This is a genomic window from Plantactinospora sp. B6F1, assembly GCF_040120695.1.
Classification (GTDB): domain Bacteria; phylum Actinomycetota; class Actinomycetes; order Mycobacteriales; family Micromonosporaceae; genus Plantactinospora.
This window is the reverse complement of sequence record NZ_JBEEAC010000036.1, coordinates 1-57,671: the sequence shown is the minus strand read 5'-3', so window position 1 is coordinate 57,671 and position 57,671 is coordinate 1. Positions and strand designations below refer to the sequence as shown.

The following is a 57,671-nucleotide window of genomic DNA, read 5'->3' as shown; positions in this document are numbered from 1 at the left end:
TCGGACGGGGGTGGATCGGGCGGCGGCGAGGCCAGCGCCACCGCCGGTCGGGGCGGGCCCGGGCTGACCACCGTCAGCTTCGCGGTCGGCGCCCTGCTGCTCTTCCTCGGCGCCGGCCTGCTGCTCCGGCTCCGCTCCGTCAGCCGGCTCGCGGAGGCGGCGCCGGCCCCGCTGCCCCGGGGTCACCACCAGACCGCCGTCCGGCGTGGCCATCCGGAGGCGGCACGCCGGCGCGGCGCCGCCTTCCGCCACCATCTGGACTGAACGGGGAAGCGGCGGATCGCCTCGGGTACCGGCCCCGGCTAGGTTCCGTTCGTATAACGGTTCGGCCAGGCCGGTCCGGTTTCCGGCGTTCTCGCAGGTCCGGCCGCTCTTCGTCGCGGCGATGTCTCTTGACAAGCGGCCCGCGTCACACCTAGCGTCCGGTTCTGTTGGATCGTTTCATTGCCGTACCGCACGACCTGCCACCGTCAATTGCCGCCCCCGCGACCGGCCCACGTCGAGGGAGGATCCCGCTGCCCGTGCCCAGGCACCTCTGCGCCCGCTCAGGCAAGCGGTTTCCCGCCTCGCCGTCCCCGCACCACCCCACCGCCGGTCGCCCCTGGGAAGGAGAATGTCCATGGTGCACACCCGACGGGCCCGTCGAGCCGCGAGGGTCGCAACCCTCGCCGTGGCGGCCCTGCTCGTCCTGCCGCTGGCCGCCTGTGGTGGTGACGATGCCTCGGACGGCCCGGTCACCCTCGACTTCACCTGGTGGGGCAACGAAGACCGGGCCAAGGTGACCGAGCAGGCCATCGACCTGTTCGAACAGAAGTACCCGAACATCAAGGTGAACACCTCGTTCGGCGCCTTCGACGCGTACTTCCAGAAGCTCTCCACCCAGATCGCCGGTGGCGACGCGCCGGACGTGGTGCAGATGGACCGCGCCTACCTGCGGGAGTACGCCGACCGCAACGCGCTGCGCGACCTCAGCGAGTACATCGAGGACGGCACCCTGAGGGTCGAGGACATCACCAGGACGCTGCTGCCCGCCGGCAAGGTCGGCGACGCGACGTACGCGGTGCCGATCGCCCAGAACACCCAGGGTGTCGTCTACGACCCCGCGCTCTGGGAGAAGGCCGGCGTGCCGGCGCCGAGTCCCGAGTGGACCTGGTCCGACCTCCAGGCGGCCGGGCAGAAGCTGAGCCAGTCCAGCGGTGGCAAGGTGGCCGGCTTCGGCGACTTCGGCTTCGCCATCGACTGGTTCGACATCTGGCTGCGCCAGCGGGACAAGGCCATCTACACCGACGACGGCAAGCTTGGCTTCACCGAGGCGGAGCTGACCGAGTTCTGGACGATGACCGGGCAGATGCGCTCGGTGGGTGCGCTGGCGCCGCCGTCCCTGACCACCCAGCTCGACGGCTCGGTGCAGAACTCCTCGCTGATCAAGAAGGGCGTCACCGCCGAGGTCAACTACGACTCCGGCTTCACCGGCATGGTCAGCGCGTACGGCGCACCGCTGGCCATCGCGCCGATGCCGAGCGACACCCCGAAGCGGGGGATGATCGCGGCGATGTCGATGGCGTACAGCGTCGCGCAGCGCAGTGAGCACCCCAAGGAGGCGACCATGCTGGTCGACTTCCTCATCAACGACGTCGAGGCGGGCAAGGTGCTGGCGGTCTCCCGGGGCATGCCGGCCAACGCGAAGGTCCGGGACGCGATCGCCCCCAGCCTGTCCCCGAACGACAAGCTGGTCTACGAGTTCGAGCAGTCGGTCGTCGACAAGCTGCTGCCGACGCCGCCGCCGCAGCCCAAGGGGGGCGGTGCGGTGAAGGCCGAGTTCCAGCGGATCTACGACGAGGTCATCTTCGACCGGATCTCGGCCGCCGAGGGAGCCAAGCGGGTCATCGACGAGGCCAAGAGCCAACTCGGCTGACGCGCAGCAGCGCCGCCACCGCGAGCGCGAGGTGCCCCCGTCCCGGCACGGGACGGGGGCACCTCGCGCTCCGGGTGTCCGTCGCGGTGTCAGCCCGGACCGCCCGGCCGGTTCCCGGTGGGGAAGGGCAGGCGCCGCGACTCGTTCCCGATGCGGCCAGCGAAGATTCGACGGCGGTGGCCGGACCAGCCGCTTTCCGGTCCGGCCACCGCCGTCGCGGTGCGGGTGCGGCTCAGAGCACGCCGTCGGTGAGCAGGTCACTGGTGCGGCCCAGGTCGGCCCCACCCACCAGCCCGGTCACGCTGCCCAGGCTGCCGTCGACGGTCCCGGTGACCCCACCGACGGTGCCACCCAGGTCGGTGACCTCGCCGACGGTGTCGGTGACGCCGCCGAGGCCGATGCCGCTCAGCGTCCCGTCGACCGTGCCGGTGACCCCGTCCACGGTGCCGTGGATGTCGGTGACGCTGCCGAGGTCGCTGACGCTGCTCAGGTCGGTGACGTTGCCCAGGTCGGTGACGTTGCCCAGGTCGGTGACGTTGCCCAGGTCGGTGACGTTGCCCAGGTCGGTGACGCTGCTCAGGTCGGTGACGTTGCCGGTGACGTTGCCCAGGTCGGCGATGCTGCCCAGGTCGGCAACGTTGCCCAGGTCGGCGATGGTGCCGAGGTCGGCGATGTCGGTCAGGTCGGTGACCGTGCTCAGGTCCGTAACGCTGCCCAGGCCGCCGGCGCCGACCAGGCCGGTCGTGCCGGCGACGGTGGAGGTCACGGTGTTGGCGGCGAAGTCGGCGGTGCCGAGTACACCGTCCACGGTGTCCACGCCGCCGGCGGTGCCCAGCACCGCCGAGTCGAGGGTGTCGGCCACGTCGTGCACCCCGGACAGGTCGACGCTCAGGCCGCTGTCGAGGCCCAGCACCGGCAGGGCGGAGCTGGCGCCGATCTCCAGGCCGTTCGGGTCCACGCTGACGGCGCCCAGACCGACCACGCTGACGTCGGCACCGGTGCTGTAGACGCCGGCGGTGAACTGGTTGGCGACGGTCTGGACCTGGCCGACGACGCTGGTCGGGCTGAGGCTGACCGAGCCGAGGCCCAGGCTCTCCACCGCGCCGAGATCGGTCAGCCCCTGCAGCGGTACGGAGTCGACGACCAGCGGGACGACGTCCGCGACGTCGCCCGGGACCACGTCGCAGAGCCCGACGCTCTCCAGCGTGCCGGTCGGGTCCAGTTCGTACGCCGCGCGCAGGTCCGCGTCGCTGAGCAGGTTGACCACGAACTCCTGCAGGGTCTGGGTGGCTTCCACGCCGGGAGTCGCCTCGGGGGCCGGGGCCGGGGCGGGGGCAGGGGCAGGGGCCGGAGCCGGGGCGGGGGTCTCCACGGTCGGTGCCGATTCCACGGTGACGATCTCCTCAGAGGTATGGGCGGGATGATCTGGGCATGTCGTTCCAGACCTGGCGCCGACCGTACGGCGTTACCGACGTACCGGACATCGGGGACGGTCCCCGGTTCTCGCCCTAACCGGTTGGGTCCGGGATCCCGTCGCGAGTTAGGGGCATAGGGGCTGCGGTCGACAGGCCACCCGGGCCCACCCCCCCGGCGGTCGCCGCGGCTCGACGAGAGCGGCCGCGCCGGGGCGGCATGCGTCGGCGACCGGTCGGGTGGACTACACCGCCCGGTCCGACCTGGAACGGCCGCGTGCCCGGTCCAGCCGTCCGGCCAGCACGCCGAGTTCGTCGGTCAGCTCGGTGGGTTCGAGCACGGTGAACTCGGGGCCGAGCAGGGCGAGGTGCAGCGCCAGGAAGCCGAGCGAGTCGGCACCGGTGCGCAGCAGGCAACTGTGCCGGTCCACCGCCTCCACCAGCCCGGCCGTCGGCGGGATCCGCTCGGCGACCTCGGTGGCCGGCGCGTGCACCAGCACCCGGGCCCGGAACCGGTACGGCGCCGCCCCGACCGAGTCCGCGACGAAGCTGACCGGGTCGGGCGGGTCGTGCGGGGTGAACCGCAGCCCGGTCGAGCGGAGTTCGCCGATCCGGTCCGCCCGGAACGTCCGCCAGGCGTCCCGGTCGGTGTCCCGGGCCACCAGATACCAGTGCCGGCCGGTGTGCACCAGCCGGTGTGGCTCCACCCGACGGACGCCGGCCGTACCGTCCCGGCTGCGGTATCGGAGCGTGAGCCCGTGCAGGTTCTGGCACGCCTCGGCGATCGCGGTCAGCAGGTCCGGGTCGACGCTGGGTGTCCCGCCGGCCAGCGGAACGGTGCTCAGCCGCAGCGCGGCGGTGCGTCGGCGCAGCCGGGCCGGCAGGATCCGTTCCAGCTTGACCAGCGCGCGCAGCGAGGTCTCGGCGATGCCGATGACGCTCTGGCTGGCCGCGGTACGCAGGCTCAGCACCACCGCCACCGCCTCCGCGTCGTCGAGCAGCAGCGGCGGCAGCGTCGACCCCGCGCCGAGCCGGTAGCCACCGGCGACGCCTGGGGTGGCCCGGACCGGATAGCCGAGGTCGCGCAGCCGGGCCACGTCCCGGCGCAGGGTACGCACGGTCACGCCGAGTCGCTCGGCCAGTTCCGAGCCGGTCCATTCGGGCCGGGTCTGCAGGATGGCCAGCAGTCTCAGCAGCCGCGCCGAGGTTTCGAGCATTTCCCGAGTCTGCCAGCAAACCAGGAACGATCCTGTCCGCAATTGCGGCTAGCGTGCCAGCCATGGAGATGATCAGCCTGCTCCGTGACCCGTACCGGGCCCGGAGGTGACCGCCATGGCGTACGAGTTCCAGGTGACACAGGACAGCGCCGACCCGCACACCCTCGCCGACTGGTGGGCCGAGACGCTCGGCTGGCAGGTGGAGCCCTCCGACGAGGCGCTCATCCGCCGCATGCTCGACCAGGGGCACGCCACCGAGGACGACACCAGGACCCACCACGGGGTGCTGGTGTGGAAGGCGGGGGCGGCGATCCGGCATCCCGAGGGGGTGCGGCGGGCGCCACGGGTGCTGTTCCAGCTGGTGCCGGAGGCGAAGACGGTCAAGAACCGGATGCACCTCGACGTCCGGACCGGGACCGAGGACCTCGGGCCGGTGGTCGAGGCGCTGGTGGCGCGCGGGGCGACGGTCCTGCACGAGGGACGCCAGGGTCCGTTCGCCTGGGTCACCCTCGCCGACCCGGAGGGCAACGAGTTCTGCGTCAGCCGCTAGGCGTCCCGGCCGCCCGCCCGGTGCGAGGGTGCGGAGCGAACGCCGGCACAACCGGATGTACCTCGGCATCCGTCTCGGCGGTGACGACCGCGACCCGGTGGTGACGACAGCATGAGGTCGTCACCACCGAGTCTGGCCCGGCTGAGCTGGGCTAGGACGCGACGTAGCCGTCGAACACGTGGACTCCGTCGGAGGTCGCTCCGCTGGCCTTCTCCCGGTTGGTGTTGAAGTACAGCTTGCCGCCGCTGAGTCCCACGCCTTCGATCTCGAACATCTCCGGGTATGCCGAGGACGTGATGCGGAAGGAGAGGTCGGTGGCGGCGGGCGCGGTTCCTGTCGTCGTCGGTGAGACGTTCCGATAGACGAGCACGACGCTGCGGTTGTCCTTGGTCAGCGGGTTGTAGAGAACCTGCTTGTTCTCGTCGTAGAAGAACCCCTGGTTGGTGAAGCTCGCCAGGTCTGGCACCACGGCGCCGTTGACGAGGGCGCCCTCGACCTGCAGGGTGAACGCCTTGGTCAGCTCGATGGTCCCGGAGTTGGCGCGCAGCGGGAGGCTGCCGTTGTAGATCGTCCGGCTCTTCTTGAACATGAACGTGATCGTGGTGCTGGTGACCGAGACTCGATTGATGCCGGAAACATCAAGCAGGGCCCCGTCGAGACGTACCTGGTATGAGCCGACGTAGTAGTAGGTGGTGCCCTCGTAGCGGAGCTTCACGAGTTGCGCGCCGGTCTCGTTCATCGTGACGATGAACATGTGGTGCTGTCCGTCGATGTCGACGATCGTTATGTCGTTCCCGTGCCCGAGCCAGGTGTTGGTCGTCGTGTTGTCGGTGCCGTTCTTCATCTGCACCCGCGCACCGGTGGTCTTGTGGACCCGGTAGATGGCGGAAAGGGTGTTGGCCTTGCGGGCCTTGACCGAGTAGAGGTAGGTGGCTCCGGCGGCGAAGCCCTGCACCCCGGTGGCACCGCTCGTGTCGGGCAGGGTGGCCAGGGTGGTGTAGGTGTTGTAGTAGGCCGCTTGGGCTGGTTGTCCAGACAGGACCAATAGCCCGAGGACGGCCGCGCCCACAACAGACAGACGTCTACCGAATCGCATGTTCTCCCCCGTACTTTGACGATCCGAGGCCCGGTGCCCCAGAGATCGACGGGTGCAGGCTATTGCGCGATGGTTGGACGGTCAAGGCGCGACAAAACACCCGGACATGCCGCACGGTCCGGATTCCGAGGTCGGGTGAGAGTGGACCGACTTCGACGTGCGCGGCGTCGCCGAGCAGTGCCTCAGGGGGCGGCCGGCGCGAGGATCCGGTCCAGCGCGCTGCGCAGCCGTGGGGCGAGCGTGGCGGCGTAGGTGGCGGTGAGGTGCTGGTTGTCCCGGTAGACCAGCACTCCGCCGATGACCGGGGCGCAGCGCCGGGCGGGACAGATCGCCGTGGTCAGGTCGATCCGGTCGACCTGGTCAAGGTCCTTCAGCGCCGCGAGCTGGGCGGCTCCGGCGCTGGCCGCCAGCGCGACCCGTCGGTCGGTCGTGCACCGGGTCAGCCGATCGGGGTTTGCCGCCACGCATTTCGGGCTGTCGGCGGCGAGGATCGGGGTGTCCCGGAGCACCACCGTGGGCACCCCGGCCGAGACCAGGTCCGACCAGGTTCGGCGCATGCCGTCGACCAGCGCGTCCTGGGCCGACCTGCCGGTCAGGGCCCGGTCGCCGGCCATCGGCTGGTACCGGGCACCGGTGGTCAGCAGCAGCCTGGGCCGCTCCGGGCCGGTGAGCGCGGCATGGACGTCGCGGTACCACTCGGCGCAGGCGTCCCGGATCCGTCCGGTCAGCACCGCCAGGCGGAGGAACGGGCAGCCGGGGTTCAGGTAGGTGACCAACCGCCAGCGCTTCTCCACCGCGACCGCCTGGAGCGCCGGTACCCAGCTCGCGGCGTGCCGGTCGCCGGCCAGCGCGACGGTGAACTCGGCATCCCGGTCGCCGTACACGCAGGAGCGGACCTCGCCGCTGGCCGCAGGCGGGAAGCAGCGGTGCCGGTAGACGTCGGGCAGGTCGTTCGGGGCGTCGGCCGGCTTCGGGATGATCGACCGGACCCGGTCGACCGGAACGCCGGCCCGGCTGGTGCGGGGCGACCGGCCCAGCGCGGCGGCGCCCGGTGCCGGCGGGGACGTCGGGCTGACCAGCGACGACACCGGCGCGGCGGCGGGCCGCGGGGTCGGCTGCTCGGGCGGCCAGACGCTGAGCTGGAAGAGCAGCCCGGCGAGCACTCCGGCGGCGGGGAGCAGGGCGCCGACCCGGAGTACCTGCCCCGGTGACCATCCGTCCAGGGCACCGGTTCGGGCCGGCATCTCGACGTACCGGTGGGTGAGCACGGCGAGGATCACGGCCCCGCCGAGTACGCCGAGGTAGGCCGTCGGCGGGAGGTCGCCGAACCGGGCGTGCGCGGCGACCAGTAGCGGCCAGTGCCAGAGGTGGAGCGGATAGCTGACCGACCCCAGCGCCCGCAACGGCCGTGCGCCCAGTGCCCGGTACACCCCTCCGGGTCCCGTCGCCGTACCCGTGGCGTCGGTCGGCCGGGTGATCGCGCCGCTGGCGATGATCGCGGCCGCACCGAGCGCGGGCAGCAGGGCCAGCGGTCCGGGAAACGCCGGACCGGGCCGCAGGGTGAGCACGGCGAGCGCGATGGCGGCCAGTCCCGCCCAGCCGAGCAGGGTGCCGAGGCGCCGGGGCAGCCCGGCCAGCCGCGTGCCGAGCAGGGCGAGCCCGGCACCGAGAGCCGGCTCCCAGAACCGGGTGGTGGTGACCAGGAAGGCGCCTCCCGGTTCGGCGGCGGTGTGCCAGACCGACCAGCCGAACGAGCCGACCGCGAGTAGACCGATGGTGCCCAGCAGCGGGCCGGTCAGTGCCAACCGACCGGTGCCGCGCCGGCTCCACCGGCGTACCGTCCAGGCCGCGATGCCGGCCGCCAGCAGCGGCCAGACCAGCATGAACTGCGCGCCGACCCCGACCGCCCAGAGCGGAGCCAGCAGGCTGGCGTCGGCATCCGGGACGACGGCCTGGGCGTCCTGCGCGGCGAGTCGCCAGTTCAGCACCTGCCCGGCACCGGCCAGCACGTCCCATCCGGTCGCGGACCAGCGGTCCGGGGGCAGGAAGGCCACCGCCAGCGGCAGCGACGCGGCGACCACCAGCGCGCCGGCCGGCAACGCCCGGCGGACCCGCCGGGCGAAGAATCCGGTCAGGTCGATCCGGCCGGTCCGCCGCCAGGTCCGTAGCAGGGCGCCGGTGACGAGGAAACCGGAGATCACCAGGAAGACGTCGACACCGACGAAGCCGCCGGGGACGAGGCTGGTACCGGCGGCACCGAGCAGCAGCGATCCGATGGCGATGGCGCGTAGCCCGGTGAGGTCCGCCCGGCTGTCGGCCCGTCCGAGGCCGTCCGTCCGGGATCGCGGCCGCGACTGCGTCACCATCTGTCAACCTCCGGCGGTTATCTGTCCAGTTCGTCCCTTCTTAACAGATAAGTGCGCTGATGGATGTCTTTTGCCGGTTCCGAGCGTGGCTCACCTCGGCGCCGGTGACCCGCGACTCGCCGGTGATGCCGGCCGGGGCGGGGCCCCGGCCGGCCGTCGTCGGCGCGGCCGGGACCGGCTGTCCGTCGGCCCGGCCTGGGCGGGACCGCGGCTATCCGTCGGCGAGGCCGGCCCGGGCCGCCGCCGCCCGCCAGGCGGGCTCGCCGCAGGCCCGGGGCCGGTAGGTCCGGGTCGCCCCGGTACGCCGCAGCAGCCCGCGCAGTTCCGCCAGCCCGCCGTCCAGTACGCCGAGCGCCCGCGCCTGCACCAGCGCGTTGCCCAGCGCGGTCGCCTCCACCGGCCCGGCGACCACCGGCAGTCCGCAGGCATCGGCGGTGAGCTGGCAGAGCAGCTCGTTGCGGGCCCCGCCACCGACCACGTGCAGCACGTCCACGTCCCGGCCCGAGAGCCGCTGCGCCTGGCGTACCGCGACCCGGTGGGCCAGGGCGAGACTGTCCAGGATGCACCGGGTGGTCGCCGCCGGCCCGTCCGGTACCGGCTCGCCGCGCCGGGCACACGCCCGGGCGATCCGGGCCGGCATGTCACCCGGCGGCAGGAACTCCGGGTCGTCCGGGTCGACCACGGCGGCCAGCGAGGGCTGCCGGGCCGCAGCGGCGAGCAGCTCGGTCAGGTCGCCGACGGCACCTCGGGACCGCCACACCCGCAGCGATTCCTGGAGCAGCCAGAGCCCCATCACGTTGCGCAGGTAGCGGACGGTCCCGTCCACCCCGGCCTCGTTGGTGAAGTTGGCCGCCCGGCTCGCCTCGGAGAGCACCGGCGCCGGCAGCTCGACCCCGACCAGCGACCAGGTGCCGCAGGAGATGTAGCCGAACCGGTCGTGCTCGGCCGGTACCGCCGCCACCGCCGACGCGGTGTCGTGCGAGCCGACCGCGGTCACCGGCACCGGCCGCTCGGTACCGACCGCCTCCCGCACCTCCGGCCGCAGCTCGCCGACCGGGTCGCCGGGCTGGCGTAGTGGGCCGAACAGCCGGGCCGGCAGCCCGGCCCGGGCGATCAGCTCGGTCGACCACCGCCGGGTACGCACATCCAGCAGCTGGGTCGTCGAGGCGTTGGTCACCTCGCTCCCGGCCACCCCGGTCAGCCAGTAGCCGAGCAGATCCGGGATGAGCAGCAGCGTCTGCGCCCGGTCCAGGGCCGGGGTGCCGAGTTCGGCGGTGAGCTGGAACAGCGTGTTGAACGGCAGCAGTTGCAGCCCGGTCGTCCGGTAGAGGTAGTCGGCGCCGAGCGCCGCGACCACCCGCTCCGGCACCCCGTCGGTACGCCGGTCCCGATAGTGCACCGGGTTGCCGACCAGCGCGCCGGTGGCGTCCAGCAGGCCGTAGTCCACCGCCCACGAGTCGATACCGACGCTGGCCAGGTCCGGCCGGCGGCGCAGCGCGGCCCGCAGCCCGGCCAGTGTCTCGGCGTAGAGCCGAGGAACGTCCCAGTGCAGCGTGTCGAGCAGCCGGACCGGCCCGTTGTCGAACCGGTGCACCTCGGTCAGTGCCACCCCGTCGGCGCCGACCTCGGCCAGCATCACCCGGCCGCTGGCGGCGCCGAGGTCGACGGCGGCCACGGCGGTCGAGCCGCTCATCGAAGCAACGCCGCGCTCGTCGCAGGAACGGCCGCGCTCGTCGCAGGAACGGCCATACTGATCGCAGGAACGGCCGCGCTCATCGCAGGAACGCCGCGGCCACGCCGGAGTCGACCGGTACGTGCAGTCCGGTGGTGTGCGACAGCTCGCCGCCGGTCAGCGCGAAGACCGCGTTCGCGACGTGCTCCGGCAGCACCTCCCGTTTCAGCAGGGTGCGCCGGGCGTAGTACGCGCCCAGCTCCTCCTCCGGTACCCCGTACACGGCGGCGCGCTGGGCGCCCCAGCCGCTGGCGAAGATCCCGGAGCCGCGTACCACGCCGTCCGGGTTGACCCCGTTGACCCGGATGCCGTGCTCGCCCAACTCGGCGGCGAGCAGGCGTACCTGGTGCGCCTGGTCCGCCTTTGCCGCGCTGTACGCGATGTTGTTCGGCCCGGCGAAGACGGAGTTCTTGCTGGAGACGTAGACGATGTCCCCGCCGAGGCCCTGGTCGAGCATCAGCCGGGCGGCGGCCCGGGAGACCAGGAAGGAGCCCTTGGCCATCACGTCGTGCTGCACGTCCCAGTCCGCCTCGGTCGTGGCCAGCAGCGACTTCGAGATGGAGAGCCCGGCGTTGTTGACCACCAGGTCGACCCCGCCGAAGGCGAGCGCGGCCTCGGCGAACGCCGCCTCGATCCCGGACGCGTCCGTCACGTCCACCGGCACCGCGACCGCCCGGTCGGTGCCGCCGATCTCCCCGGCCACCTCCGCCGCACCCTCGGCGTTGCGGTCGGCGACCACCACGCAGGCGCCCTCGGCGGCCAGCCGCCGGGCGATCGCCGCGCCGATCCCGGAGCCGCCGCCGGTGACCAGCGCTACCCGGCCGGCCAGGGTCTTCGGCTTCGGCATCCGGCGCAGCTTCGCCTGTTCGAGTTGCCAGTACTCGATCCGGAACTTCTCCGCCTCGTCGATCGGGGCGTACCGGGAGACCGCCTCCGCACCGCGCATCACGTTGATCGCGTTGAGGTAGTACTCGGCGGCGACCCGGGCGGTCTGCCGGTCCCGGCCGAAGCTGAACATCCCGATCCCGGGCACCAGCACGATCGCCGGGTCGGCGCCGCGGATCGGCGGCGAGTCCGGGCCGGCGTAGCGCTCGTAGTAGGCCCGGTAGTCCTTCCGGTACGTCTCGTGCAGCTCCCGCAGCCGCGCCACCACCTCCGGCAGCGGCGCGTCCGGCGGCAGGTCCAGCACCAGCGGCCGGACCTTGGTCCGCAGGAAGTGGTCCGGGCAGGAGGTGCCGAGCGCGGCCAGCCTCGGGTGCTCGGTGCGGGAGAGGAAGTCCAGCACGGCCTCGTCGTCGGTGAAGTGTCCGACCTGGAACCGCCCCTGCTGCCGGCTGTCGGTGCTGGCCAGCCCGCGCAGCGTCGGGGCCAGTGCGGCGGCCCGCTCCCGGCGTCGGTGGACCGGCAGCGCGGCGTACTCACCGATCACCGCGCCGAACGGCTCCGGCCGGCCGTGCTCGGCCAGGAACCGGGTCGCGGTCTCGATGATCTCCAGCGATCGGGCCTCGCACTCGGCGCTGGTGGCGCCCCATGCGGTGATCCCGTGCCCGCCGAGGATCACGCCGATCGCCTGTGGGTTGTCCCGGGCTATCGCGGCGATGTCCAGGCCGAGCTGGAAGCCGGGCCGGCGCCACGGCACCCAGAGCACCCGGTCGCCGAAGCAGCGGCGGGTCAGCTCGGGGCCGTCGGCGGCGGTGGCCAGCGCGATCCCGGCGTCCGGGTGCAGATGGTCGACATGCGCGGCGTCGACCAGGCCGTGCATCGCGGTGTCGATCGACGGTGCCGCACCGCCCCGGCCGTGCAGGCAGTGGTCGAAGGCGGCGACCATCTCGTCCTCGCGGTCCACCCCCGGGTAGACATCGACCAGGGACCGCAGCCGGTCCAGCCGGAGCACCGCCAGCCCGGCCTCGGTCAAGGTACCGATGTCCCCGCCGGAGCCCTTGACCCAGAGCAGTTCGGTCGGGCCGCCGGTGACCGGGTCGGTGCCGGTCGCCTTGACCGAGGTGTTACCGCCGCCGTAGTTGGTGTTGCGCCGGTCGGCGCCGAGCCGGTGTCCCCGGCCGAGCAGCGCGGCGACCTCCGGATTGGTCGGTCCGGTGCCCATGGTCACGCCCCCCAGCCGGCCTGCTGCCCGCCGACCCGCTCGGCGGCGATCCGCGCTGCGTACCCGGAGCGGGCGTACGCGGCCATCGGGTCCGGATCGAGGCCCATCTCCTCGCGTACGCTCGCCAGCAGCGGTCGTACGTCGGTGTTGTAGGCGTCCATCAGCACCCCGTTGGCGCCGAGCACGTCCCCGGCGGTCTGCGCGGCGGCCAGCGCGTCGGCGTCGACCAGCAGTGCCTTGGCGGTCGCCTCCTGGACGTTCATCACCGAACGGATCTGCGCCGGGATCTTCGGCTCGATGTTGTGGCACTGGTCGAGCATGAAGTTCACCCCGGAGGAGGCCCGCAGCGCGTCGGCCCGGACGATCTCGTGCATGATCCGGAAAAGCTGGAACGGGTCGGCAGCGCCGACCATCAGGTCGTCGTCGGCGTAGAACCGGGAGTTGAAGTCGAAGGCGCCGAGCTTTCCCTCGCGCAACAGGAAGGCGACGATGAACTCGATGTTGGTGCCCGGGGCGTGGTGGCCGGTGTCGATCACCACCTGCGCCCGCTCACCCAGCTTCAGGCAGTGCGCGTACGCGGTGCCCCAGTCCGGCACGTCGGTCAGGTAGAAGGCCGGCTCGAAGAGCTTGTACTCCAGCAGCATCCGCTGGTCCGGCCCGAGCCGGGAGTAGGTGGCGTGCAGCGCCTCGGCGAGCCGGTCCTGCCGGGCCCGGATGTCGTCCTGGCCCGGGTAGTTGGTGCCGTCGGAGAACCACAGCTTCAGGTCCCGCGAGCCGGTGACGTCCATGATGTCGACGCACTCCAGCAGGTGGCCCAGGGCCTTGCGCCGGATCCGCGGGTCGGGGTTGGTGACGCTGCCCAGCCGGTAGTCGTCGTCCTGGAAGACGTTGGTGTTGATGGTGCCGATCCGCACCCCCTGCTCGGCCGCGTACGAGGCGAGCTTGCCGAAGTCGTCGACCCGGTCCCAGGGGATGTGCAGCGAGACCACCGGGGCGACTCCGGTGTACGCGTGCACCTGTGCCGCGTCGGCGATCTTCTCCTCCGGGTTGCGCGGCACCCCCGGCTGGGTGAACACCTTGAACCGGGTGCCCGAGTTGCCGTACGCCCAGGAGGGCACCTCGATCCGCTGCGCCCGCAGCGCCGCCCGGACGTCGGTCTCGGTCATGTCAGGCCTCCGTTGTGTCGAGCGCGGTGTTGCCCAGCGCGGCGAGTTGCGCGTCCAGGTGGAAGATCTCGTCGAGGACGACGAACCCCTCGTCGGGGCGGCGGCCGTCGAGTCCGACGAAGAAGGGGGCCATCTCGGCCTGCCACCGGGCGTTGACGTCGGTGGCCTCCATCGCGGCGAGCGACGCGGCCAGGTCCTCGGTGCGGAAGTGCCCGACCAGCAGCCCGTCGTCGTGCAGGAAGAGTGAGTAGTCGTGCCAGCCGGCGGCGCGCAGCGCCCGGAGCATCTCCGGCCAGACCGCCGCGTGTCGTTCGCGGTATTCGGCCAGCCGGTCGGGCCGGACCCGGAGGACGAAGCAGACTCGCCGCATCGGCGGCCTCCCAATGAATGAACCGTTTCAACACGTCGCACCCAACATACGAGCGCCGTCACTGAACTGTCAAGAAACCGGGCCGGTCCGCCGACGGCCGCCGGGGCCGGGCCCGCAGGTCAGCTCGGCGTGCGCGTCGGTCCGGGAGTACGCGTCAGCCCGGGGTACGGGCGTACTGGCTGGACTCCCGGACCACCAGCTCGGGTTCGAAGATCACCTGTTGGTGCCGGTGGTTCTCCGGGTCGTTCGCCTCGTCCAGCATCAACTGTGCCGCCGTCTGGCCGAGCCGCTGCCGTGGCTGGCGTACCGAGGAGAGCGGCACCGCCGCCGCGGCGGCGAAGTCGATGTCGTCGTAGCCGACCAGCGCGATGTCCTCCGGCACCCGCACCTGCTGCCGGGTGAGTTCCTGGAGTACCCCGAGCGCCAGCAGGTCGTTGGCGCAGAAGACCGCGGTGGCCCGGGCGGACCTCGGCTGCCCGAGGATCCGCGACGCGGCGTCCCGGCCGGCCGCCACGGTCGGGCTCGGTGTCTCGAACCGGCGCAGGGTCTCCTCGGCGAGCCCGGCCTCGTCCAGCGCGTGCACGGCACCGTGGTAGCGATCCCGCACCTGTTCCAGTCGCCACGGGCCGCCGACGAAGGCGATCCGCCGGTGGCCGGCCTCCACCAGGTGCCGCATGGCCAACTCGCCGCCGAGTCGGTCGTCGACGGCGACCGAGCAGACGTCCGGCCGGGTCGAGCGCCGGTCCAGCAGGACCACGAGTACGCCCCGGTCCCGGAGCCGGACCAGCCGTTCGTTGGCGTCGTCGACCGGGGTGATCAGCACTCCCTGGACCCGCTGCTCCTCCAGCAGGTCCAGGTATCTGCTCTCCTTGGCCGGGTCGCCGTCGCTGTTACAGAAGATCACCGCCATCCCGGCCGCGCCGGTGGCGTCCTCGACCCCCTTGGCGACGTCGGTGAAGAACGGGTTCGCCACGTCCAGCACCACCAGGCCGAGGGTGCGGCCCCGGCCCCGGCGCAACTGGCGGGCGGCGTCGTTGGGCACGAAACCCAGCTCGTTGATCGCGGCGAGTACCCGGTTACGGGTCGACGCCGCGACGATGTCCGGCCGGTTGAGCACGTTGGAGACCGTGCCGACCGACACTCCCGCCTGGCTGGCCACGTCGCGGATGCTCACCGCTGGTCCCGGCACCACCGTCTCCTCCCGCAGCCCCGATCGTCGGGCTGAAACGTGTCAAGATTATCCGGCGATGCGACCCGGCAGCGTGCCGGACCCTGAATCCGGCGCACCGGCCCGTCGACCGCGCGAGGCGACAGTAGCCCTCCGGCGCACGGCCCCGGGGGCACCTCGCCGGTCGGGTGGCCGGCCTCGCCCAGCTGGGCGTGGTCCGGACCGCCTGGCCGCCGTCGGTCCGGGGGCACCGTGCACCGTAACACCGAGCCATTCTCCGTCAGCGGCGCGTGGCGGTCGCCGATCGGCGCCGTGGCCCGGCGCCGTGGTTCCCGCACGGCGCCACCCTCGGTACCCTGTCCGGCAGGGGAAGCGCTTTCCCATGCGGTGTCACCGACCGGCACCCACCCACCCATTCGAGCGAGGGACCGAGGACGGCGAGCATGGGCGAGGACCTGACCGGGGTACGGCTGCAGGTGCGCGGCGAGACCGTGGCGGAGTACATCCTCGACGACCCGAACGTCGACCCGCGCTGGGGGCCCCGGCCATACCTGCATCCGGTGCGTACCCTCGCCGGGGTCGTGGTGACCGACACACTGCCCGAGGACCACCGCTGGCACCTCGGAGTCTCCGTAGCGATGCAGGACGTCTCGGGCACCAACCTCTGGGGCGGCCGGACCTACGTCCGGGACGCCGGCTACACCTGGCTGGACGACCACGGCCGCATCGTGCACGACGCCTGGTTGGCCGACGGACCGGCACCGAGCGCCGCCCCGTCCGGAGCCGCCCCGTCCGGCGATCGCCCGGGTGACGGTGGCCCGTCCGGCGGTGGCCCGGGTGACGGTGGCCCGTCCGGCGGTGGCCCGGGTGACGGTGGTTTCGCCCAGCGGCTGCGCTGGCTGGACCCGGCCGGCGCGACCCTGCTGACCGAGGAGCGGCGGGTCGCCGCGGCCGAGCTCGCCACCCGCGCCGACGCCTGGCTGCTCGACTTCGGCTACACCCTGACCGCACCGGCCGACCGGGACATCCTGCTCGGCAGCCCGGCCACCAACGGCCGGCCGGACGGCGCCGGGTACGGCGGCTTCTTCTGGCGGGTCGCCCCGGGGCCCAACCGGGCCTTCACGGCGGGCGCCGAGGGAGAGCAGCGGGTCAACGGCAGCACCGAGCCCTGGCTGGCGATGGTCGGCGCGGCGGCCGGCGGCCGGCCGTACACGTTGGTCTTCGCCGGCCTGGCCGACGGCGACCACTGGTTCGTGCGGACCGGGATCTACCCCGGGGTCTGCGTCGCGCTCGCCTTCGACCGGACCCTGCCGGTCCCGGCCGGCACCGCGGTGCGGCGCCGGCACCGGATCGTGGTCGCGGACGGCGAACTGACCCGCGACGAGGTCGAGGCACTGAGGCCGGCCCTGGTCTCCTGACCGGCCCCAGCCCCGCTCGGCGGACCCGACCGGGCGCCCCGGCCGCACCCGGCGGACCCGATCGTCAGCCCGTCGGCGCCGCACGCCGGCCACCGAGCCGACCGCCAGCCCGTGAGCCCTCCAGCCCTCCAGCCTGTCGGCCCGTCAGCGTGTCAGCCCTTCAGCCCGGAGGTGGCGATCCCCTCGACCAGATAGCGCTGGAAAGCCAGGAAGAAGAGCAGCACCGGGACGATGCTCAGCACCGACATCGCGAACATCGGCCCGAATGCCGACTCGCTGGTCTGGTCGATGAAGAGTCGCAGCGCCAGCGGCAGCGTGTACGTCTCCGGGTCGTTGAGGTACACGAGCTGGCTGAAAAAGTCGTTCCAGGTCCAGATGAAGGTGAAGATGGCGGTGGTGACGAGGGCCGGCTTGAGCAGCGGCAGGATCACGTACCGGAAGGTGAGCACCGGGCCGCAGCCGTCGATCTCGGCCGCGTCGTCGAGTTCCCGGGGCAGGCCCCGGATGAACTGCACCATCAGGAAGACGAAGAACGCGTCCGTGGCGAGCAGCTTGGGCAGGATCAGCGGCACGAAGGTGCCGACCAGGTCCAGCTTCTGGAAGATCGTGTACTGCGGGATCAGTACCACGTGGTACGGCAGCATGATGGTCAGCAGGGTGAACGCGAACAGTGGGCCGCGGAGCCTGAACCGCAGTCGGGCGAAGGCGTAGGCGGCCAGCGCGCAGGAGCCCAGGTTGCCGATCACCGCGCCGACCGCCACGATCACCGAGTTGGCGAAGAACTGCCAGACGCCGATCCCGGCGATCCCGTCCAGCGCGGCGGTGTAGTTCTCCGGGGCCAGCCGGCTCGGCAGCAGGCTCAGACTGGACAGGATCTCGTCGGTCGGCTTGATCGAGGTGGCCAGCAGCCACGCCACCGGATACAGCAGCAGGGCCAGTACGGCGATGATCAGCGCGTGCCAGCCGACCGTACGCAGCCGTGCTCCGGCCGCACCCGGCCGCCGAGTCGCCGGAGTACGGGTCGGCAGGCCGTCGGAGAGCGTGCTCACCGGTCCTCCCCGGAATAGAACACCCAGCGACGCGAGGTGCCGAAGAACAGTGCCGTGATGATCGCGATGACGAGCAGCAGGATCCAGGCCATCGCCGAGGCGTATCCCATCCGGAACTGCGAGAACCCGCGTTCGTAGAGGTAGAGCGTGTAGAACAGGGTCGAGTTGCTCGGTCCGCCCCGGCCACCGCTGACGATGAACGCCGGGGTGAACGCCTGGAACGCGTGGATCGTCTCCAGCACCAGGTTGAACAGGATGATCGGGGAGAGCATCGGCAGCGTCACCGACCGGAACGTGCGCCAGGTGCCGGAGCCGTCCACCGCGGCGGCGTCGTACAGCTCGGTCGGAATCTGCTTGAGACCGGCCAGGAAGATCACCATTGGCGCGCCGAACTGCCAGACGGCCAGGATGATCAGCACGTAGAGGGCGTAGTCGGGTTCGTTGATCCAGCCGCCGGTGTCCCAGCCGAAGGTGCCGGTGACCGAGTCGACCACACCGGCGTCGGTGAACATCGCCCGCCAGACCAGCGCGATTGCCACCCCGGTGCCGAGCAGCGAGGGGGCGTAGAAGGCCGACCGGTAGAACCCCTGCCCGCGCCGCTTGCGATTGAGCAGCATCGCCACCGCGAGGGCGGCGGCCAGCTTCAACGGTACGGAGATCAGCACGTACATCGCGGTGACCTTGGCCGAGGCGAGGAACCGCGCGTCGTCGGCGAAGAGCCGCTGGTAGTTCTCCAGGCCGACCCACTGCGGGGAGGTGAAGAGGTCGTAGTCGGTGAAGGACAGGTAGAGCGAGGCGAGCATGGGGCCGACGGTCAGCAGCAGCGCCCCGACCACCCAGGGGGAGAGGAAGAGGTACGCGATCCCGGGCCGGTTGCGCCGGTATCGGGGCCGTGCTCCGCTGCCGGCACCGCCCGGTGCGGCAGGCCGGGGCGGTGGCCTGCGCAGGGTCCCAGTTGTCATGGTCGACTTTCCCATCGGCTCCTGGCGCCCACACCCGCGCCGGGGTGTGTACACCCCCGGTGGCGGGCGGTGATGAAACCATTCAACAAACCGCACGAAGGTACCGTCGACTGGCGGGGCCTGTCAACGGAGGCTCTGTCGACCGGAGCGGACCCCGGGCCGACCGGCGGAATGGCGGCACGTTGATGAATCGATTCAGAGGTCGATCGGGAACTCGAGAGCGCGGCCTCACGAGTCGGGACGCCACCCCGGATCCCGGCCGAACCCGGCGACGAGCCGGTCCTGCTGGCCCGCCTCCGGCCGAACCGGTACGGCCGGGTCGGTCAGCCCACTGTCCCGGTACAGCGACGTGTGCCGGGCGAACCAGCGGGCACACTCCTCGACGCCGGCCGGATCGAGCCGGGGTTCGACGCCGATCGCCACCGCCAGATCCCAGCCGTGCACCAGGTGTTCGGCCAGCAACTGGTGCAGGTACTCCCGGCCCGGCGTCGGCCCGGCCGACAACTCGACCGTCCGGTCCAGGACGGCGGGGTCGGCGACGGCCCGGCACGCCTGGTCGGCCGCGTCCCGGGCCGAGGCGGCGGGATCGGCGCCCAGCAGGTCACCGGAGAACCGGTCGCCGACCTCGGCCAGCGAGGCGCCGTCGAAGAGCGGCACCGACCAGCACTCCTCGCCGACCACGTGGTTCACCAGGGTCCGGACGTCCCAGTCGGCGCAGGGCGTCGCCCCGGACCACCGGTCGGCACCGACCCGGCCGACCAGGTCGGCGAACCCGGCCACCGTGCGCCGGTACGTCGTCAGCAGTTCCATGGCCCGATTCTGCCCGGCCACCCCGCCGCCCGCCCGGGAAGCGGCCCGAGTCGAGCGCGGTCAGCCAGGTGCACGGAGACCGAGCCGAGCGTCGGCCGCACCGAAGGGAGACCGAACCGAACGAGGGCCGAGCCGGTCGACGGCAGCGGTTCGTCGGGTGTGCCGACCGACCCGGTCAGCCGCACGATCAGTCCAGTTGGTCGGCGAGCAGTCCGAGTTCGCGGGCGACCGAGAGCCGCACCCACTCGGTGAGCTGACGGCGCGGTATCACCCGGTAGTGCACCGCCATCTGCACGGCCAGCCCGTCGATCAGGCCGTTGATCCGCCAGGCGGCTCCGGCCGGATCGTCACAGTTGAACACCCCGGCCGCGACCCCGGCCGTGATCACCTCGCCGAGCCCTTCCCGCCGGCGCAGGTCGAACCGCCGCGACACCTTCTCCAGCTCCGGCGTGCGCAGTGACTCCGACCAGCCGTCGATCCACATGGCCCAGGACCGGGACCGGCCCGGCGGGACGTAGAGGCGGAGCAGCTTCTTCAGCTTGACCAGTGGGGTGGCGGGGGAGCGGAGCACCGTCTCGAGTCGGGCCAGATCCTGCTCCGCGGCGTACGCGAACGCCTGGGCGACCAGTCGCTCCTTCGTGGCGAAGTGGTAGAAGACCAGCGCCTGGCTCACCCCGGCGGCCTGGGCCACGTCGGCCGTACGCGTGTTGGCCAGGCCACGCGTCGCGATCACGTCGCAGGCGGTGCGTAGTAGCGCATCCAACCGCACCTCTGCCGCACGTCTCGTCACGCGGCTACGTTAGCCCATTCCGGTCGGCACAATAAGCTATCAACACGTCGGATAAGTTACTAGCGGGTCAGACTGTCCACTAGCGCATCAGAAGCCGCACGTCCGCCCCTGACCCGTCGCACCGAAGCGAGTCAACCACCGGGCCGAGAGAGATCGGTAACCTTCGGTGCCCCGTAGTAGTGTCCGCTTCTGCCAGACGGTGTGGCCAGAATCCCTCCGGCGGCGGAGGCCGACCCCGATCCGGAGGGCTCGGCGGGATCGGTCGCCCGGATCGGGCGGGACGAACTTGCCGCCCTGGCCACCCCGGACGTCAACGCCGCCGTGACCTACGACGACGAGGAGCGACCGGCCCGGCAACTTACCGGCCCGGTCGAGACCGGGTGGCGTTGGTCGCCTTCGACCGGTATGCGAGGAAGACCAGCGGCAGCACGCCGGCCAGGAAGATGATCAGACCCCCACGCCGCGAAGTAACCCGTCCGCCCCCTCCGCCGTCCCTCCGCCACCACCCCGACCGCCCTCCATTCCCAGGTTCCTAGGATGCTGTAGGGGCGGTGGCGGAGGGCTCGCGAGTATCTGCTGGAACCAGTGGCACACAGCTCTGCGCCCATCCACCGATCCGACCGGGCCGTGATCAGGCCGGTACTGGGACGTCGGGAAGGGCGTGCGTGGCCAGCGATCCTGACGCCGCCGACCGGGGCCCCGAGTTGGCATCTGATCGCGGGCTCGGCTAAAGTTCTCATCCGTCACCGGAAACTTCGGAAGACAAGCGGACGTAGCGCAGTTGGTAGCGCATCACCTTGCCAAGGTGAGGGTCGCGGGTTCGAGTCCCGTCGTCCGCTCGGAGATGCCGCCACATGTCGGGGGCTACCTCGGTGGAGTGGCCGAGAGGCGAGGCAACGGCCTGCAAAGCCGTGTACACGGGTTCAAATCCCGTCTCCACCTCGGCTACAAGCGAGGGCGATTGGCGCAGTGGGAGCGCGCTTCCTTGACACGGAAGAGGTCACTGGTTCAAACCCAGTATCGCCCACCAACTATATAAGCAGGTCAAATGGCTCGTTACCGGATCATCGGTAACGAGCCGTTTCTTTTCTGCTCCTTACGTTGGGAGCAAACTGGGAGCACATGATCATCTACGGCGACCTCGCGACGGCTCGCATGGACGATTCTCCTCACAGCCTGAGGCGTTTGGGCGCGAAGGCGGCATCCCAACCGGATCACAGCATCAGAAGCTTCGGGGAATGCTGGTGGCTTGCCTCCACCACGAGCGCGGCGCTGCCCCCATGGTCCCTTGGGACTGGCGCCAGACCCGCAGAGCCGTACCGGCTGGCCGACCGACCGTGCCAACCTCCTCAACGTATGAACAGCGGCGGCTCAGTACGCCAGGGTTTTAGTCGCGGGCCACTGCGTACACGTGTTCGGTCCGCCGGCCGACAGCGACGCTGCCATGGCTGACTGCGCGAGGCCGTGCACCTGGGCATCAACCACATCGGCACGGCCGACTTCTGCTGCCCGTACGTCACCAACGAGATCGTCAGGGAGGCCCTGCACCCCTATCCGGCCGATCTGCACGTCGTGACAAGAGCGTGACCGCCCTTGGGCGGATGGCTTAGCGGCGTAGGCCGACATGCAACACCATCTTGTATATGCAGGTAACCTGTATATAGTGACTGCATGAAAGAAACACCCATGCGGGAACCTACCTTCCTGATCCTCACCGCCTTGGTCGAGGCACCCCAGCACGGATACGCGATCCTGGAGGAAGTCCGGCGGATCTCCGACGGGCGGGTCGACCTGCGCGCGGGCACCCTGTACGCCGCGTTGGACCGGCTGCGCGCCGACGGCCTGGCCGAGGTGGAGCGTGAGGAGCTGGTGCAGTCGCGGCTGCGCCGCTACTACCGGCTCACCGCACTGGGCGCCCAGCGCCTGGCCGAGGAGACCGCCCGGCTGCGCAGCAACGCCGATGCCGCCACCGTGCGGCTGCGGCGCACCGGCCTGCTGACGAACGGTGGAGCGGCATGACGCTGGAACGAACCTACCGCTGGCTGCTGGCCTGCTACCCCTGGGAACATCGCCGGCAGTACGAGGACGAGATGCTCGGCGTGCTGCTTGACGACGGTGGTCCACAGCGGAGCCGGCCGCGGGCGCGGGACGCGCTCGACCTGCTCTTCGGCGCGCTGCAGGCTCGCGCCCGGTGCACGGTCACCAGGCTGTCCGATCAGCCATGGCGGGATGCCGCAGCGGTACTGGGCCTGCTCGCCCCGCTGGCCATGCTCGCGTACGCCGCGCGCCTCGTGCTGCTCAACTTCACTTTGGCCGTGCAAAGCGGTCACTGGGAGCACTTCGACGAGGGCTCGTGGTACTACTCCTGGCCGCCGGTGGTCGCCTGGGCCGCAGTGGTGGCGATGGCCGCAGTCGGGGGGCGCAGGACGGCAGCGGCGCTCGCCTGGGCCGCCGCCGCCCTCGAAGCGGCGCGGGCGGCCGACGCCTACGCCACCTACCTGTTCTTCAACTCCTGGCCGGTAGCACTCGCCGTGGTGGCCGCGGCGGCGCTCACCGTCGCGGCGCTCCGCCCGGTCGCTTTCCTCGGACCTCGGCGGCTCGCACTGCTCACCGGCGCGGCACTGCTCGTCACCGGTGCGCCCACGATCACGTTCATCCTCGTCTCGCGGTGGCGGTGGGAGTGGGCCTACACCGGGAATCTTCGGACCAACTGGATCTTTACCAATAACGTCACCTATCTCGAAGCGGTGCTGCTCAGCGCCGGCTTCACGCTCGGCGCCCTCGCCGTGGTGAGAACGCCGGCACCGCTACGGCGCCGGCTGCTCGCGCTGCTCGCCCCGGTCGGCGCGACACTGCTGATCACCCGGGTTGGGATCCAGAACTGGATGTTCAATGGGCTCCCTCTCGGCCTCAACCTGACGCAATGGCTGGCGTTGGCACTGACCCCGCCGCTGACAGTGGCGGTCGCGGTGGCGGCGGTGCACCGACGGGAACGGACCCTGCGCCTGCTCGCCCTCGGCCGCGCCGCCGACCGGCAATCGACTGCCGGGCCAGGAACGATGTTGTAATCGTGGGCTACAAGCCCCCGTTCCCGGCTTACGACGAGGTCTGTCAGCCGTCGGCTCGAGTGTGCGCAGCGGAGTAGTGGTCCGCGGACACCTGCGTCAGGATCCGACGTATCCCGTCAAGATCCGGCTCGCGTACGGCGCGACCTCAAGCTGACGTCAGCTAATTAGAACTGCTACGGCTCGGTCCAGGGTGTGCGCAGCTGATTCCATGGCGGGTCGTAGCAGCTCAGTCCGTGCTCACCGGCAAGCAGTGCCGCCCAGGCCGAGACGTCGTCACAGCGGCTCCACACCATCGGGAAGTACACCAGCGGCCCGCTCGCCTCGCTCAGCAATGGACCGGTGGACCAGGGACTGTCCGCACCGGCGTCCGTTTCGATGTCGGGATAGCGGTCCAGCAACGCCGTCACGTACGCGGCGATGCGTGCGGTGGGCTCGACCACGTCATCAGATTCGATGTAGCGGTCGTACAGGCGCTTGAACTCCGCCGTCGCGGCAACGTCGTTCGCGGGCCGATCGCCCTTCCACACCGCAAGGTCATAGGACATGGCGAGGATTCTCGCCGACGCCACCGGCGCCGACCCGCAACGACTTGCCGCGACCGGCCAGCAGCGGCGGCTGCCGTCGCCACCTATGAGCGGACTGCGGCATGTGCGTGTACCTGATCAAGCCGCTCCGACAGCGAGGCAGCGTTCCATCGGGGGTATGTGCGGAAACTGGCTGGCGTGTGGAACGCGGGCTGGGCAAAGCTGGGGTGTGATCGTCATCCAGCGGGTCCGTGTGCGGTGGACGGCTGCGGCACGCGGTGCGCCGGCCGCGAATGCCCGTCGCGGCCTCGACCAGGCGGTGGCCCTGCCCCGGCCGCTGCCGGAAACCGACGTGGTCATCCACGAGGTCCTGACTGACGAGGCGGTCAACTACGAACGCTGTGACCTGGTACTGGCCGGAGGTGTTGAGCAGGCTCGCGACGTCGGTCTCTGGCTGTGCCGTGACGAGGCGACGGTGACCGTCGACCGGCTACCCGGTTCGGCGGCCTATCCGCGCCCGTATGCGTCAACTCGCCTGTTCGCGCTGACTCCAGGGCAGGTTGGCCGCTACCGGGCCAACTTCCGGTTCACCGGCTGCGCCTGCGCCCCGAGCTGGTACTACGAGGATTGGCTGGTGCACGTCAGCTACGGCCAGGTAACCCACGACCGCTTCGTGCGCGGCCAGCCGAACCGCGATGCCGACCACCGCGTACACCTCTACGGCGGGACCGGGCGCCGCTCACGCCCCCATCCCTGAGCTGAGGCGTCCGGCGACCCGCCTTCACCGGGTGGACGAGACGCCCGGTCCGGCGGCAGCCGGCTACACGCGGCGCCGGCCGTACTGGGCCCACATGCTCGGTCGGCGGCAATTGCGGATGGTGTGACGCCGCTACTTCAGGTTCGCTGTTCGTGGTCGTCGCCGGAACTGTGGCCTAGCTCGAGCCTCCTCGCAGGGTGGCCGCGGGCGTTCAGCTCCATTCGGGCGGCGCCTGAGCGTAGGCGGGTGGTAGGTGAGGCCAGCTCAGCGGGCGGCCGTCGAGCTGACCCGGCGGGCTGATCGTGCTCCACCCGTTTCCGAGTGCTGTCCGGTAGGTGTCGGCTTTGCGCTTCGGGTCATCGCCCGCGCTCTGCCTGGCTGGCATGCTGCCTTGGTCGAGCAGCCATCGTGCCGTCCTGGCGAGGGATACAGAGACATGGGTGGCGTCGCCGGTGCGGGCGCGTCGACCCAGTGCAGCCAGTGCACCAGCAGCGATGAGATAGCCGGTGGCGTGGTCGAGCAACTGACAGGGCAGCGCGCCGGGTTGGATGCCATCCGTGCTCGTGGCCCAGCCGATGCCGGTGGCGATCTGCACCAGGCTGTCGAAACCGCGCCGTGTGCCCCAGGTTCCAGCCGTTCCCCAAGCCGAAAGCGTGACGACGATGGTGCCGGGGTGCTGGTCCGCAACTTGGTCAGGCTCCAGACCAAGACGGCGCAGCGCTCCGGGCCGGTAGCCGGTCACGAGAACGTCGGCTTCGTCGAGAAGGCGATGCAGAGCTTGACGGCCGTTCTCCGTGCTGGCATCCAGGGTTGTGCTTGCCTTACCGATCACTCCATCGACGGCATGCAGCGCCAACTCCGGGCGATGCGGATCGTCGACTCGTAGCACGTCGGCACCGAGCGCGCCCAGCATTCGGGTACCAACGGGGCCGGCGATGACTCGTGTCAAATCGAGCACCTTCACCCCAGACGCCGGAAGCTGGCCCGGTTCGGCTAGCGGCAGCGACCCACGACTGAGCGGCACCATGCCCACGAGCGGAGACGTCCCCATCGCGCTGATTTGACCGTCTGCCTGCCACTGGGCCTGCGTACGAGCCGCCACGGCCAGCCCTCCCGCGGCATACACGACACGCTCAACCTCCAACGCCGGGCGCGCGGCAATGACGTCAGCCAACTGCGCCTGAACCGCGGCGTCACGATCGTCGTTCACACCGAGGGACGCCAGCAGAGCCTTCCGATGCCACGGATAGTTCGCATGTGTACGCACCCAACCGTCCGCGGCCCGCCACAACCGAGACAGCGGAGCGAAGCCGTCGATCCCCCGCCCGTCCGCGTCGCGAAGCCAAACCTCGCTGCGCATCGCCGCCGCCACATGTTCCGTGCCAAGTGCGATGTCAGGCCGCCGACCGGTGCGCGCAGAAGCCAGATCAGCGGCAGCCGTGAGACAGGCGGCCACGGACACGATTGCGCATTCGGCGACTGCGAGCGGTGACGCCAGCACCGCAGGCTGTGGATCTCCGGCCAGCCGGGGCCCGGCGATGTCCATCAACCCCAGGTCTGCCAGTACGCCGTCCAACAGAGTCACCATGCACACATCCTTCCCGACTCTTGCTGACCCGGATTGACCCACTGGGGTGCCATTGCTCACCCGCCAGACAGGGCCAGGAGGAACGCCCTTCCAGAGTCGTCAGGAGCGTCGCGACGAACGTCCTCATCTCGGCAGATCCGGTAGTTGACGACGGCGACCGGTGAGCATGTTCGTAACGGAAAGTAGGCGCCAGAGGTTTGGCTGGCACCCATCGATCGGGGTTCATCGAACCCCTTCTCTTCGTCCGGGGACTCTGGCCCGATCGCACCACCCCGAGCGATCGAGTCGTCCATCCCTTCGTACGGGACGGGGCAGCCGATGTCGGCCGCTGACACCAGGCCAACCTGACACGATCCGAACAGCGTTACGGGTCGTAGCGTTGGCTCACATGATCAACCCGCCCTCGTGCACCCCCGCCGGGCGGCCCTTACGTGGGGAGCATCCGGGGAGCGCGCCCGCTCCCCGGCGGTGACCACTTCCGTTAACCGATTGCCCGCTCCACGACTGCGCACGGATCAGGACTGGACGTGGCGGAGGGTGTCCGCAGCGAGGGCAATGTAGGTGGGCACGGCGCCCTTGCGCTCGAAGTCCTTCGGGCGGATCCACAGCTGTCGCTGACCCGCGCCGACACTGCGTTGCATGAGGCTGATCAGGAACTCCTGTGCCCGGGGAGCGTACTCGGAAGGGCTGCGCCCCAGCTCGGCAACGGCGGCCGACACCGTGGTTTCCGGGTCCGGAACGTAGACGTAGTCCTCCCCGACCGGCAGCTTCTGCGCGGTCAGGTCCACGCCGAAGCGGAACTCCACCTTGACGAGCTGGGCATTGCTGAAGTCGTTGCCGTGGATCTGGTTCCGCTCACGCAGGACGAGCTCCCGATAGCCCGGAGGCATTGGCAGGCTCCCTGCGCCCCGCTGCGCGTCGACGGTGCCGGCATAACGTCCGGCGCCGTTGGGCGGGCCGCCCCAGAACCGCAGCCCGGTGATCCGCCCGCTGAACGTGCAGTCGACGAACTCCAGGTAGTCGGGCGCCACCTGGGTCGCCCGTACGCTTCGGAAGGCGCACCTGACGAACCGGGTGAAGCCGCCGACCGCCCGCAGCGACGTGCCGTCGAAGGAACAGTCGACGAACTCCGTCTGCTCCATCCCCGCGCCGAAGCCCGCGTCGTTGATGCGCGTCCGGTCGAACCGGCAGTCGGTGAAGGTCGAGCCGACGGAAACGAACTGGTCCAGCGTCCGCCGTGAGTAGTCGGCACCGACCACCTGCTCGTGTCGGACGCTGACGACCTGCCGATCCGGCATCTTGCCCCCACCTTCCGCTCGTGCCTGCTGCCACGCTACTTCGTCCACTGGTAGGTGGCGTAGTCGCAGGTGGCGTACGCCGGGTCGTAGCCCTTCTTGGTCTTGTCCGTGCCCTTCAGCTTGTGCGCGGACACCTGGCCCGGCGTGGTGAGTTCGATCAGCTTTCCGGTCAGCGTGTCGAGGAAGTCCGGGCCGACGGTGCGGTAGTCGAACCGGTCGCCGTAGCGTTCTTTCAGCGCGTCGCGGGTCATCTTGTGCACCTCGGAGCCGCGGAAGCGATCGATCAGCCACGGCTCGTCCTTCAACGCCTCCCGCTGGCTGTCGGTCAGCCGCTGGTCGATTTCCTCGAAGCCCTTGTCCGCCATCTCCTGGGCGGTGTCCTCGACGATCTTGCGCGGGTCGTCGGGGTCCTCGTCCGGCAGGTTCGGGCCCCCGCCGCAGTTGTTCGGCTTCTTCGGCTTCGTGCCCATCGGGTCGACCTGGGCGGTCGGCTGGTTGGCGACGTACGCGTACGGGTTGGTGCCGCCCGCGCTCAGCCCGAGCGGGTCCTTGCTGATGAACCGTTGCTGGCCGGGCGCGTAGTAGCGGTTGCGGTAGTGGTACAGCCCGCCGCCGTCGTCCTCCCTGCCGGTGAACCGCGTCGGGTTGCCCAGATCGTTGCCGGTCGCCGTGGTGCCGCCGTAGGGGTCGTAGGTGTACTCCCCGCCGATCGCCGAGCCGTCCGTCGTGGCGATCGTGCTGCCCAGCGCGTCGGTCAGCAACGACTGCGAGCCGCCGGCGGTACTACGCGAGAACACCTCGTCGACCGCGCCGGTGAGCATGGTGGCCAGGACCGCGTCGCCGCTCTTCTCCTGCAACGCGTTGAACCCGTCGTAGAGGTAGCTCGTGGTGGTGGCGCCGACCGTGCGGCTGGCCCGTCGGCCGAACGCGTCGTACCCGAACGAGACGGTCGTGTCCCCGCGCGTGAAGCGCGTGAGTTCGTTACGCGCGTTCCAGGCGTACGTCGCGTCGCCGTCGGCGATGACGTTCCCGTCGTCGTCGTACGTGCTGCCGGAGCGCTGGTCGGCCGCGTCATAGGTGACCGGCCCGGACGCCTCCGGCAAGGTGACCCGCGCGTACGCACCGTCGACGTGCACCGGCCGGCCGAGCGCGTCGAGGGTGTAGCCGATCGTGCCGAGAGTGTTGGTGCCGTACTTGTACGTAATTGCGGTCAGCCGGCTGGCGTCGTCGAACCCGTAGGTCTGCGCGACGCCTCCCGGCAACGAGAGCGAGGCACGCCGCCCGGCCGTGTCATAGCCGATGGTCGCGGTCTGTGCCCCGCGGGTGACTTCGGTGAGCTGGTTGGCGTCGTTGTACCCGTAGGTCGTGTCGGGCTGCCCGGCGACCGTCATCGAGATGCGCCGGTCCGCGGTGTCGTAGCCGTAGGAGACCGTGCCGTTCGGATCGGTGACGTCGGCGGTCCGGTCGAAGTCGTCCGGCGTGATGGTGATGGTCCCGGCCGCCGAGTCCACGATGGTCCGGCGCCGGCCGGCCGCGTCATACGTGTAGCCGACCTCGCTCTCCTCGGCGTCACCGTCTACGCCGTAGCGGATCGACGTGATCTGGTCCAGTGCGTCGTAGCCGTAGACGGTCAGCTTGCCGGCGGCACTGCGGACCGTCTCCGGGTTGCCGTTCCGGTCGTAGGTGTAGCGGGTCGTCCGGTTCAGCGCGTCGGTGATCTCGAAGAGCCGATCGGAGTCGTCCCACATGTAGACCATCGTGTGGTCCCGGGCGTCGGTGACCCGGTGCAGGTTCCCGTTCTCGTCGTACTCGGACGTGGTGGTCCGGCCGAGCGGGTCGGTGAGTGACCTCAGCCGACCGGCCCCGTCCCAGGTGGCGGTTGTGACGCCGCCCTGGGCGTCGGTCGAGCGGATCAACCGGCCGGCCGCGTCGGCGAACGACCGCCGGACGTTGCCCAGCGGATCGGTCGCGGAGACCGTGTCGCCGAGGTGATATCCGTACTGCGTGGTCTTGTTCGCCTTGTCGATGGTCTTGACGACCTGCCCGGACTCGTTGGTCTCGAGCGTGATCACGCGGTTCATTGCGTCGGTGACCGTGTGCAGCGAACCGTCCGGACGGTAGCCGAAGGTGGTGGCGTGTTGCAGCGGGTCGACGATCTTGCTCACCTGGCCGAACGGGCCGTTCCGCTCGATCGTGTTGGTCCGCGCCTTCGCGGTGCCGGACATCTCGGTGATCGTGGTGATCTCGCCGCCTGGGTCGTAGGTCAGCTCGGTGCGCCGGTTGAGCGCGTCGACGTACGCGGTGGCGAGGTTCGTCCCCGGCTGCCGGGTGATGGTGACGGTCCGGGCGAGCGGCGTGCCGTACGCTGCCGTGTCGCTGGTGATGAAGCCGTCGTCGTTGAAGGTGACCCGCCGGACGTGCCCGTTCGGGTCGGTCAGCTCGGTCGCGGTGACCTTGTTGGCGGCGTTGGTGGTGTAGGCGAATCGGTAGGTGGCGCCGCCGGGCATGGTCTGCAGTCGCACCCGCCCGTTGGCGTCGTATTCGTTGGTGAGGTAGACCGTGCCGCGGGCATCCTCGATGGTCTTGAGGCGACCGGCATCATAGGTGTAGGTCGTGACGCCCTGGTTGACGTCGGTGACGGTGTGCAGCCGGCCGTCGCTGTGGTAGGTGTAGCGGACCGACCGGCCGAGGACGTCCTCGGCGCGGGTGATCCGGTTGCCGGCGTCGTAACTGAATTTGATCCACTTGCCGTTGGGGGAGGTGACCTGGGTTATCGGTCCGCGGGCGCGGGTGATGCCGTCGGTCCACGGCGCCGAAGGTGCGCGGGTGATGGTGATGGTGTTGCCGAACCTGTCGCGGATGGCCTGTAGCGGCGCCTCGTCACCGAAGACGTAGGTGGTGCCGTCGCGCAGCTTGAGGTCCCAGCCGTCGCCGTTCCAGGTCAGCATCGAACCGCCGAACTCACTCGGTGTGGGGTCGGCGACGAAGACGCTGTTGATGTAGCCGTTGGGTGGTTCGCCGCCGGGGCTGACGCGGTGGTAGCGGATGCGGCTGCCGCCGGGCAGGACCAGCCAGCACTCGTAGAAGCGGTTCTCCGAGTAGAGGTCCAGGCTGTAGTTGAAGTAGGAACCGACGCCGAAGGCGCGCCGGCCGGTGTCGCTCTGCTGGTAGGTGCGGCTGACCTCGAGCGGCATGACGTCGTCGACGGTCAGGTCGGTGTGCTCGTCGAGGAGCAGACCGGTGCCGAGGTCGACCGGGTCGCCGCCGCGGCCGCCACCGGCGGCCTGGGGCTGGGCTTCCGGCGGCGGGTCCTCGCCGGGGGTGATCAGCATCGCGCCGGTGAACTGGTAGACCTCGGTGCCCTTGTTCGGCTCGACGCGCTTGCCGTCGGGGGTGACGGTGCCCTTGCCGTAGATGAACCAGCCCTTGCCGGCCGGGTCGTAGTGCCAGAAGTCCATCGACGCGCCGGGCTTGGCGTGGGTGAAGTTCGGATAGATGACCCGGACACCGGTTGGGAACACATACGAACTGCCCGGCTGCACGGTGAAGTAGCTGGGCACCCGCGAGCGGGGCAGCGGGAAGGGTGCCCGGTCGATCGGAACTGCGGTGATGCCGAGCTCGGTGACCACCTTGCCGTTCACGTCCCGGACCACGGCACCGTCGGGCAGTTTGACCTCGAGGCCGGGGATGACCGGGCTGGAGATGGTCACCTCACCCTTGGCGGGCGAGGCGAATTTCACCGTGTTCTTCGTGTCCAGTTGGGTGAGCCAGACCGTGTACGGCAGCACGGTGGTCTGCTTGTCGCTCAGGTCGACGCCGATGTCGTGCAACCCGAACGCGCGCTCCGGCGACGAGGCCGTGCCGCCGTCTACCCGCAGTACCCGATGCCCGGCCCGCAGGCCCTTGAGCAGGAACTGTCCGTTGGCGTCGGTGCGCACGCTGGTGCTGTCGACGCTGACCGTGACGTCAGCGAGCGGCTTGTCGTCGATGGTGCGGACGCGTCCGGAGAGCGCGGTGACGCCGGGCCCGGCACGCAGCGGGTTGGCGAGCTGCTGCTGCGGAGCGCCGCGCCCGGTCGACCAGCCGTGCCCGGCCAGGTTGAGCTTGCTGGGCCGCCAGGCCGCGCCCGCCTGCGCCGACGTGGTGGCCGGCGGAAGCAGCTCGGCCGGGTACCGCTTGGCGTGCGGCGAGTCGGCCCTCTGGACCTTCTCCGGCACGGCGGCGCCGGTGGCCAGGTGTGGCTGTGTGTTCGACGGGTGAGCGTCCGGGGTCTGCGCCGCCGCGGCCGTGCGGGTGCGCAGGGTGCCGGTCGCGCTGCCGGTGTTCGAGTTCGGGCTGATCAGGATCTCGTAGGTGCCCGTGGTGGGCAGCGTCGGGATGTTGACCGTCGCGCCGCCGGCCAGCCAGCTCAGCGCGGCGCCGTCCGGCCGTCGAACCCAGACCGACGGATAGTACGGGTTGGTCACGTTGGTGAACCCGATGGCGAGATTCTGCCCACTCGTGCCCGCGTAGGTATACCAAGTGCTCTGACCGACGCGGGTGACGTTCTGCGTCTTGGCCGCGTTGAGAGCCCAGGCGCCGCCGGAGATCTGGGCGGACGCGGTCACCGTCACTGAACCCGTTCCGCGGTCGGTCGGCATGACCGACAGCCGGTAGGTGCCCGCGGTGAGCTGATAGGTGTCCAGGGCGATGATCTTCGGGATGGTCTCGCTGATCGCCATCACGCCGGTCGGGCCGACCAGCCGGACGTAGAGGGTCGAGGACGCGAAGGTCCAACTGGTGAAGCCGAAGGACAGCCGCTGCCCGGCGGTGACGGTGAGGGTGGTGTCCACGTAGCGGCCCGCGGTCGTCACGGACAGCGCCTTGGCCGCGCCGCCGATCGCGGTGGCGCCGGCGTCGACCGACTGCACCAGCGCGAAGGTCAGGGAGCCGTTGGTCGCCGCCCGTGGCTGCACGGCGAGCCCGTACGTGCCCGCCACCGTCAGTGGTTCGAGCGCCCGCCACACATCGTCCAACCATCCGGAATAGACGGTCGTGCCGTCCGGCCGAGTGATGTCGATCCAGACCTGGTATTGGTAGTTGTAGGCGCTGACCGCCATGCTGAGCCGCTGGCCGACGGCGCCGGTGAAGGTGGTTCTGGTCGGCTGGCCGGGACGCGACGAGGTGACGGTCTTGCTGGTGCCGAGGGTCAGCGCGCCACCGGCGATTGTCGGTGAGGCGGTGACCAGCACCGAGCCGGTAGCGCCCGCAGCCGGGCGCAGCACGACGCGGTAGCTGCCGGCGGTCGCGGTGGTCACGGTGATGGCGCTGAGGCTGTAGACGTACTCGTCGTGGACCACGACGCCGGCCGGGTTGACGACGCTCATCGTGATGCGACCCTTGGAAGGCAGCGCCCAGCTACTGAACGCGAGGGTGACCTCGCTGTTGGCGGTGCCGGCGACCGTCAGCGCGACCGCCCGCCCGGCCGAGAACGACACGCTGGTGCCGGCGCCGGTCAGGCTGAGCGAACCCCCGCTCTGCGGCTGCCACAGCCCAAGCGTGTAGGTGCCGGTGCCCGAATTCGTACTGATCGTCAGTGTGTAGGTGCCGGTCGCGGGCAGCACCCCCAGATCCGTCCAGCTGGCCTGCACCCCGATGGTGGCGAGCGTGCTGCCATCGGGCGCGGTGACCTCGACCCGCGGGTAGTAGGGCATGGTGTAGTTGGTGAACTCGAGGCCGAGACCCTGCCCGGCGGTGCCGGCGAAGGTCAGGCGTGAGTCCTGCCCCGGCCGGGAGGCGGTCACCGACCGCGTGGTGCCGACCGTGATCGATCCGGCGTCGTGCGGGGTCGACGCGGTGATGGACAACGATCCGGTCGCCAGGTCGGCGCTGCGGAACAGAACCGTGTAGCGCCCTGCGCCGACCGTGGTGAAGTCGACATCGAAGTGCGGCAGGTTGAGGATGTGCCGCCAGTAGCCGTAACTGCCGGCGCGCGGCCAGACCACCGGTACGCCGTTGGGGTCGCGTACCTCCACCGTCATCGACTCGGACGGCAGCGTGACGCCGGAGACGCCGAGCCCGATGCGCTGGTTGGCGGCCGCGTCGATGCTCAACTCGGCCTGCTGCCCGGCGCGGGCGAACTCCACCGGGGTGGCCCCGCCGTTCAAGGTCAGGGTGCCGAGGACGTTGCTGGACAGCGTCGCGGTCACCGCGCCAGTGGCGGTGGTCGAGGTCGGCTTGAGCACGATCTGATAGGTGCCGCTGGTCGGCAACGGCGTGATCGACCATCCACCCCGAGATTCCGACTGTAACCACGGCGAGTCGTACTCGTCCCGGCCGATCGACCCGCCATACGGCGTGTACCCATAGATCGCGATGTCGCCCACGGTGGACCCGGTCAGGCCGAGGCTGAGCCGCTGACCCTTGGTGCCGTTGAAGCGCAGCACGGCCACCTTGCCCGCGTTGCTGAAGCTCACCGCGGTGGCGGAGCCGTCGATCGCCAACGCCCCGGTGAAACCGATGTCCGTGGCGACGAACGGCTGGGACACCGCGACGAAGTCGTTTGCGCTGGTGGCCAGCCCGCCGGGGGTGGCGACGCTGATCTTCCCCGAGACAGCGGCGCCAGGCACCAGCACGGTCAGGCTGGTGGCGGAGGCGGCGGTGACCCGAGCTCGGGTACGGCCGAAGGAAACGTTGTTCTGCTCCCGCTCGACAGAGAACCCACTGCCGGTGACCGTTACCGTCGTGCCCTCGGCGCCGGTCGCCGGGCTGAACCCGGAAACGGTCGGCGCGGGGGTCGCTGCCGTGACGGTGAACGGGCTGCTCGCGGTGGCCGAACCGGTCGTCACGGTCACGTCGCCGCTGGTCGCACCGGCCGGCACGACAGCGACGATCCTGGCAGTCGATGCCGTGGTGACGGTCGCGGGTGTGCCGTTGAACCGCACGGTGTTGTCACCGGTCGAGGCCGTGAAGCCGGTGCCACTGATCGTCACCGAAGCGCCGACCGGTGCGCGGCTGGGCGTGATAGCGGTGACGGTCAGCGCGCCGGCCGGCGAGCGGGTGACCCCGGTGGGGTTGCCGGCGTCGTCATAGGAGTAGCGCGCTCCGGCGCCGTCGGCCGACGTGCTGACTCCGCGGAGCTGCCCGGCCGCGTCATACGCGAAGTCCGCCGGGGCGGCTGCGGCGGTGGGCGCGGGTCCCCTCTCGGCGGGCGCGGTCGGGACGGCTCGCGCTGGTGGCTGCGGGGACGCCTCGGCCCTCGGGGGGTGGGGCAGCGAAGTGATGATGACCAGACCGGCAGCGACCGCCACCAGCAACCGACGTCGAATCATGCGTGTCCTCCCCCGTTCGCACACGATGAGTCATTGTCGCCGGGTTGGTAGATCGACATCGATGATTTGGTGTGAATGCGGGACAAGAGCGGGACAACGCAGGTCAGACGCGCTTTCCTCGAACGCTTTCCCACGATCCACTGTGGTGTGGCGGTCAGGTCGACGCGCTGCGTCGAGCACGTCCGCCGTGACGGCTGAGATCGCGGCGCGCCGTCCCGGGCTTGTCCCGCTTTCGTTCCGGCTCTCGGCTCGACCTCCGGCCGCGCCCTATCATGGCCGCATGCGGCGACGAACGATGCTCGCGGTAGCGGCCGGCGCCACGCTCGCCGGCTGTTCGTCCAGGGCTGCACCCGCGCCGGCGCCGGCGATCGTCCACCAGCCCGGCGTCGTGACGCCGCCGCCGGAGTTCGCCACGCTTATCGCCCTCGACGTGGCCGGCGCCGGCCTGGGCGCATCTCTCGGTCGGATAGCGACGCTGGTCGCGCAGGTGCACGCGAGTAAGGCCGCGACCGTGACGGTCGCGGCCGGCGCTTCGCTGTTCGACGACCGGTTCGGCCTTTCCGAGGTACGCCCGCAGCACCTGACCGCCATGCCGTCGTTCCCGAACGACGTGCTCGATCCGGCGCAGTGCCACGGCGACCTGCTGCTGCAGATCTGCGCCGAGCGCCGCGATCTGGTCGCCGCCGTCGCGGCCGACCTGACGAGGCCGGAGGGGCTCACGGCCCGCTGGCGGTGCGACGGCTTCCGGGCGGAGAACCGTACGACACCTGGCGGGCTACCGACCACCCGCAACCTTTTCGGTTTCCGGGAAGGTGCGGGCAATCCCGACCCCCGCGACGATGCGCTGATGGACCGTGTGGTGTGGGCGCGCGACGGCGAGCCAGCGTGGGCGGCCGGCGGAACGTACCAGGTCGTGCGCATGATCAGGTTCGCCACCGAGCTGTGGGACCGGGACCCGGTGTCGCACCAGGAGGCGATTCTCGGCCGCCGGCGCGACGACGGGACGCCGCTGTCCGGCGGCACCGAGGATGCACACGTCTCCTACGACGCCGATCCGGACGGGCGGAGCACACCGCTCGACTCGCACATCCGGCGGGCGGATCCGCGCACCCCCGGTAGCGAGCGCCATCGCATCCTGCGACGCGGCTACTCGTACAGGAAAGGTCTCGATCAGGGGTTGATCTTCATTTGTTTCCAGCGGGACGTCCAGGCGGGGTTCGCCACGGTGCAGAACCGCCTGACTGGCGAGGCGCTGCAGCGGTACGTTCTGCCGTTCGGTGGAGGCTATTACTTCGTACCGTCATCGATCGACGTCCTGCGCGGCCTCACGACGAGCTGATCAGCCGCTGCGCTACCCGCAATCGGTTGGCCGCGTCGGTACTCAACCGCAGCACCGTCAGCAGGTGCTCGGGCACCTGGTCACCCCGCGCCCGGGCCTCGCTGATCGCGTCCGCTGTCACCCGCGAGATCCGGCCCAGATGATTCTCGACCGTGCTCAGCTCACGCAGGGGGCGCGCGGAGGAGCGACAGGCCCGCCGGGCCGCGCGGGCCCGCACCCACAGCGGCCGCAACTCGCCCTGATCGGCACCGGCCTGCTCACACAACGCGGCCACCACCTTCCACGGCGGCACGATACGGCCCGACAGGTAACGGGACAGTGCCGAGTCGCTGGCGAAGGTTGCCGACTGCAACTCGCGAAGGGTCTTGCCGGATCGGTCTTGCAGCGACCGCAGGCCACCGGCCAGATCCTCGGTGGGTGACGCCGTCTCCGATGGTTGATTGATCAAAATCTGGCCCCCTCGGCGAGTGACGACTACAACCGAGTCTAGAGTCGACTCTCACCCCCTGTATTGTCCAGATCCCGTATGCGTGTTCGCGGAGTATCGAGATCAATCGCGCTCTTCCGCCGGCGGCAGCGAGGGCGCTCCACTGCGGCGCCGGCACCGCGGCCGAGCCGCCGGTGATCTCGTCAGTCGCCGGGAACATCCGGTCCAGCAGCTCGGCGGCCTTCGAATCGACGACCCGGAGGTAACCCGCCACCGGCGCAGGTCGGGGCGCAGGGTCGCTGGTGCCGGACCTGACGGCGTCGGAGCCGCGGGCGGATCACCGAACTCCCATGCCTGATCGAGCTGAGCTGGTCGGTGTGGCACGTGTCGTGCGGGATCACACTCTCGGGCTCGGCAACATTAGGCGATTAGTTGACGGTCGTCAGCGGAGTGTCTAGTGTTTTCGATAAATCGTCATCGATGGAGGTGTCATGAGACGAACCAGGGCGGCGGTGGCTGGGTTGGCCAGCTCCCTGCTCCTCGCCGTGGGTGTTGTCGCCCTGTCTCCGCCGGCGTCCGCAGCGTCGTTGGTCGAGGTGACCAACTTCGGCAACAACCCAGGCGGCATGCGGATGCACATCTACGTGCCGGACAACCGGCCCGCCAACCCGGCGATCGTGGTCGCCATGCACGGCTGTGGCGGGTCGGGGCCGGGCTTCTACTCGGGCAGCGAGTTCGCCTCGCTGTCGAACCAGTACGGGTTCATCGTGATCTACCCGAGCGCCATGCAGGAGGCCGGATTCGGTAAGTGCTTCGACACCTGGTCGGACGCGTCCAAGCGTCGCGGTGGTGGCAGCGACCCGGTCTCCATCGAGTCGATGGTGAACTACGCCCGGACGCAGTACGGCGCCGACATCAACCGGGTCTACGCCACAGGCAGCTCGTCTGGCGGCATGATGACCCAGCACATGCTCGCGGTCTATCCCGACCTGTTCAAGGCGGGTGCGTCCTTCATGGGCGTGCCCTTCAACTGCTTCGCCAACGCGGCTGCCTACCCGCCCGGCGGCCCGTGCACCAACGGCTCGATGAACCGGACCCCCCAGCAGTGGGGTGACATGGTTCGAGCGGCGTACCCCGGCTACACGGGACCTCGCCCGCCGATCCAGCTGTGGCACGGCACCAACGACACCCTGGTGCCGTACTCGCTGCTCCAGGAGTCGATCGAGCAGTGGACCAACGTGCACGGGCTGAGCCAGAACCCGACGTCCACGGACACCCCGCAGGCCAACTGGAACCGCCGCCGCTTCGGCACCCAGGTGGAGGCGTACGCGATCCAGGGCGCCGGGCACAGCCTCCCGTCGAGCGGTATGGCACGGGTCGCCATCCAGTTCTTCGGCCTGGACCGGACGACCCCACCGACCACTCCGCCGGTGAACCCGACCACCCCGCCGGCCACCGGTAACCCGACGAGTCCGCCGACCACGCCTCCGGTGACTCCGACCGTGTCGCCGACCGTGCCGCCGGGTTCGGCGTCCGAGATTCGTGGTGCGCAGTCGGGTCGGTGTGTGGATGTGCCGAACGCGTCGCGGAGCAACGGTACCCGGGTGCAGCTCTACGACTGCAACCGGCAGACGAACCAGTCGTGGACGTACACCTCGGACAGGCAGTTGCGGGTGTACGGCGATATGTGTCTGGATGCGGCGGGTTCTGGTAACGGTGCGGCGGTGCAGATCTACGGTTGTCATGGTCAGGCCAACCAGCAGTGGAATGTCAACTCCAACGGGACGATCAGTGGGGTGCAGTCCGGGCGGTGTCTGGATGCGTGGAGTACGGCCAACGGGGCGCAGATCCAGTTGTACGACTGTCATGGACAGACCAACCAGCGGTTCAGCCTTACGCCTGTCGGGTGACGGGTTGATGGAGTACCTCTGAGACAGGCTGGCCGGACGGGCGGGCTCGGCGTCACGCCGGGCCCGCCCGGATCGCGCGGGCACCGCACCACCCGGGAACAGCGCGTGCAAGGCCTCCATCGCCTCGACCGGGCGCGCCACCAACGGCTGCTCCACCGAGACCGATTGCCGCTTCTGCTGGACGATCGCCGGATCCAGCACCGCGGCGATGCGGGCCTGCAGAACCTCGTTCCTGTCCGCGAAGCGCGGAAGACGATGGCCTCCCCGACGCCCGCCGCCCGGGCGATCTGCGCGGTGGTGACGCCGGTGCCCCTGCTCGACCAGCACGGGCGAGGCCGTCGCGCTGCCATCCGGCGAGGCGGACGAATCGATCATCGACGATGGCCCCGAAAACTGTCGTCACTCATTTATAGTTGTCAATGTGTTGCATGCACCTCCCGTCCCATCCATCTGCGTCAGGACAGATTCATGAAACGCATCCCGCTGAGAGGCATCGTCTCCACCGGGCTCGCGATCGTATTGATCGCCGGCCCGCTGGAGGCACCGGCCACCGCGCAGGCGACCGTCCCGATCACGCTGACCGGCGCCACTGCCACCAGCCCCAGCGCCGACGTCACCATCGCCGGGCGGGCCGTGACCATCACCGCACCGGGCACCTACGAGATCACCGGCACCCTCAACGACGGTTACCTGAACGTCGACACCTCCGCCTCGGGCACCGTCGACCTGATCCTCAACGGCGCCACCATCACCAACTCCAGCAACGCGCCGCTGCAGGTCACCGACGCCGACGAGGTCGTGATCACGCTCGCCGCCGGCACCACCAGCCGGCTCACCGACGCGACCAGTTACGTCTATCCGGATCCGAGCACCGACGAGCCGAACGCCGCCCTGTTCAGCACCGCCGACCTGCGGATCACCGGGACCGGGGCGCTGGCCGTACGGGGCAACGCGTACGACGGAATCACCAGCAAGGACGGCCTGGTCATCGAGTCAGGCACGATCACGGTGAACGCGGCCGACGACGGCATCCGAGGCAAGGACTTCCTCGACATCACCGGGGGAAGCCTCGACGTCACCGCCGGCGGCGACGGCATCAAGTCCGACGACGCCGAGGTGGACCGGGGGCGGCTCGCCATCACGAACGGCACGGTACGGGTGAACGCGGGTGACGACGCCATCAAGGGCGAGAACACGGTCGCCATCTCCGGCGGCACCGTGACCGTCACCAACTCCTTCGAGGCGATCGAGAGCCGGCAGGTCACCATCGGCGGCGGCACCGTCAACGTCACCGCCCGCGACGACGCGATCAACGCCGTCGAGGAAGGGTACGGCGACTTCGACGTGGCACCGAACGCTTTCGTCCGAGTCACCGGCGGGACCACCGTGGTCAACTCCAGCATCGACGGCATCGACTCCAACGGCTCGGTGACCTTCGCCGGCGGCACGGTCGTGGTCAGCGGACCGACCACCGGCAGCCCTGGCGAGGGTGCGATCGACGCGAACGGCCCGGTCTACTTCACCGGGGGCACGATGCTCGGGGCGGGATCGACCTCGATGGCGGTGCTGAGCCTGCCGCCGACCTCGGGCCAGGGCTGGGTCGCCCCGCAACTGTCCAGCAACCAGCCCGCCAATGCCCTCCTGCACCTGGTCTCCGGCGGCCAGGTGCTCGCCTCCTACCGCGCCCCCAAGAGCTTCCGGGAGGTGGTCTTCTCCTCCAACCGGATCCAGCACGGGCAGACCTACGAGGTCTACCTGGGCGGCAGCCTCTCCGGCACGACGATCGGCGGCATGGCCACCACCGGCGGCAGCGTCGCCGGAGCCACCCGCCTGATGACCGTCACCGCCGGGCAGTACCGCGGCGGCCTGATCGGCTGGCCGCCCGGCGGTCCCGGCTGGCCGCCCCCGACCACCCCGCCGCCCGTCACCCCACCGCCGAATCCGACCACGGCGCCGCCGAATCCGACGACTCCGCCGCCGAGCACTGGCGGCTGCACAGCGTCATACTCCATCGCCGGCCAGTGGCAGGGCGGCTTCCAGGGCGACGTACGGGTCACCGCCGGCTCGTCCGCGATCAGGGGTTGGCGGGTGACCTGGACCTTCGCCAACGGCCAGACGATCACCCAGTCCTGGAACGCGACCATCAGCGCCAGCGGCTCGGCGGTAACCGCGACCAACGTTGCCTTCAACGGCTCACTCGGCGCCGGGGCCAGCGCCAGCTTCGGGTTCCTCGGCACCTGGAACGGCAGCAACAGCGCGCCGACCCTGAGCTGTGCCGCAACCTGATCGGGTAGCGCCCCCGTTCGTCAACGTCCCGATCGCCGCTCGAACGGTGGAGCCCGACACCACCCCGGTGTCGGGCTCCACCGGCAGCGGCCACCAGGTACTGACACTCCACTGCCTCGGTGCGCCGAAGGTCGCGCGGGCGGTGGCGTGGAGCTATCGGCCGCGCCGCGAGCGTCTCGGCGTTCGGCGGTCATCGCCGACCGGTCGCGAACGGTACTCCGGTCGACAGCGCGCGCCTGCCGAGCGTGGCCAGTTCGCCGAGCAGGCTGACGCCGATCGACAGCGTCATCGGGCGAGCCTCGGCCCGCACGCCGGCGTGTACCGCGAGATAGCCGAGGCCGGCACTGATCGCGAACGAGGCGACCCAGACCGCCACGGTCCAACCGCTGTACCGCTGCCAGAGCACGCCGCCCTTCCTGAACAGCCGTACGGTGGTGCCCCGCACGGCGCCGAAGACGAGCCCGACGACGGATCCGGCGACGACCCAGCCAATCTCGGTGCCGGTCAGGTGGTCGACCTTCGTGAGCGCGTAGATGCCGATGCCCACCAGCACCAGGGGTGGTACGGCCAGGTCCCGCCCGTTCAGCGGCTCACCCACGAAGCGCTTCACGACGACCGCGATCACCCCAACGACGACGACGGCAGCCAGCAGCGAGGAATCCACGACACCCTCCCGATTTAGCATGTCGGTGCCAAAACACGTTAGCACGAGTATGCTAAAAAGGTGGCATGCCCAAGGTCGTGGATCCGCAGGCCCGCCGCCTGGCGGTCACCGAAGCGGTCTTCCGGGTCATCGACCGGGAGGGCCTCGAAGGGGCGACGCTGCGCAACATCGCCGACGAGGCCGACCTGGCCATCGGCTCGGTGCGGCACTACTTCACCGGTCACACCGACTTGACGATCTTCGCCTTCGGTGCACTCCGCGACCGGGTGACCGCGCGCATCCTGGGACACGTCGAACGGCTGCTCGGTGCGGACCCGGCCGATCCCGCGATCGATCAGCGCGCCGCGGTCGCGGAACTCCTCGCCGAGCTGCTGCCACTCGATGAGCGGCGTCGGCAGGAGGCCGTGGTCTGGCTCGCGTTCGTCACCGCCGCGCGCACCCGACCCGAGCTTCAGGAGCACGCACGCAAGCTGTACGACGGAATCCGGATGGTGGTGAGCCGGGTGCTCGACCGGGCGCGGCAAGCCGGCCGACTCCGGGACGACCTCGACCTCGCCGTGGAATCCGAGCGACTCAGCGCGCTGCTCGACGGCCTCGCCATGAACGCCGTACTGCAACCCGACCGGCTGCCACCCGCCGTGCTTCGCCAGGTCCTCACCAGCCATCTCGACAGCCTTGGATAATCGCGGTGACCCCGCCTGCCGCTACCTGGGCCAGCGGCGTGGCGCTACGACGACATGGACGGCCTGGTCGGTGACAGGTACAAGACCTGGTCGCAGTGGCGCGGCTACGACCGGGTCCGGGTAGCAAAGGCAGCGCCTGACCGGTGCCCTGAAGGCAGGCGGGCCGGGGGAAGCGATCGGCCGCGGTACGCCGTGACCCTTTGACGCACGCGAACTCCGCCCACCCGCCGGCCCTGGACGGCACAAGCCGCCCGTCCAGGGCCGGCGGTGCGCGGTGGGCGGTGCCAGGAGGCGGTGCATACCGTGGTCAGGCGGGTGGGTGTCCCGGTGCCGGAGTGGCCACCGGCTCTGCGTACGAGAGCGGCCGTATTCGGCGAGGGCGTGGAAGGCTGCCTTCGGCGTCCACGAACCGTCCGGCAGGACGCGGACGATCCCGCGCGCGGCGAGGTCATAGTCGCGTTCCGGGTCGTCGGTGGTCGGCAGGTGCCGGTTCGCGAACGTGTACACGAATGCCGCCTCCACCCCGCCGGCCTCGTAGTCGCGCAGCAGGTCCAGGATGTAGCGGGCCTGGCCATCCTCGTCGCGCTCCAGCTCGGCGGTGAGCTTCGCGGCCCGGCCGTCATCGTCGTACGCCACCGGCTCCGCCGCGCCCGCGACGTCGGCTGCGCCGCGGAACGTGCAGCAGCCGAACTCGGTCGCGGCGCACGGCTTGCCCTGCCCCGCCGCGGCCGCCAGGGTTTGCGGGAACGCTGCGGCGTTGGTCGCGTCGCGGTACCCGGCGTCGCCTGAGAGTCACGACGACCGGGTGGGGTGTGGTGAGGCTGGCACGCTGATGGTCATCGAAACCTCCGACGATGACTCATCGTTCAATCTCTATGAATTTACGGCTTCTACCTGGCGCCTTCCGGTACGACTGCTCTACCGTCGCGGTATGGTTTCGCGTCGATCGATCCTGCGGACCGTACCGCTTGTGGCGGCTGCCGTTACCGCCGCCCCGGGACATCCCCGGTGGCTCGGGGCGCCGTCCACGGCGACGGATCCGGTACGTGTGCCCCCTGACCCGGCTGCGGCGGAGGCCGCCGCGGTTGCGCTCCGCGGCTTCACGGCCGACCTCTACCGCACCGTGGCGTCGACCCGGCCAGGCGGCAACGTGGTGTGCGCGCCGTACTCGGTCGGGCTCGCGCTCGCGATGACCAGGGCGGGCGCCGGCTCGACCACGGCGGACGAGATGGATGCCGTGCTCCACGCGCCGTATCCGCGACCCGGCGCGCTCGACAGCGGGCTCAACACCGTCGATCAGTTGCTCGCCGGCCAGTACCAGGACGGCGACGGCGTCAGGCAGCCCCGGCTGAGCACGGCCAACGCCGTGTGGACACGGTGCGATCTGGGTCTGCGACCAGGTTTCCGGGACACCCTGGCCGGCTACTACGGTGCGGCGCCGCACCCGGTCGACTTCCGTGGTGCGCCGGAGATGGCCCGCCAGGAGATCAACACCTGGGTGTCCGACCGGACGAACGCGAAGATCCCGGAACTGTTGTCGCCCGATGCCGTGAGTACCGACACCAGCCTGATCCTCACGAACACGACCTACCTCATGGCGGCCTGGAGATATCCGTTCAGGATGACCGGCACGGTGCTGGAACCGTTCACCCGGGATGACGGCAGCCAGGTCGACGTCCCGATGATGCGCGGGCCGTTCGACAGGATGGGCTACCTGGAGGGGGACGGGTGGCGCGCGGTCGACGTGCCCTACGGCGGTCGCGATCTGGCCATGGCCATCGTGATGCCGACCCGGGACGATCTCGCCGCGGTCGAGGCGAACCTCGACGTGACGTGGCTGGGCGCTCTGTTGACCGGGTTCCGGTTCGTCGACGTCCAACTGCGCCTGCCCCGGTGGACGTTCCGCCTGCCGGCCAAGCTGCGTGCCGCGCTGAGCAGCCTCGGCATGCCCACGGCGTTCTCGTCACAGGCCGACTTCACCGCCATGAGCACCGAAGCAGCCCTGTGCATCGACGACGTGGTGCACGAGACGTTCATCGCGGTGGACGAGAAGGGTACCGAGGCGGCAGCCGCGTCGGCCGTCATCATCCCGCCGCCGTCGGTCCCGCAAGGACCGCAGTTCTTCGTCAACCGGCCGTTCCTGTACGTCATCCACGACCAGCTCACGGGCGTACCCCTGTTCATAGGCCGGGTGCACGACCCGCTGACCACCGGCCCGGCCTGACCGGAGCGCAAGGGCGGGTGCGCCCCGCTGTCGAGCAGCCCGGTTGGCCTGGGATGCCCGGCGGTCGACCAACGAGCGGCTTTCTCAGGTGCGCGACCAGGCCGAGCGCCTGCGGAGGTTCGTCGGGGCTACCTGGTTACCGCTACGGTGCTGCCGTGCCCGATGCGATCTTTGCCCATCCGCGCCTTGCCGCTGTCTACGACACGTTCGACGGCGAGCGCGCAGACCTCGACGCGTATCTCCGCGTCGCCGACGAGTGTGATGCCCGTCACGTGCTCGACGTCGGCTGCGGTACAGGGTCCCTGGCCATCCTGCTGTCGCGAAGCGGACGACAGGTGACCGGTGTGGATCCCGCCGGAGCATCTCTCGACGTGGCGAAGTCCAAGCCCGGGGCCGCATCGGTCACCTGGATCCAGGGCGACGCGACGACGCTTCCCGCGCTGTCGGCTGACCTCGCGATGATGACCGGCAACGTGGCCCAGGTGTTCCTCGACGACGATGACTGGAGCGCGACGCTTCATGGCATTCGTGGCGCACTGCGCGACGGCGGCCATCTCGTGTTCGAGACGAGGCGCCCGGAACGCCGCGCCTGGGAGGAGTGGGCCGTCGATACCGGCCCCGTCATCCGGAACATTCCGGGAGTCGGCGAGGTCGAGCAGCGCAGGGAAGTCACCAGGGTGGCGTTGCCGTATGTCTCCTTCCGGTACACGTACAGGTTCGCCTCGGACGGCCTGGAGGTGCGGTCCGACTCCACCCTCAGGTTCCGCAGTCGTGCAGAGGTTGAGGAGGCCCTGACGAGCAACGGTTTTGCCATCCTCGACGTTCGAGACGCGGCAGACCGCCCTGGCCGGGAGTACGTCTTCGTGGCGCGACGAACGCACTGACCGCACCGACACGAAACGATGGCTGCGCTGCCGCTCCCGCCGAGCGACTGGCCGACGGCGACGATACCCGTGCGTCGGGTCTGTTGAATGCGCACCGCAGGCAGGTGGCGGCCTGCGGTCTGGAAGACTCTCGGGCGTGGCGGTAACACAGCAGTTGGCGCGGCTGTCGCCCGAGCAGCTCGCCAGGTGCCGCGGCTCGGTGGAGGAGTTGGACAGGCTCTGTTCGTTCGAGTTGCTGTCCTCGTCGGACTACCTGGATCTCGATTGGGCGCCGGCGCCGCTCCTCGGCGTCTTCGAACTGGCACGGGTCGGTCCGCCGATCCTGGCGGGGCTGCGACGGGGGCTCGGTGGCGACACGGAGGTCAATCCGGCGTACCGCGACCGACCGGAATCGGTGTCCGGACATCCTGTGACGGCGCTCGAATCCGACGCCGTCGCTGAGGTCGCCGGCCTGCTCGGGCAGGCTGAACCGCAGACTGTGCTGGTCGCACTGCCTGAGGACGCCGCCTCGGCGCGGCTGAGCATCGGCATGCGCGACTTCGATGGGCACCCGGGACCATATCTGCACCGGCATCTCGTCGCGCTGCGTGCCTTCTACGCAGACGCGGCCCGGCGGAGGCTTGCGGTTGTCCTCTGGTGGGACTGAGCCGCATCGCACCGGTCGCCTCCGGGTGATGGGCGCGCACCATGTTGAACCTTTTCAACCTGAACCACGCGGCGCTCACACACCGCGTCCGACCTTGCGCTCCGACGGACCGCAAGGGGAGGTTGAAAAAGGTTCATTGTGGTGGGCCATGATCGGGACCCCTTCCGGATCCAGCCAGCCTTCCGACCTCTGGCGGCCGGCCTGGTGACGCAGATCAAGCAGCGGGGCAGGGGTGGAGACCTCCGGTTGGCATGGGCGTCACCACCGCACACCTCGCCGGAGGTCTCCATGGATCAAGCCGGCCCGCCGTCAGCAATACTCATGGTCACTACGGCTAGAAACCGCTCCACTGGCGGGCCGAGCATTTCCAGGTCTTGCCGTCGTCCTGCGAGACGCAGACCACGAGGATCTTCCCGAGGATGGGAAGCCTGAAGGTGAAGAGGTGGAGCTTCGTCTTCGCGTACGTCACGCCCGACTTCTCGGCGATCTCGGCCAGCGCCCACCCGGAGTCCGGCCCCTCCAGGGTCGCCACCCGGCGCAGCGAGTCGACGTCCTTGCCGTCGACGAGCGTCTCGATATCCTCGGCCGAGGGCTCGACGTCGCCGATCAGCGTCTCCACCGCGTACGGGCCGTTGATGGCAACGCCGTTGGCCCTCTCGAAGGCCGCCTTCGTCCCCTGCACCGTGGTATCCCCGGAGAGGTCGAGAGTCAGGATCTGGCCGACCCCCAGGCGCGCCTGGATGCATTCCCAGACCGTCTTGCCGCTGGCGATGCACATCGTCAGGCACCACTCCCGGCCGCCGGGTGCGGAGTTGGCAAAGAGCAGGGAGGATGTTGCCGTCCCGCTGTCGCCCCTGCCGTCGTGCACGCCGTCGGCGAGGTCGGCCATGGTCGTGTCGAGGAGGTCCCGGGTGCCCGGCATCGTGCCCAGCACCTTGACGTCGTCGATCTCCTCGCCGGTGACGAGCGCCGCCAGTTGGTCGACGGGGAGATGCCGGCCACCGGCGTCGATCGCCAGCACCCTCTCCAGGTCGCCGACGGGCTGGCCGGTCAGCTCCTCGAACCGCTTGAGCATCATTCCCGGAGCACCCGGCTGGTCGGTGACCGTCGTCCGGGCGTCGCCCTCGGCGGCGCCCGACGGAGCGGGCGCGGTCGCCAACCCGACGACCAGGGCCGTGGCGACGATCATGGCCTTTCTGGTGGTGATCTTCCACGTTGCTGTCATCTGGTCCTCACCTCGTTGTCTCGGGAGCGCTGCTGGCGGGGTTGATGAGGACTACCAGCGGCACACGATCACCACGCCCAGGCCGTTGGGGGAGGGGGCCCAGTCGCAGTGCCGGTCGAGCCACTCGCCGATGTCGTGGATCGTGTCCGCGACCCATGCGAACACCGATTTGATCGCGCCCCACAGGCTGAGGTAGACGACGGTCGACTCGGGTGTGCCGCCGGCCTCGTCGATGACGTCCTTCGTCGACTTGGCCGGATCCGGCTTCTCGATGGTGTCCAGCACGCGTACGCCGGTGGTGTCCTTGCCGGCCAGCAGCGCCTCGATCTCCTCGGGGGTCCGCTCCTTGCCGTCGTCGACGGCTACGATCGCGCGGTCGACCGTCACCTCTCTGCTGCCGGTGACGGCCTGGGCGATGGCGGTGATCTCGCCCAGCGTGAGGTCGTTGCCGAGCGCGGGACCGGTGAACCGCCGGACCGAGACCGCGCCGGACGGATCGATCCGGATCTCGTCGGCCGCAATCGCCTTGTCCGTCCTGCCCCGATCCCATGCGAACACCCACTGTCCGCGGACGCAGTCGAACTGACCGTAGACCTGGCCCTCGGGTGCGGTCCCGGTACGGATGATCTCGTCTCGCTCGTCCACGTACTGGACCACGCAGTCGATGCCCTTCTCCGATGGCCTGCTGGTCTTGCTCCCGACCGTCGAGGACCCGGCGGCCGAGGCATCGGCAGCGGAGGAGATAGCGGGGGAGGAGATGGCGGCGGAGGACCCGGCCAGCACCATCCCGCTGACCGCCCCGAGCACCGCGAGGCAGCGCGTCAAGCGTCTCATCGAACGCTCCGTTCCTGGAGGGAGAACTGGTGTCCGAAGAGTGCCGGCCCGGGCCGAAGCGGCCCTGAAAGGACGCTGAAACGGGTGACGTCAGCTGCCGTCAGCGGTGCCGGGCGGTGTCGAGCTGTTCGAGTTCGGCGCGGATCGACTCGGCGTCGGCGTCGCCGAGTTCGTCCAGGATGGCCAGGGCACGGCACCACGCGGTACGGGCGGCGCCGAGGTCGGCCAGGGCCCGGTGGCTACCGCCGAGATTGACGTATGTACTCGCCTCGGCGTACCGGTCGTTGACCTGGGCGAAGAGTTCGAGCGCATGCTCGTAGCAGGCGATCGCCCGTTGGTCGTCGCCAAGCTGGTGATGGGTGTAGCCGAGGCTGTCCCAGGTATCGGCCTGGCCCTGGACGTCGTCCACCTCCTGCAGCATTCTCAGCGCCTCGCCGCACGACTCGAGGGCACGGTGGCAGTTGCCGAGCAGGGCTTCCTGCCAACCGACCGCGTTCAGGGTGTACCCCTGTCCGGCCCGGTTCCCGGTCCGCCGGAACAGGGCCAGCGCCCGCCGGGAATGGCTGAGTGCCTCGCGATACCGCCCCTGCCGCTCGGCCAACTGGCCGAGGTTCAGGCAGGTGTGTGCCCGCCCGGCATCGTGACCGACGGCGGTGAACAGGTCGAGCGCGCGCCGCAGGTGATCGTCGGCCTCGTCGTACCGGCGGAGCCGGGAGCAGGCGAGACCGAGGCTGCGGTGCGCGTGACCCTGGCCGGCCTGATCCCCGATCCGGGACGCGGCGGCGAGCGCGATGCGCTGGGTGCCGAGCCAGTCCTGCCAGTGCCCCTGCCGATGGAGGAAGCCGGCCATGGTCCAGGCGAGCCGCCAGGCGTGCCCCTCGAACCCGGACCGTGCGGCGAGTGGTACCGCGGCGAGCAGGACGGCGACCTCGGCGGTGAACCACGCCGTGGCCTCCGACCGGCTCCTGGGGCGTTCGGGCGTCACACCGGCGCCCGGTGGCGGGAGGCTGATCTCGCTGAAGTGCGGGTGCAGCGCGAGGTCGGCGGTGTGCGCGCTGTGCAGGCAGTGGTCGAGCAGCCGGTGGAGGGCGGCACGGCGGTCGGGCGGTGGCTCGACCTCGTCGGCGAGGTCGGTGGCGTACGCCCGCAGCAGGTCGTGGAAGGCGTACCGGCCGTACGCGTGCTCGGTGAGGAGGTTCGCCCGACTCAGCTCGGCGAGCAGGGGACCGATCCGGTGCACAGCGACGCCTGCCAGACTCGCCACGGTGGGGGCGGAGACGTCCGGACCGGGATGCAGGCTCAGGAGCCGGAACAGTCGGACCGCGGCCGGGCTGAGCGTCCGGCACGACCAGGAGAAGACAGTTCGGACATCGGTGGCCTCGTCGCCGCCGTGAAAGGCGTCCAGGTCGCGCAGCTCACCGGCGATCGCGGCCAACGGGAAGTGCCGGTTGGTGGCGGCCCTGGCCGCGACGATGGCCAGGGCGAGGGGCAGTCGCGCGCATCGGTTGGCGATCTCGTCGGCTGCGGCGGGTTCGGCGGCGACCTGGCGCGCCCCGAGCCTGCGGACCAGCATGTCACGGGCTTCGGCAGCGCTCAGCAGATCGAGGACCACCGGTTGGGCGCTCTCGATCACGACCAGCGGGGTGAGCCGGTCCCGACTGGTGACGATCGCGAGGCAGTCGGGCGAGCCGGGCAGCAGCGGCCGGACCTGTTCGGCGTCGCGGGCGTTGTCCAGCACCACGAGCAGGCGCTTGCCGGCCACCAGCGTGCGGTACAGGCTCACCAGTGCGTCCGGTTCGCCCGGCATCCGTGCCGCCGGGACGCCGAGCGCCTCCAGGAATCCGTGCAGCGCTCGCGCCGGCTCGGTCGGGGTGGTCGACGAGTCGAAGCCGCGCAGGTTGACGTAGAGCTGGCCGTCGGGGAACCGCGCGGCGGCGCGGTGTGCCCAGTGCACGGCGAGCGCGGTCTTGCCGACGCCCGCGGTGCCGGACACCACCACGGCGCCGCCCCGGTCGACCGACGCGTCGAGGATGGCGAGTTCCGCGGCACGTCCGGTGAACGTCGGTACGGCCGGGGGCAGTTGCCCGGCGACCGACCGTGCCGCCGGCGGAGCGGGTACCGCGATGCTCCTGTCCTGGCGCAGGATGGCCTTTTCCAGATCCCGCAGCTCCGGGCTCGGGTCGATGCCGAGGTTGTCGCTGAGGGCGGCACGCAGCCGCCGGAACATGGCGACCGCCTCGCCCTGCCGGCCGTCGCGGTACAGCGCAAGCATGAGCTGTGCGTGCAGCTGCTCGTCGAAGGGGTGCTGCCGGACGAGCCTTTCCAGGTCGGGGATGAGCCGTGCGTACTCGCCGACGGAGAGCAGGGCCTCGGCGAGTGCCCGGTCGGCCGTCAACCGCAGCCGTGCCAGGTGTTCCGCCTGCTCCTCCAGCCAGGCGGACCCGGTCACGTCGGCCAACGGCTGACCACGCCACAGCGCCACCGCGGCCGTCAGGTGGGCCACCTGCTCGGTCCGGTCCGCAGACCGCCGGGCGAGTTCGAGGAGGCGCTCGACGGCCTGGACGTCGGTGGACTCCGGCCCGGTGTTCAGCACGTAACCGGGCGGGCGTGCCACGATCGACCGGGGCTCGCCGAGCACTCCGCGCAGATAGGACACGTGACGTTGCAACGTGTTCGCCACGGTGGCCGGTCGGCGCTCGCCCCAGACCACGTCGACGAGCCGGTCGACGCTGACGACCCGGCCCACGTGCAGCGCCAACGTCGCCAGCACGGCCCTGCGGCGAGCACCGCTCACCGCCTGCGGCCGGTCGGCGACGACCACCTCCAGCGGTCCGAGCAGCCGGACGCGCACGTCCGTGGCAACCGTCGACAGCACCGTTGCAGGCTAACTCTCCTGGTGAGAGAGTTTGATCTATTCGTCGCGCAATGGACACGCACCCGGCCCGGCCCCGCGGGGGTTGCGGACTCGCCGCTACGGTGTCGGGAGCTACAGTCCCCAGCCGTACCGGATCCGGTCGTGGCCGGAGGCGTTACGGACGGTCAGGTGGAGATTGGTGCCGCTGCCGCTGAGGGCGAACATCGAGTAGTAGTCGTAGCCGAGGCTGCCGGTCGGCTTGCCGCCGAGCGCGGGCCAGTAGACGCCACCCATCTGGTTGTCACGCATGACCTGTGTGACAGCGCGAATGTGCCGTACGAAGTTGTCGGTGCTGCCCGCGTCGGCGTAGTTCAGGCCGGTGGACATCGGCGCGCCGTACTCGGTCACGACCGCGCGGGAGGCACAGTTCCCGAGACGGGTCTGGATGTGGCTCCGGAAGGCGTCGTACGTCATCGCGTTGTAGAAGAAGGCGTAGTGGTGGAAGGAGAGCAGGGTTCCGCGCAACCGGCTGTCGTTGCAGACGTCCCGGAGATCCTGGCTGTAGCCGGTGCCGCCGACGAGCACCCGGCCGGGCACCGCCGAGTAGTGGTAGCTGAGCCAGTTCGCTGCGATGTTGCGCCAGTCCGCCGAACTGTAGCCGTGGGGCTCGTTCATCGGCTCGAAGTAGACATTGGTGTTGGAGCCGTAGGTGTAGGTCACGCGGGACCACATCGTGTTCCACGCCGCGAGGTTCGTGATCCTGCCGCCGGAGGCGGCGCCGTCCTCCCAATAGGCGAGGATGACCTTGAACCCGCGGGCGGTGGCGGCGTCGATGGCGCCCCGGTAGTTGTTCCACCACGTCGTGCCGACGGTGTGGGTGTTGATCGGCAGTCGGACGGTGTTCACCCCCATGGCGGCCATGTCGTCGTAGAGGGCGTTGGCCTTTGCCCGCACGGTCGCGTTGCTGTCGGACTGGCTCAGGCCGTGGAGGACGAGTGGGCCCGTGCTGAAGTTGTCGCCCAGCACGGCCCAGTTCATGCCCCTGAACTGATTGGTGACCGCGCCGGCGGGTGAGCCACCGAGGACGGCGGCGACCGGAATCAGCAACATCGCGGCCAGGGCGCCGACGAGGACGCGCCCCGGTGAGCGCCGGCGGGACGCCGATCCCTCGCCATGTCGAGTGTTGTTCATGGTCCTGGTCGATCTGGTGCTCTGTGGGGTCGTCAACGTCTCGTCCTTCCTCACGGATGCCGTCGCCGGCAACATATTGTTAGTCCGGTGTGAACGTCGACGCGACTTTTCGAACTGACTTGACCAGGAATAGACATAGACGCACATGGGTGACCCTGAGGCGATCTTCCGACTTCCATGATTCTTTAGATATTGACGACTCTCGCTCATGGTCGTCCAAGTGTGTCCGTTACCCGAAACCTCTCCATCGAAGACGAGAGGGGTGCGGATCGCCGCCGGGCGGCAGGAGGCCACCCGGATGACATGCCGGCGCCACCCGGACGAGACAATCGAGATCCCTGTGCGGGTGGTACTGACGGAAGGTCGGTGAGCAGTGGCTCCCAGTGTTTACGTCGCCGGGCTCGGTCCCGGTGCGGGCAAGGCGGCCGTCGCGCTGGGCCTCGCCGAGCTGCTGTCCCGGCGGGTCGCTCCGCTGGGCATGTTCCGGCCGGTGGTGCCCACCACCCGCGACGACCCGGTGCTCACGCTGCTGACCGCGCGCTACCCGGTTGCCGCCGGTTACGCCGACTCGTTCGGAGTGACCGGCAACCAGGCGGCGGCGCTGGCGGCGGAGGGGCGACAGGAGGAGCTGATCGGCCGGATCGTCGAGCGCTATCGCGAGTTGGAGCGGCGCTGCGCCGCCGTGGTCGTCGTCGGTGGGGACGTCACCGACCTCGACGACGACGCCCCGGGCGGGCCGGACCAACTGCTCGGATTCCACGCCCGGCTCGCCACCGAGTTCGGCAGCCTGGTCGTGCCGGTGGTGGACGGGCTGGACCAGTCACCCGAGCTGGTCGCGGCGGCGGCGCGGACGGCGTACCACGATGTCGTCGGGGCCGGGGCCACCGTGCTGGCGGTGATCGCCAACCGGGTACCGGAGGGTACCCCCGCCCCGACCGGGCTGCCGGTGCCCGCGTACGCGATCCCCGAGGTATCGGCCGTGTCGGCGCCGACCGTGGCGGAGGTGGCGGCGGCGCTCGACGCGACCGTCCTCTCCGGCGACTCCGCGGCGCTGGACCGCGACGTGCTGGACGTGGTGGTTGGTGCCGCGCACGTACCGGTGCTCCTCGACCACCTCACCGACGGCTGTCTCCTCATCACGCCCGGGGACCGGGCCGACCTGCTCGTCGCGGCCAGCGCGGCGCATGCCGGCGGAGCCGTCACCCTCGCCGGCCTGGCGCTCACCCTCGGCGAGCATCCGGACCCGCGCGCGATGCGGGTGATCGAGCGGCTGCACACCGGCCTGCCGGTGCTGGTGACGAAGAGCGACAGCTATGACACGATCGGCACCGTCAGCCGGCTCGAGGGGCGGCTCGCCGTCACCACGCCCCGCAAGGTGGAGGCCGCGCTCGGCGCCTTCGAGGCCCACGTCGACCCGGTCGAACTGATCCGTCGGCTGGACGTGACCAGATCCCACCGGATCACCCCGCTGATGTTCGAGAACGATCTCATCGACCGGGCCCGCACGTCTCGCCGGCATCTGGTCCTGCCCGAGGGCACGGAGCCTCGGGTGCTGCGGGCGGCGGAGACCCTGCTCCGCCGGGGCGTCGCCGACCTGACGCTGCTGGGCCCCCCGTTCGAGATCAACCGCTGCGCGAGCGAGCTCGGGGTCGACATCACCGCGGCCCGGCTGGTCGACCCCGAGACCAGCGAGTGGCGGGACGCCTTCGCCGCCCGCTACGTCGAACTGCGCCGGCACCGGGGCGTGGCGCTGGACCTGGCGTACGACGTGGTGCGCGACGTGAACTACTTCGGCACGTTGATGGTCGAGGCCGGACTGGCCGACGGGATGGTCTCCGGAGCCAACCACACCACCGCGGCGACGATCCGACCCGCCTTCGAGATCATCAAGACCGAACCGGGTGTCTCCGTCGCCTCCAGCGTCTTCTTCATGCTGCTCGCCGACCGGGTCCTGGTGTACGGCGACTGCGCGGTCAACCCGGACCCCGACGCGTCCCAGCTCGCCGACATCGCGCTCTCCAGCGCCGACACCGCTGCCCGGTTCGGTGTCGAACCGAAGCTGGCCATGCTCTCGTACGCCACCGGCACCTCCGGGACGGGCGCGGACGTCGACAAGGTCGCCCGGGCCACCGAGTTGGTCCGGGCCCGCCGCCCCGAGCTGCCGGTGGAGGGGCCGATCCAGTACGACGCCGCCGTCGACCCGACGGTCGCGGCGACGAAACTGCCCGACAGCCCGGTCGCCGGTCACGCCACGGTGCTGGTCTTCCCGGACCTCAACACCGGCAACAACACGTACAAGGCGGTGCAACGGTCGGCCGGAGCGGTCGCGGTCGGCCCGGTGATGCAGGGGCTGCGCCGTCCCGTCAACGACCTGTCCCGGGGCGCCACGGTCAAGGACATCGTCAACACCGTCGCCATCACGGCGATCCAGGCGGCCGGAAGGGAATCCCCGTGACGAGAGTGCTGGTACTCAACTGCGGCTCGTCGTCGCTGAAGTACCGGCTCTTCGACGGCGTCCGGACCGTGGACCGTGGCCTGGTGGAGCGGATCGGCGAGCCCGGCGGCGACGCGCCGGACCACGCGTCGGCGCTGCGGGACGTGCTGGCCCGGATCGACCTGGCGGATCTCGGCGTCGTCGGGCACCGGGTCGTGCACGGCGGCACCGAGTTCACCGGGCCGACCGTCGTCGACGACGATGTCGTCGCGGCCATCGAGCGGCTGGTTCCACTGGCGCCGCTGCACAACCCGGCAAACCTGACCGGGATCACCGTGGCCCGACAGATGCTGCCGCGGGTGCCGCAGGTGGCGATCTTCGACACCGCCTTCCACACCACGATGCCCCCGGCCGCCGCGACGTATGCGCTCGACGCCGACCTGGCCCGACGCCTGGGGGTACGCCGCTACGGCTTCCACGGCACGTCGCACGCGTACGTGGCCCGGCAGACCGCGCGGCTGCTGGAGCGCCCGTCCGACGAACTCGACCTGATCACGCTGCACCTGGGTAATGGGGCGAGCGCCTGCGCGGTGTCCCGGGGCCGCAGCGTGGCCACCTCGATGGGACTGTCACCGCTCGCCGGCCTGGTGATGGGGACCCGCAGCGGCGACCTGGACCCGGCGGTGCTGTTCCACCTGCACCGGGTCGGCGGGCTGTCCGTGGCGGAGATCGACGAGTTGCTCAACCACCGCAGCGGGCTGCTCGGGCTGACCGGCGACAACGACATGCGCGGCGTACTGCGCCGCCGGGCGGCCGGTGACCCCGCCGCGAGTCTCGCCTTCGACGTGTACTGCCGACGCCTCACCGAGTACGTCGGGGCCTACCTCGCGGTGCTCGGCCGCCTGGACGCCATCACCTTCACCGGCGGGGTCGGCGAGCACGCGGTCGAGGTACGCGCCGGCGCGCTCGCCGGACTGTCGGGGCTCGGCATCGTCGTCGACCCGGACCGCAACGAACGCTCCGCGTCGGTCATCTCGCCGCCCACCGCACCGGTGAGGGTGTGCGTGATTCCGACCGACGAGGAGCGGGAGATCGCCGAGCAGGCGCTCGCGGTACTGACGGGCCAACCCGTACCAGGACCGTGAGCGCGCTACCCCGGCCGCCGGACCTACCCGGTCAGTTGTTGGAGAACGACCACAGGTGGCGCAGCGGCATGGTGGCGTAGTTCACCCGAACGCCCGCACGCACCTGCTTCTGGCCGGCCTCGCTCCAGTTGAAGTTGCACCTCGCCCAGGAACCGGCCCCATGGGTGTTGCGGCAGTACCGGTATGCCAGGCCCCGCTCGCTGTCGATCCGGGCCATCGCCGAGCGGCCGTCGGCGTCGTTGTCCTTCACGTACACGTAGTCACCGTCGTATTCGACGCAGACGATCGTGGCGCCGTAGGTGGAGGCCGGCGCGGTGGTGCAGACGCCGACCGGGTACGACACCTTGACGCCGGTCTGGCACGAGGCGTACGCCCCTTCACAGCCGACGAAGTAGAGGTCACCGTCGGCCATGCTCGGGGTCGGGGCGGCGAAGACGCCGACCGCCGTCACCACCAGGGCGAGGAGCGCGCCCCACAGCCGGCGGCCGGAGCCGGGCCGGGCCCGGCGCTGCCAGCCCGGTTCCGGCCTCCCGTCCGGAGACAGCGGCCGGGTCGTCTGGTCCGGAGACAGCGGCCGGGTCGCGGGTGGCCGATGGCCCCCGATCAGCCCGGTCGGCCGTCAGCGCCACCACGGTGGACGCGGATCGAGCCACCAGGTCAGCCGGCGGGCCCGACGGGTGCGCCGACGCAGAGCCCGGCGGTACGCCCGCACGCCCGCTACCAGCCGCTCGGTGTCGGCGGCTGCGGGCGTACGTTCACCGAAGGCCAGGGCGTTGACCGCACCGGCCAGCGCGTCGACCTCGCTCCGCAGGCCGTCCCCAGTGGCGGCGACGGCGAGCCGGGCGACGTCGTCCATTGCGGCTGACCGGCCCAGCCGGTGTCCGGCCAGCCGGAGCCCGTGGCCTACCTCGGCCCAGGCGGCCAGCAGCCGGCTGGCGGGATCTCCGCGGCCGAGCCGGGCCGATTCTGGACCCGGCGGGTCGACGTGGGCGCGCAGGTCCGGCGGCTGTCGGTCGGCGGTGGCCAGCAGCACCGCGCCGGTGGCACCGGTCGCCAGCACCGTGAAGACGGCGATGGCGGCGACCGGGGCCCGGGGCCGACCCGGTCGCGCCGGGACCGGGTCGGGATGCGCCGGCCCGAACCGCCCGCCCCGGGTCAGCGCCAGGAGCACCACCAGCGCGGCGACGAGCAGGACCGGGTACCCGTACCCCGGCTGGTCGGCCGGGCCGACGAGGGCGATGGCCCCGGCGAGCAGCGTCACCGGCGGCAGTGCCGCGAGCGCCGGTCGGCGAATGGTGAGCAGGGCGGCGCCGGTCGCGGCGGCGAGCCAGGTTCCGCAGAGCGGCAGGACCACCGTTTCCAGGGGCACCGGCAGCGGAACCGAGGTGGTCAGGATGCGTGCCCCGGAGTACCGGACCGCCGCCAGGACGGCGTCGGGCAGCGCCTCCGCCGCCGGCAGCGGCAGCCAGGTGCCGAGCCCGACGACCGCGACGCAGAGGACGACCAGCGCGGCGAGGATGGCGATCGACGCGGCCAGCCGGGCGGCCCGCAGTCCGGCCGTGACGGCGGCGCCGCCGACCGCCGCCGCGCAGAACAGCGCCGGAACCGGACCCGGGGCGTAGGTCGCGGCCAGCGGAAGCACCGCGGCACAGCAGGCGACCGTCAGTGTGAAGACGGCCGCCACCCGCTGCGTCGTCGTGCCGGGCGGCCGGTCGACGCCGGCCCGATGCCCACCGTCCCGGCTCACCGCAGCGCCCCGTTCCACCGATCGGCGAACTCGGCGGCGGTGGCGGCGGCCATCGCGGCGACGCCGGCCGGCACCGACGGGGCCTGTGCCCGCTTGCCGAGCAGGGCGACGACGACCGCGGAGTACCCGCTCCGGCTGGCCAGGACCGGCCCCAGGTCGCCGTCCGGAACGGACAGGAAGAGCAGCGTGTCGCCGGCCTGGTGAGGGCGCAGCCCCGGCAGGGTGGCGGCCAGGTCGACCCCGGCGGTCGGCTGTACCTGGGCCAGCAGGTCCAGGCCGGCGTCTACGGTGCTGGCCACGGTCGGTCGGGAGGCCGGGCAGAGCGCGACCGGTACGCTGTCCCGGCCGGCCGTCCGCCGGGCGCGTTCACGCCGTCGGGCCCCGCCCGGGGGGGGGGGGGGCCCCGACCACCCGCCGGGCGGTTGCCGGTGGCCGACCGTTCCGGGCTGACCGGACGGCCGGCGACGAACCAGGCGATCGAGCCGACCAGCGGGAAGAAGAGGATTAT

At 70.6% G+C, this 57,671-nt stretch carries 44 protein-coding genes, 3 tRNA genes and 1 pseudogene (1 of these 48 running past the window's edge); 21 read left to right on the top strand and 27 right to left on the bottom strand.

The features are described from left to right. On the top strand, positions 1–264 hold the end of the coding sequence (locus tag ABNF97_RS29250; protein ID WP_130464075.1) for a hypothetical protein. 630 nt of this gene lie to the left of the window's left edge; the window shows 264 of its 894 coding nt (coding positions 631–894); its start codon lies beyond the left edge, outside the window; the stop codon is at positions 262–264. Between the two features lie 355 nt (positions 265–619). Further along, positions 620–1,915: an ABC transporter substrate-binding protein gene (locus ABNF97_RS29245; RefSeq protein WP_349340505.1), complete on the top strand. Its 1,296-nt coding sequence runs from the start codon at positions 620–622 to the stop codon at positions 1,913–1,915. A 232-nt stretch (positions 1,916–2,147) separates the two neighbouring features. Here the strand turns inward: ABNF97_RS29245 and ABNF97_RS29240 are convergent, their stop codons facing one another. Both ABNF97_RS29240 and ABNF97_RS29235 read right to left on the bottom strand, forming a co-directional pair. Beyond that, positions 2,148–3,212, bottom strand: a complete 1,065-nt coding sequence (locus ABNF97_RS29240; RefSeq protein WP_349340504.1) for an IniB N-terminal domain-containing protein — start codon at positions 3,210–3,212, stop codon at positions 2,148–2,150. A 360-nt stretch (positions 3,213–3,572) separates the two neighbouring features. After that, on the bottom strand, positions 3,573–4,544 hold the full coding sequence (locus ABNF97_RS29235) for a WYL domain-containing protein (RefSeq protein ID WP_130464072.1): 972 nt from the start codon (positions 4,542–4,544) through the stop codon (positions 3,573–3,575). Positions 4,545–4,659: 115 nt separating this feature from the next. Between ABNF97_RS29235 and ABNF97_RS29230 the strand changes: the two genes are divergently transcribed. After that, a complete protein-coding gene (locus ABNF97_RS29230; RefSeq protein ID WP_130464071.1) occupies positions 4,660–5,094 on the top strand; it encodes a VOC family protein in 435 nt (144 codons plus the stop codon). A 151-nt stretch (positions 5,095–5,245) separates the two neighbouring features. Here the strand turns inward: ABNF97_RS29230 and ABNF97_RS29225 are convergent, their stop codons facing one another. The 7 genes from ABNF97_RS29225 to ABNF97_RS29195 form a co-directional block, all read right to left on the bottom strand. Next, positions 5,246–6,139, bottom strand: coding sequence for a hypothetical protein (locus ABNF97_RS29225; protein ID WP_349340503.1), 894 nt, complete (start codon positions 6,137–6,139; stop codon positions 5,246–5,248). 233 nt (positions 6,140–6,372) lie between these two features. Beyond that, a complete protein-coding gene (locus ABNF97_RS29220) occupies positions 6,373–8,556 on the bottom strand; it encodes an acyltransferase family protein (RefSeq protein ID WP_349340502.1) in 2,184 nt (727 codons plus the stop codon). A gap of 211 nt (positions 8,557–8,767) precedes the next feature. After that, positions 8,768–10,249, bottom strand: coding sequence for a rhamnulokinase (locus ABNF97_RS29215; protein WP_349340501.1), 1,482 nt, complete (start codon positions 10,247–10,249; stop codon positions 8,768–8,770). A 79-nt stretch (positions 10,250–10,328) separates the two neighbouring features. Further along, positions 10,329–12,392 carry a bifunctional aldolase/short-chain dehydrogenase gene (locus tag ABNF97_RS29210; protein ID WP_130464067.1) on the bottom strand — a complete coding sequence of 688 codons (2,064 nt, stop codon included), beginning with the start codon at positions 12,390–12,392 and terminating at the stop codon, positions 10,329–10,331. A gap of 2 nt (positions 12,393–12,394) precedes the next feature. Further along, on the bottom strand, positions 12,395–13,558 hold the full coding sequence (gene rhaI, locus ABNF97_RS29205) for an L-rhamnose isomerase (RefSeq protein ID WP_130464066.1): 1,164 nt from the start codon (positions 13,556–13,558) through the stop codon (positions 12,395–12,397). Between the two features lies 1 nt (position 13,559). Beyond that, on the bottom strand, positions 13,560–13,928 hold the full coding sequence (locus ABNF97_RS29200) for an L-rhamnose mutarotase (RefSeq protein WP_130464065.1): 369 nt from the start codon (positions 13,926–13,928) through the stop codon (positions 13,560–13,562). Positions 13,929–14,082: 154 nt separating this feature from the next. Continuing rightward, positions 14,083–15,117 carry a substrate-binding domain-containing protein gene (locus tag ABNF97_RS29195; protein WP_207230595.1) on the bottom strand — a complete coding sequence of 345 codons (1,035 nt, stop codon included), beginning with the start codon at positions 15,115–15,117 and terminating at the stop codon, positions 14,083–14,085. Between the two features lie 422 nt (positions 15,118–15,539). Between ABNF97_RS29195 and ABNF97_RS29190 the strand changes: the two genes are divergently transcribed. Further along, positions 15,540–16,514, top strand: coding sequence for a DUF6807 domain-containing protein (locus ABNF97_RS29190; protein ID WP_349340500.1), 975 nt, complete (start codon positions 15,540–15,542; stop codon positions 16,512–16,514). Between the two features lie 152 nt (positions 16,515–16,666). Here the strand turns inward: ABNF97_RS29190 and ABNF97_RS29185 are convergent, their stop codons facing one another. The 4 genes from ABNF97_RS29185 to ABNF97_RS29170 form a co-directional block, all read right to left on the bottom strand. Continuing rightward, complete coding sequence (locus tag ABNF97_RS29185) at positions 16,667–17,563, bottom strand: carbohydrate ABC transporter permease (RefSeq protein ID WP_349340499.1); 897 nt, start codon at positions 17,561–17,563, stop codon at positions 16,667–16,669. Further along, on the bottom strand, positions 17,560–18,525 hold the full coding sequence (locus ABNF97_RS29180; RefSeq protein WP_130464063.1) for an ABC transporter permease subunit: 966 nt from the start codon (positions 18,523–18,525) through the stop codon (positions 17,560–17,562). The genes ABNF97_RS29185 and ABNF97_RS29180 overlap by 4 nt, the downstream gene beginning before the upstream one ends. A gap of 228 nt (positions 18,526–18,753) precedes the next feature. Next, positions 18,754–19,335: a TIGR03086 family metal-binding protein gene (locus tag ABNF97_RS29175; protein ID WP_130464062.1), complete on the bottom strand. Its 582-nt coding sequence runs from the start codon at positions 19,333–19,335 to the stop codon at positions 18,754–18,756. Between the two features lie 187 nt (positions 19,336–19,522). Next, positions 19,523–20,125: a TetR family transcriptional regulator C-terminal domain-containing protein gene (locus ABNF97_RS29170; protein WP_130464061.1), complete on the bottom strand. Its 603-nt coding sequence runs from the start codon at positions 20,123–20,125 to the stop codon at positions 19,523–19,525. A gap of 766 nt (positions 20,126–20,891) precedes the next feature. Here ABNF97_RS29170 and ABNF97_RS29165 point away from each other — a divergent pair. The 6 genes from ABNF97_RS29165 to ABNF97_RS29140 all read left to right on the top strand — a co-directional run bounded on the left by ABNF97_RS29165 (position 20,892) and on the right by ABNF97_RS29140 (position 23,193). Further along, a tRNA-Gly gene (locus tag ABNF97_RS29165) sits at positions 20,892–20,964 on the top strand. Positions 20,965–20,996: 32 nt separating this feature from the next. Continuing rightward, positions 20,997–21,067 (top strand) — tRNA-Cys (locus ABNF97_RS29160). A gap of 13 nt (positions 21,068–21,080) precedes the next feature. Continuing rightward, positions 21,081–21,155 (top strand) — tRNA-Val (locus ABNF97_RS29155). Between the two features lie 434 nt (positions 21,156–21,589). Then, positions 21,590–21,712, top strand: coding sequence for a hypothetical protein (locus ABNF97_RS29150; RefSeq protein WP_349340498.1), 123 nt, complete (start codon positions 21,590–21,592; stop codon positions 21,710–21,712). An 84-nt stretch (positions 21,713–21,796) separates the two neighbouring features. Beyond that, entirely contained in the window at positions 21,797–22,144 is a 348-nt protein-coding gene (locus ABNF97_RS29145) for a PadR family transcriptional regulator (RefSeq protein ID WP_349340497.1), read from the top strand. Next, a complete protein-coding gene (locus tag ABNF97_RS29140) occupies positions 22,141–23,193 on the top strand; it encodes a hypothetical protein (protein ID WP_349340496.1) in 1,053 nt (350 codons plus the stop codon). The genes ABNF97_RS29145 and ABNF97_RS29140 overlap by 4 nt, the downstream gene beginning before the upstream one ends. Before the next feature lie 173 nt (positions 23,194–23,366). Here the strand turns inward: ABNF97_RS29140 and ABNF97_RS29135 are convergent, their stop codons facing one another. Next, a complete protein-coding gene (locus ABNF97_RS29135; protein WP_349340495.1) occupies positions 23,367–23,738 on the bottom strand; it encodes a hypothetical protein in 372 nt (123 codons plus the stop codon). A gap of 208 nt (positions 23,739–23,946) precedes the next feature. On the opposite strand from ABNF97_RS29135, the gene ABNF97_RS29130 reads away from it, so the two are divergent. After that, complete coding sequence (locus ABNF97_RS29130; protein WP_349340494.1) at positions 23,947–24,474, top strand: hypothetical protein; 528 nt, start codon at positions 23,947–23,949, stop codon at positions 24,472–24,474. A gap of 211 nt (positions 24,475–24,685) precedes the next feature. Here the strand turns inward: ABNF97_RS29130 and ABNF97_RS29125 are convergent, their stop codons facing one another. From ABNF97_RS29125 to ABNF97_RS29115, 3 genes are all read right to left on the bottom strand, one after another. Next, positions 24,686–26,062 carry a CoA transferase gene (locus ABNF97_RS29125; protein ID WP_349340493.1) on the bottom strand — a complete coding sequence of 459 codons (1,377 nt, stop codon included), beginning with the start codon at positions 26,060–26,062 and terminating at the stop codon, positions 24,686–24,688. A gap of 515 nt (positions 26,063–26,577) precedes the next feature. Then, positions 26,578–27,360, bottom strand: coding sequence for a hypothetical protein (locus ABNF97_RS29120; protein WP_349340492.1), 783 nt, complete (start codon positions 27,358–27,360; stop codon positions 26,578–26,580). A gap of 35 nt (positions 27,361–27,395) precedes the next feature. Beyond that, positions 27,396–34,670, bottom strand: coding sequence for an IPT/TIG domain-containing protein (locus ABNF97_RS29115; RefSeq protein ID WP_349340491.1), 7,275 nt, complete (start codon positions 34,668–34,670; stop codon positions 27,396–27,398). Between the two features lie 187 nt (positions 34,671–34,857). On the opposite strand from ABNF97_RS29115, the gene ABNF97_RS29110 reads away from it, so the two are divergent. Further along, a complete protein-coding gene (locus ABNF97_RS29110) occupies positions 34,858–36,009 on the top strand; it encodes a Dyp-type peroxidase (protein ID WP_207230594.1) in 1,152 nt (383 codons plus the stop codon). On the opposite strand, the gene ABNF97_RS29105 is transcribed toward ABNF97_RS29110, so the two are convergent. After that, positions 35,996–36,457 carry a helix-turn-helix domain-containing protein gene (locus ABNF97_RS29105; RefSeq protein ID WP_130464057.1) on the bottom strand — a complete coding sequence of 154 codons (462 nt, stop codon included), beginning with the start codon at positions 36,455–36,457 and terminating at the stop codon, positions 35,996–35,998. The genes ABNF97_RS29110 and ABNF97_RS29105 overlap by 14 nt on opposite strands. Positions 36,458–36,927: 470 nt before the next feature. On the opposite strand from ABNF97_RS29105, the gene ABNF97_RS29100 reads away from it, so the two are divergent. Both ABNF97_RS29100 and ABNF97_RS29095 read left to right on the top strand, forming a co-directional pair. Then, entirely contained in the window at positions 36,928–38,346 is a 1,419-nt protein-coding gene (locus tag ABNF97_RS29100) for an extracellular catalytic domain type 1 short-chain-length polyhydroxyalkanoate depolymerase (protein WP_349340490.1), read from the top strand. A 468-nt stretch (positions 38,347–38,814) separates the two neighbouring features. After that, complete coding sequence (locus ABNF97_RS29095; protein WP_130464055.1) at positions 38,815–40,632, top strand: carbohydrate-binding domain-containing protein; 1,818 nt, start codon at positions 38,815–38,817, stop codon at positions 40,630–40,632. Between the two features lie 190 nt (positions 40,633–40,822). Here ABNF97_RS29095 and ABNF97_RS29090 read toward each other — a convergent pair whose 3' ends face one another. Continuing rightward, on the bottom strand, positions 40,823–41,296 hold the full coding sequence (locus tag ABNF97_RS29090) for a CcdC protein domain-containing protein (RefSeq protein ID WP_207230593.1): 474 nt from the start codon (positions 41,294–41,296) through the stop codon (positions 40,823–40,825). 65 nt (positions 41,297–41,361) lie between these two features. Between ABNF97_RS29090 and ABNF97_RS29085 the strand changes: the two genes are divergently transcribed. The 5 genes from ABNF97_RS29085 (at position 41,362) to ABNF97_RS29065 (ending at position 45,733) form a co-directional block, all read left to right on the top strand. Continuing rightward, complete coding sequence (locus ABNF97_RS29085) at positions 41,362–41,979, top strand: TetR family transcriptional regulator C-terminal domain-containing protein (protein ID WP_130464053.1); 618 nt, start codon at positions 41,362–41,364, stop codon at positions 41,977–41,979. Between the two features lie 294 nt (positions 41,980–42,273). Beyond that, positions 42,274–42,768 carry a hypothetical protein gene (locus ABNF97_RS29080; RefSeq protein WP_349340489.1) on the top strand — a complete coding sequence of 165 codons (495 nt, stop codon included), beginning with the start codon at positions 42,274–42,276 and terminating at the stop codon, positions 42,766–42,768. A gap of 43 nt (positions 42,769–42,811) precedes the next feature. Next, on the top strand, positions 42,812–44,203 hold the full coding sequence (locus ABNF97_RS29075; RefSeq protein WP_349340488.1) for a serpin family protein: 1,392 nt from the start codon (positions 42,812–42,814) through the stop codon (positions 44,201–44,203). A gap of 155 nt (positions 44,204–44,358) precedes the next feature. Beyond that, entirely contained in the window at positions 44,359–45,087 is a 729-nt protein-coding gene (locus tag ABNF97_RS29070) for a methyltransferase domain-containing protein (protein ID WP_130464051.1), read from the top strand. Positions 45,088–45,223: 136 nt separating this feature from the next. Then, positions 45,224–45,733, top strand: a complete 510-nt coding sequence (locus tag ABNF97_RS29065; protein ID WP_130464050.1) for a DUF1877 domain-containing protein — start codon at positions 45,224–45,226, stop codon at positions 45,731–45,733. 334 nt (positions 45,734–46,067) lie between these two features. Here ABNF97_RS29065 and ABNF97_RS29060 read toward each other — a convergent pair whose 3' ends face one another. The 4 genes from ABNF97_RS29060 to ABNF97_RS29045 form a co-directional block, all read right to left on the bottom strand. Beyond that, entirely contained in the window at positions 46,068–46,958 is an 891-nt protein-coding gene (locus ABNF97_RS29060; protein WP_349340487.1) for a hypothetical protein, read from the bottom strand. A gap of 51 nt (positions 46,959–47,009) precedes the next feature. Beyond that, positions 47,010–47,792, bottom strand: coding sequence for a hypothetical protein (locus tag ABNF97_RS29055; RefSeq protein ID WP_349340486.1), 783 nt, complete (start codon positions 47,790–47,792; stop codon positions 47,010–47,012). A gap of 100 nt (positions 47,793–47,892) precedes the next feature. Continuing rightward, positions 47,893–50,667 carry an AfsR/SARP family transcriptional regulator gene (locus tag ABNF97_RS29050; protein ID WP_349340485.1) on the bottom strand — a complete coding sequence of 925 codons (2,775 nt, stop codon included), beginning with the start codon at positions 50,665–50,667 and terminating at the stop codon, positions 47,893–47,895. Between the two features lie 111 nt (positions 50,668–50,778). Further along, entirely contained in the window at positions 50,779–51,873 is a 1,095-nt protein-coding gene (locus ABNF97_RS29045; RefSeq protein WP_349340484.1) for a glycoside hydrolase family 5 protein, read from the bottom strand. A gap of 337 nt (positions 51,874–52,210) precedes the next feature. Here ABNF97_RS29045 and pta point away from each other — a divergent pair, with 337 nt between their 5' ends. Beyond that, complete coding sequence (pta, locus tag ABNF97_RS29040) at positions 52,211–54,292, top strand: phosphate acetyltransferase (protein ID WP_349340483.1); 2,082 nt, start codon at positions 52,211–52,213, stop codon at positions 54,290–54,292. Then, complete coding sequence (locus tag ABNF97_RS29035; RefSeq protein WP_130464045.1) at positions 54,289–55,416, top strand: acetate/propionate family kinase; 1,128 nt, start codon at positions 54,289–54,291, stop codon at positions 55,414–55,416. Before pta ends, ABNF97_RS29035 begins: the two co-directional genes overlap by 4 nt. A 31-nt stretch (positions 55,417–55,447) precedes the next feature. On the opposite strand, the gene ABNF97_RS29030 is transcribed toward ABNF97_RS29035, so the two are convergent. From ABNF97_RS29030 to ABNF97_RS34365, 4 genes and pseudogenes are all read right to left on the bottom strand, one after another. Then, the gene (locus tag ABNF97_RS29030; RefSeq protein WP_349340482.1) at positions 55,448–55,870 is read right to left on the bottom strand and encodes a hypothetical protein; all 423 of its coding nucleotides are present in this window, start codon (positions 55,868–55,870) and stop codon (positions 55,448–55,450) included. A 165-nt stretch (positions 55,871–56,035) separates the two neighbouring features. Next, the gene (locus ABNF97_RS29025) at positions 56,036–57,163 is read right to left on the bottom strand and encodes a hypothetical protein (protein WP_349340481.1); all 1,128 of its coding nucleotides are present in this window, start codon (positions 57,161–57,163) and stop codon (positions 56,036–56,038) included. Then, positions 57,160–57,462, bottom strand: coding sequence for a hypothetical protein (locus tag ABNF97_RS29020; protein ID WP_349340480.1), 303 nt, complete (start codon positions 57,460–57,462; stop codon positions 57,160–57,162). The genes ABNF97_RS29025 and ABNF97_RS29020 overlap by 4 nt, the downstream gene beginning before the upstream one ends. Positions 57,463–57,554: 92 nt before the next feature. Next, positions 57,555–57,671, bottom strand: a pseudogene (locus ABNF97_RS34365) (PLD nuclease N-terminal domain-containing protein); the annotation flags it as partial.

What these genes read in the sequence shown, in the direction of transcription:
- ABNF97_RS29135 (WP_349340495.1), bottom strand. Translation starts at nt 23,738, where the DNA reads ATGTCCTATGACCTTGCGGTGTGGAAGGGCGATCGGCCCGCGAACGAC.
- ABNF97_RS29245 (WP_349340505.1), top strand. Translation starts at nt 620, where the DNA reads ATGGTGCACACCCGACGGGCCCGTCGAGCCGCGAGGGTCGCAACCCTC.
- ABNF97_RS29055 (WP_349340486.1), bottom strand. Translation starts at nt 47,792, where the DNA reads ATGAGACGCTTGACGCGCTGCCTCGCGGTGCTCGGGGCGGTCAGCGGG.
- ABNF97_RS29215 (WP_349340501.1), bottom strand. Translation starts at nt 10,249, where the DNA reads ATGAGCGGCTCGACCGCCGTGGCCGCCGTCGACCTCGGCGCCGCCAGC.
- ABNF97_RS29235 (WP_130464072.1), bottom strand. Translation starts at nt 4,544, where the DNA reads ATGCTCGAAACCTCGGCGCGGCTGCTGAGACTGCTGGCCATCCTGCAG.
- ABNF97_RS29095 (WP_130464055.1), top strand. Translation starts at nt 38,815, where the DNA reads ATGAAACGCATCCCGCTGAGAGGCATCGTCTCCACCGGGCTCGCGATC.
- ABNF97_RS29075 (WP_349340488.1), top strand. Translation starts at nt 42,812, where the DNA reads ATGGTCATCGAAACCTCCGACGATGACTCATCGTTCAATCTCTATGAA.
- ABNF97_RS29200 (WP_130464065.1), bottom strand. Translation starts at nt 13,928, where the DNA reads ATGCGGCGAGTCTGCTTCGTCCTCCGGGTCCGGCCCGACCGGCTGGCC.
- ABNF97_RS29175 (WP_130464062.1), bottom strand. Translation starts at nt 19,335, where the DNA reads ATGGAACTGCTGACGACGTACCGGCGCACGGTGGCCGGGTTCGCCGAC.
- ABNF97_RS29190 (WP_349340500.1), top strand. Translation starts at nt 15,540, where the DNA reads ATGGGCGAGGACCTGACCGGGGTACGGCTGCAGGTGCGCGGCGAGACC.
- ABNF97_RS29145 (WP_349340497.1), top strand. Translation starts at nt 21,797, where the DNA reads ATGAAAGAAACACCCATGCGGGAACCTACCTTCCTGATCCTCACCGCC.
- rhaI (WP_130464066.1), bottom strand. Translation starts at nt 13,558, where the DNA reads ATGACCGAGACCGACGTCCGGGCGGCGCTGCGGGCGCAGCGGATCGAG.
- ABNF97_RS29125 (WP_349340493.1), bottom strand. Translation starts at nt 26,062, where the DNA reads ATGGTGACTCTGTTGGACGGCGTACTGGCAGACCTGGGGTTGATGGAC.
- ABNF97_RS29220 (WP_349340502.1), bottom strand. Translation starts at nt 8,556, where the DNA reads ATGGTGACGCAGTCGCGGCCGCGATCCCGGACGGACGGCCTCGGACGG.
- ABNF97_RS29180 (WP_130464063.1), bottom strand. Translation starts at nt 18,525, where the DNA reads ATGACAACTGGGACCCTGCGCAGGCCACCGCCCCGGCCTGCCGCACCG.
- ABNF97_RS29100 (WP_349340490.1), top strand. Translation starts at nt 36,928, where the DNA reads ATGAGACGAACCAGGGCGGCGGTGGCTGGGTTGGCCAGCTCCCTGCTC.
- ABNF97_RS29230 (WP_130464071.1), top strand. Translation starts at nt 4,660, where the DNA reads ATGGCGTACGAGTTCCAGGTGACACAGGACAGCGCCGACCCGCACACC.
- ABNF97_RS29085 (WP_130464053.1), top strand. Translation starts at nt 41,362, where the DNA reads ATGCCCAAGGTCGTGGATCCGCAGGCCCGCCGCCTGGCGGTCACCGAA.
- ABNF97_RS29060 (WP_349340487.1), bottom strand. Translation starts at nt 46,958, where the DNA reads ATGACAGCAACGTGGAAGATCACCACCAGAAAGGCCATGATCGTCGCC.
- ABNF97_RS29120 (WP_349340492.1), bottom strand. Translation starts at nt 27,360, where the DNA reads ATGCCGGATCGGCAGGTCGTCAGCGTCCGACACGAGCAGGTGGTCGGT.
- ABNF97_RS29115 (WP_349340491.1), bottom strand. Translation starts at nt 34,670, where the DNA reads ATGATTCGACGTCGGTTGCTGGTGGCGGTCGCTGCCGGTCTGGTCATC.
- ABNF97_RS29210 (WP_130464067.1), bottom strand. Translation starts at nt 12,392, where the DNA reads ATGGGCACCGGACCGACCAATCCGGAGGTCGCCGCGCTGCTCGGCCGG.
- ABNF97_RS29140 (WP_349340496.1), top strand. Translation starts at nt 22,141, where the DNA reads ATGACGCTGGAACGAACCTACCGCTGGCTGCTGGCCTGCTACCCCTGG.